The organism is Caballeronia sp. LZ043 (genome assembly GCF_031451075.1).
In the GTDB taxonomy this organism is placed as follows: domain Bacteria; phylum Pseudomonadota; class Gammaproteobacteria; order Burkholderiales; family Burkholderiaceae; genus Caballeronia.
Genome location: NZ_JARUXT010000004.1, coordinates 1,339,302 through 1,396,972 on the forward strand (window position 1 = coordinate 1,339,302; position 57,671 = coordinate 1,396,972).

General features: G+C 62.3%; 39 protein-coding genes (1 of these 39 only partly in view). 17 read left to right on the forward strand and 22 right to left on the reverse strand.

Annotated elements, in window-relative coordinates; genetic code table 11:
• Together QCE64_RS33675 and QCE64_RS33680 are read right to left on the reverse strand one after the other, a co-directional pair.
• Positions 1–1,028, reverse strand: partial view of a hypothetical protein gene (locus QCE64_RS33675; protein ID WP_309927204.1) — the 5' portion only. Its footprint begins 364 nt before the window's first position; the window shows 1,028 of its 1,392 coding nt (coding positions 1–1,028); its start codon is at positions 1,026–1,028; its stop codon lies beyond the left edge, outside the window.
• Positions 1,029–1,454: 426 nt separating this feature from the next.
• Positions 1,455–1,967 carry a hypothetical protein gene (locus QCE64_RS33680; protein ID WP_310008462.1) on the reverse strand — a complete coding sequence of 171 codons (513 nt, stop codon included), beginning with the start codon at positions 1,965–1,967 and terminating at the stop codon, positions 1,455–1,457.
• Positions 1,968–2,142: 175 nt separating this feature from the next.
• On the opposite strand from QCE64_RS33680, the gene glgX reads away from it, so the two are divergent.
• The 4 genes from glgX (at position 2,143) to treY (ending at position 11,495) form a co-directional block, all read left to right on the forward strand.
• On the forward strand, positions 2,143–4,368 hold the full coding sequence (gene glgX, locus QCE64_RS33685; RefSeq protein ID WP_309927207.1) for a glycogen debranching protein GlgX: 2,226 nt from the start codon (positions 2,143–2,145) through the stop codon (positions 4,366–4,368).
• 76 nt (positions 4,369–4,444) lie between these two features.
• Positions 4,445–6,364 carry a malto-oligosyltrehalose trehalohydrolase gene (gene treZ, locus QCE64_RS33690; RefSeq protein WP_310008464.1) on the forward strand — a complete coding sequence of 640 codons (1,920 nt, stop codon included), beginning with the start codon at positions 4,445–4,447 and terminating at the stop codon, positions 6,362–6,364.
• The gene (gene malQ / locus QCE64_RS33695; RefSeq protein WP_310008466.1) at positions 6,361–8,556 is read left to right on the forward strand and encodes a 4-alpha-glucanotransferase; all 2,196 of its coding nucleotides are present in this window, start codon (positions 6,361–6,363) and stop codon (positions 8,554–8,556) included. The genes treZ and malQ overlap by 4 nt, the downstream gene beginning before the upstream one ends.
• Positions 8,553–11,495 carry a malto-oligosyltrehalose synthase gene (gene treY / locus QCE64_RS33700; protein WP_310008469.1) on the forward strand — a complete coding sequence of 981 codons (2,943 nt, stop codon included), beginning with the start codon at positions 8,553–8,555 and terminating at the stop codon, positions 11,493–11,495. The genes malQ and treY overlap by 4 nt, the downstream gene beginning before the upstream one ends.
• Positions 11,496–11,531: 36 nt before the next feature.
• Here treY and QCE64_RS33705 read toward each other — a convergent pair whose 3' ends face one another.
• From QCE64_RS33705 to QCE64_RS33720, 4 genes are all read right to left on the reverse strand, one after another.
• The gene (locus QCE64_RS33705; protein ID WP_310008471.1) at positions 11,532–16,076 is read right to left on the reverse strand and encodes a hypothetical protein; all 4,545 of its coding nucleotides are present in this window, start codon (positions 16,074–16,076) and stop codon (positions 11,532–11,534) included.
• Positions 16,077–16,186: 110 nt separating this feature from the next.
• Positions 16,187–21,088 (reverse strand): hypothetical protein, encoded by a 4,902-nt coding sequence (locus QCE64_RS33710; protein WP_310008473.1) that lies wholly within the window; start codon positions 21,086–21,088, stop codon positions 16,187–16,189.
• A 264-nt stretch (positions 21,089–21,352) separates the two neighbouring features.
• Positions 21,353–22,714 carry a hemolysin family protein gene (locus QCE64_RS33715; RefSeq protein WP_309927219.1) on the reverse strand — a complete coding sequence of 454 codons (1,362 nt, stop codon included), beginning with the start codon at positions 22,712–22,714 and terminating at the stop codon, positions 21,353–21,355.
• A 61-nt stretch (positions 22,715–22,775) separates the two neighbouring features.
• Positions 22,776–23,894, reverse strand: coding sequence for a sensor histidine kinase (locus QCE64_RS33720; protein ID WP_309927221.1), 1,119 nt, complete (start codon positions 23,892–23,894; stop codon positions 22,776–22,778).
• Positions 23,895–24,602: 708 nt separating this feature from the next.
• Here QCE64_RS33720 and QCE64_RS33725 point away from each other — a divergent pair.
• From QCE64_RS33725 to QCE64_RS33785, 13 genes are all read left to right on the forward strand, one after another.
• A complete protein-coding gene (locus tag QCE64_RS33725) occupies positions 24,603–25,688 on the forward strand; it encodes a glycosyltransferase family 2 protein (RefSeq protein ID WP_309821116.1) in 1,086 nt (361 codons plus the stop codon).
• 26 nt (positions 25,689–25,714) lie between these two features.
• The gene (locus tag QCE64_RS33730; protein ID WP_310008475.1) at positions 25,715–27,217 is read left to right on the forward strand and encodes a N,N-dimethylformamidase beta subunit family domain-containing protein; all 1,503 of its coding nucleotides are present in this window, start codon (positions 25,715–25,717) and stop codon (positions 27,215–27,217) included.
• 423 nt (positions 27,218–27,640) lie between these two features.
• Positions 27,641–28,912 carry a flippase gene (locus tag QCE64_RS33735; RefSeq protein ID WP_309927565.1) on the forward strand — a complete coding sequence of 424 codons (1,272 nt, stop codon included), beginning with the start codon at positions 27,641–27,643 and terminating at the stop codon, positions 28,910–28,912.
• A 337-nt stretch (positions 28,913–29,249) separates the two neighbouring features.
• Positions 29,250–29,381, forward strand: coding sequence for a hypothetical protein (locus tag QCE64_RS33740; RefSeq protein ID WP_310008477.1), 132 nt, complete (start codon positions 29,250–29,252; stop codon positions 29,379–29,381).
• A 581-nt stretch (positions 29,382–29,962) separates the two neighbouring features.
• Entirely contained in the window at positions 29,963–31,117 is a 1,155-nt protein-coding gene (locus QCE64_RS33745; protein ID WP_310008478.1) for a glycosyltransferase, read from the forward strand.
• Between the two features lie 10 nt (positions 31,118–31,127).
• Positions 31,128–32,210, forward strand: a complete 1,083-nt coding sequence (locus QCE64_RS33750) for a glycosyltransferase family 1 protein (RefSeq protein WP_309935295.1) — start codon at positions 31,128–31,130, stop codon at positions 32,208–32,210.
• A gap of 32 nt (positions 32,211–32,242) precedes the next feature.
• The gene (locus tag QCE64_RS33755) at positions 32,243–33,436 is read left to right on the forward strand and encodes a glycosyltransferase (protein ID WP_310008480.1); all 1,194 of its coding nucleotides are present in this window, start codon (positions 32,243–32,245) and stop codon (positions 33,434–33,436) included.
• Positions 33,437–33,526: 90 nt separating this feature from the next.
• Positions 33,527–34,564: a glycosyl hydrolase gene (locus tag QCE64_RS33760; RefSeq protein ID WP_309927233.1), complete on the forward strand. Its 1,038-nt coding sequence runs from the start codon at positions 33,527–33,529 to the stop codon at positions 34,562–34,564.
• Positions 34,565–35,063: 499 nt separating this feature from the next.
• Positions 35,064–37,415: a polysaccharide biosynthesis tyrosine autokinase gene (locus QCE64_RS33765; protein ID WP_309927235.1), complete on the forward strand. Its 2,352-nt coding sequence runs from the start codon at positions 35,064–35,066 to the stop codon at positions 37,413–37,415.
• A gap of 103 nt (positions 37,416–37,518) precedes the next feature.
• On the forward strand, positions 37,519–37,992 hold the full coding sequence (locus tag QCE64_RS33770; protein ID WP_310008481.1) for a hypothetical protein: 474 nt from the start codon (positions 37,519–37,521) through the stop codon (positions 37,990–37,992).
• 10 nt (positions 37,993–38,002) lie between these two features.
• Positions 38,003–39,415 (forward strand): hypothetical protein, encoded by a 1,413-nt coding sequence (locus QCE64_RS33775; protein WP_309927239.1) that lies wholly within the window; start codon positions 38,003–38,005, stop codon positions 39,413–39,415.
• A 97-nt stretch (positions 39,416–39,512) separates the two neighbouring features.
• Complete coding sequence (locus QCE64_RS33780; protein ID WP_309821126.1) at positions 39,513–39,854, forward strand: FKBP-type peptidyl-prolyl cis-trans isomerase; 342 nt, start codon at positions 39,513–39,515, stop codon at positions 39,852–39,854.
• An 11-nt stretch (positions 39,855–39,865) separates the two neighbouring features.
• Positions 39,866–40,633: an AraC family transcriptional regulator gene (locus tag QCE64_RS33785; protein ID WP_309935301.1), complete on the forward strand. Its 768-nt coding sequence runs from the start codon at positions 39,866–39,868 to the stop codon at positions 40,631–40,633.
• Positions 40,634–40,699: 66 nt separating this feature from the next.
• Here the strand turns inward: QCE64_RS33785 and purF are convergent, their stop codons facing one another.
• The 16 genes from purF to leuC form a co-directional block, all read right to left on the reverse strand.
• On the reverse strand, positions 40,700–42,247 hold the full coding sequence (gene purF, locus QCE64_RS33790; protein WP_310008482.1) for an amidophosphoribosyltransferase: 1,548 nt from the start codon (positions 42,245–42,247) through the stop codon (positions 40,700–40,702).
• Between the two features lie 147 nt (positions 42,248–42,394).
• Positions 42,395–42,934, reverse strand: coding sequence for a CvpA family protein (locus QCE64_RS33795; RefSeq protein ID WP_309927244.1), 540 nt, complete (start codon positions 42,932–42,934; stop codon positions 42,395–42,397).
• A gap of 9 nt (positions 42,935–42,943) precedes the next feature.
• Positions 42,944–43,813, reverse strand: coding sequence for an SPOR domain-containing protein (locus QCE64_RS33800; protein ID WP_310008483.1), 870 nt, complete (start codon positions 43,811–43,813; stop codon positions 42,944–42,946).
• 90 nt (positions 43,814–43,903) lie between these two features.
• Entirely contained in the window at positions 43,904–45,214 is a 1,311-nt protein-coding gene (folC, locus tag QCE64_RS33805) for a bifunctional tetrahydrofolate synthase/dihydrofolate synthase (RefSeq protein WP_309821131.1), read from the reverse strand.
• Positions 45,215–45,291: 77 nt separating this feature from the next.
• Entirely contained in the window at positions 45,292–46,164 is an 873-nt protein-coding gene (gene accD, locus QCE64_RS33810) for an acetyl-CoA carboxylase, carboxyltransferase subunit beta (RefSeq protein ID WP_309821132.1), read from the reverse strand.
• Positions 46,165–46,237: 73 nt separating this feature from the next.
• Positions 46,238–47,035 carry a tryptophan synthase subunit alpha gene (trpA, locus tag QCE64_RS33815; RefSeq protein ID WP_309935309.1) on the reverse strand — a complete coding sequence of 266 codons (798 nt, stop codon included), beginning with the start codon at positions 47,033–47,035 and terminating at the stop codon, positions 46,238–46,240.
• 84 nt (positions 47,036–47,119) lie between these two features.
• A complete protein-coding gene (locus tag QCE64_RS33820) occupies positions 47,120–47,983 on the reverse strand; it encodes a site-specific DNA-methyltransferase (RefSeq protein WP_309935310.1) in 864 nt (287 codons plus the stop codon).
• Between the two features lie 11 nt (positions 47,984–47,994).
• Entirely contained in the window at positions 47,995–49,188 is a 1,194-nt protein-coding gene (gene trpB, locus QCE64_RS33825; protein ID WP_309927254.1) for a tryptophan synthase subunit beta, read from the reverse strand.
• Positions 49,189–49,236: 48 nt separating this feature from the next.
• Complete coding sequence (locus QCE64_RS33830; RefSeq protein ID WP_309927256.1) at positions 49,237–49,905, reverse strand: phosphoribosylanthranilate isomerase; 669 nt, start codon at positions 49,903–49,905, stop codon at positions 49,237–49,239.
• Complete coding sequence (gene truA, locus QCE64_RS33835) at positions 49,902–50,705, reverse strand: tRNA pseudouridine(38-40) synthase TruA (protein WP_310008484.1); 804 nt, start codon at positions 50,703–50,705, stop codon at positions 49,902–49,904. Before truA ends, QCE64_RS33830 begins: the two co-directional genes overlap by 4 nt.
• 1 nt (position 50,706) lies before the next feature.
• Positions 50,707–52,584 carry a FimV/HubP family polar landmark protein gene (locus tag QCE64_RS33840; protein WP_310008485.1) on the reverse strand — a complete coding sequence of 626 codons (1,878 nt, stop codon included), beginning with the start codon at positions 52,582–52,584 and terminating at the stop codon, positions 50,707–50,709.
• Between the two features lie 162 nt (positions 52,585–52,746).
• Entirely contained in the window at positions 52,747–53,868 is a 1,122-nt protein-coding gene (gene asd / locus QCE64_RS33845) for an aspartate-semialdehyde dehydrogenase (protein WP_309935312.1), read from the reverse strand.
• An 84-nt stretch (positions 53,869–53,952) separates the two neighbouring features.
• Positions 53,953–54,120, reverse strand: coding sequence for a hypothetical protein (locus tag QCE64_RS33850; RefSeq protein ID WP_309935313.1), 168 nt, complete (start codon positions 54,118–54,120; stop codon positions 53,953–53,955).
• Positions 54,121–54,263: 143 nt separating this feature from the next.
• Entirely contained in the window at positions 54,264–55,331 is a 1,068-nt protein-coding gene (leuB, locus tag QCE64_RS33855; protein ID WP_310008486.1) for a 3-isopropylmalate dehydrogenase, read from the reverse strand.
• 29 nt (positions 55,332–55,360) lie between these two features.
• Positions 55,361–56,011: a 3-isopropylmalate dehydratase small subunit gene (leuD, locus tag QCE64_RS33860; protein ID WP_310008487.1), complete on the reverse strand. Its 651-nt coding sequence runs from the start codon at positions 56,009–56,011 to the stop codon at positions 55,361–55,363.
• A gap of 24 nt (positions 56,012–56,035) precedes the next feature.
• A complete protein-coding gene (gene leuC, locus QCE64_RS33865) occupies positions 56,036–57,445 on the reverse strand; it encodes a 3-isopropylmalate dehydratase large subunit (RefSeq protein WP_309927267.1) in 1,410 nt (469 codons plus the stop codon).
• Positions 57,446–57,671: the final 226 nt, after the last annotated feature.

A 57,671-nucleotide genomic window follows, 5' to 3' on the forward strand; every position in this document is an offset into this window, starting at 1 on the left:
GCGGCGTGCGTGATCAGTGGCGCAACATCCGGCTTTCCATCGACCCTGTCTTCGTAAATATCGAACTCGATGGGATTGGTGACATGAAAGCTCTCGTGCAGCAGTGTCTCGCGCATCGCACCAGCATAGCGGGTCCCTTCCTGCTCTTGCATATCCCGCATGCCGGCGTCGTACGCATACATCAAATACGGCCCCCTCCCGGCGTCACCCTCGCTGCGATGCAAATGCAGGCTGCTTCCTGAGCCCGACGTGAAACGGGGAGGTCGGCCGCCATAGACCGTGGACATGAATGCCCTCCCTTCGGCGGCACGATAGCGGATCTCCAGCGACGGACGAATGCTCTCGAGGACGCGCCGCGATACACGTATTCGCCGTCCGAGTTCATGAACTAGCGCTTCAGAACTGCCACCGAAGAATATGTCCAGCAAGCGCTTGCTTGCCCCGCTCAGCGCCGGAGCGTCGAGCGCCTCCAGTGCCTGGCTTGTCGACCGCGCTGCGGCATCCCGCGCCTTGCGCAGATCCGAACGCATCTCGCGAGCGCGTGCTTCCGGAACATCCGGGTCCCGAAAGCCAAAAGGCTTCGAGTCGTATTGCCAACCCTTGATGCGCCATCGGGGACTCAACGCCCAGCCGGATCCCCGCCAGAACACAGTTGCGCGATGCCTCGCCTGAGCGTTGGAATCGGACAATCTGAACCATTCGGTTTCGCTCACATACTCCACCTCGTGGAGTTTGCCGCTCATCGTGATGAAATATCGCGTCTCGTCGTCCTCGATCAACTCCTGAACGCCAAAGAAGGTCGCGGAGGGTTTGAGTTCGAACGTTCCGGCAGCGGACGGCGGCAGCGACCCTTGTCCGTCGTCGCGCTGATATTCCGCCGGACGACGCCAGGACACGGCATCTTCATCCTCGTCGATCTCATGCAGCGCCTGTGCATGCTGCGACCATCGCTTGAGTTCACCGGAAGCTTTTTGCCGTGGCCTGGAAACGGTCTTTCGGGGCGCAAGCGCTTTCACATGATTGGGCATGGCTTGGAGCGGGCTATGTGGGTCAGTACGGCGCAGGGAACGAGTCGGCCCCTTTTCGGGACTGGTATCGGCGTCGACATTTCAACGTGTTCGGGATTGCCAATGTAGCCCTGTCGCATTCATTCGGCACGCGCTTCTCACGGAGGAGCGGTAATTTTTGTTTGCAGGCGGAGCGTCGTTTCTTCGATCGCGCTAGTTGCACCAGAGATTCTCCAGATGCGCGATGCAAATTCGGTCATCATGCACACGATCACGCTCGATCTCGTCAATGCACAACTCGATGCGATCATGCAGGCATGTCCTTAGCGTCTTCGTTCTGGAAATGCTGCCAGAACAAGTTTTCAGAGGGATCGGACAGATATCTGTTGTAGGCGGCTAAGAAGCGGTCGAGGGCTCCGGAATCGCGACTCAACATCGACAACCCCTCTACCACGCACATGAAAGATTCCGCGTCTGCCTGGGCAAATCCGCGCTGACTCTTCTGGAACCCTTGCTTCTTATCTCGTGCGCCGCTAACAGGACCCGTCCAAGTACCGTGCGTCCCTCACGATTCATTGCTTGATAGACCTCGAAACGGCACTTATCCGTTGCGTGTACGCTCTCATGAATCAAAGCGGCACTCAAGCTATGAGCGAAATGCGCTGCGGAATCAGCATTCACTTCTCCCATTCCGTGTTGACAGGCCTTCATCAAATAAGCAGCGTCGAAAAGCCCGACCGGATGACGATGAAGCGTCGGGTCATCGCCTGCGCCCGTCTTGAAACAAGATGGGCGGTCATCCAATGCGACCGTCGACATGATGGAGTCTCCAAACTGCTGTTCATAGCGAAGATCCTTCGACGGCCTGAGACTTTCCAGCACAAGCGGCGACGTACGGATCCGCGTTCTGAGTTTTAGCGTCGTTGCGCGCGCTGTTTCATGAAACGCACGACTCGGCATGAGCAGTTCCCGAAGGGTCCCGTTGACGTCGCGAGCCGGCACAGGAACGGCATGACTCAATGTGTCCCGTCCAACGGACAAATTCCTTCGGTCAGGCGAAAATCGCTGTGGCGCGTTTTTTGCCTCTCGTTACGCCACGTTGTAAAGCCGCACGACAACCAAAAGGACAGGCCCCATGGCAAATGCACTCCCCGACAAGTTGCTCCCCGGCGCGCCCTACCCGCTGGGAGCCAACTGGGACGGACTGGGCGTGAACTTCGCAGTGTTTTCCTCCAACGCACATCGCATCGAGCTGTGCCTCTTCGACAGCACGGGCCGCAAGGAACTCATGCGCTTCGACCTGCCCGAATGCACCGACGAGGTCTGGCACGGCTACCTTCCCGGCGCGCACCCGGGCACCGTCTACGGCTTCCGCGCCCACGGCCCGTATCAACCGCAGCAGGGCCATCGCTTCAATCCCCACAAGCTGTTGCTCGATCCCTACGCGAAGAAGCTCGTCGGCCCCTGGCGCTGGTCGGACGCGCTGTTCGGCTATCGCGTCCATTCGAACCGGCTCGACATGTCGATGGACCGCCGCGACTCCGCGCCCGCCATGCCCAAGTGCATCGTCACCGACGACGCTTTCGACTGGTCGCGCGACGTGCGCCCCGACACGCCCTGGGGCGAAACCATCGTCTATGAAACGCATGTGCGCGGCACCTCCATGCTCCGCGACGACATCCGCCAGCACGAACGCGGTTCGTTCGCGGCCCTCTCCTCGCCATGGTTCATCGAACATCTGCAGAAGCTCGGCATCACGGCCGTCGAATTCCTGCCCGTGCACGCGTTCCTCAACGACCGCTTCCTCGTCGAACGCGGTCTCAAGAATTACTGGGGCTACAACACCGCGGCGTTCTTCGCGCCGGAGCCGTCGTATCTGTCCACGCACCGGCTCAACGAAATGCGCATCGCCGTGCGCCAATTGCACGCGGCAGGCATCGAAGTGATCCTCGACGTGGTCTACAACCACACCTGCGAAGGCAATGAACTCGGCCCGACCGTGTCATGGCGCGGCCTCGACAACGCCAGCTATTACCGCCTGATTCCAGGCGATGAGCGCCATTACATCAACGAGACCGGCTGCGGCAACACCGTGAACCTGTCGCACCCGCGCGTGCTGCAAATGGTCATGGACTCGCTGCGCTATTGGAGCACGGCGTTCAACATCGACGGCTTTCGTTTCGATCTCGGCGTCACCCTCGGCCGCGAAGGTCATGGCTTCGATCCCGGTTCGGGTTTTTTCGACGCCATCCGCCAGGACCCGATCCTCTCCACCCGCAAGCTGATCTCGGAGCCGTGGGACATCGGACCGGACGGTTATCAGGTCGGCAATCATCCGCCCGGTTTCGCGGAGTGGAACGACAAGTATCGCGACGGCGTGCGGCGCTTCTGGCGCGGCGACGCCGGCATGCGCCCGGATCTCGCCGCGCGGCTCACGGGCTCGGCGGAACTGTTCAACCGGCGCTTCCGCAAGCCTTGGGCATCGGTCAATTTCGTGGCGTCGCACGACGGCTTTACGCTCGCCGATGTCACCGCCTACTCGCACAAGCACAACGAAGCCAACCAGGAAGGCAACAACGACGGCCATAACGAGAACTGCAGCGCGAACTGGGGCGTGGAAGGCGCCAGCGACGACCCCGCCCTGCTCGATGTCCGCGCCCGTCTCGCGCGCTCGATGATCGCGACGACCATGCTCTCGCTCGGCACGCCGATGATGCTCGGCGGCGACGAATTCGGCCGCACCCAGCGCGGCAACAACAACGCCTACTGCCAGGACAACGAGATCTCCTGGATCGACTGGGATGCGGCGGCTCGCCCGGAAGGCGTCGTGATGACGGAGTTCGTCGCGCGCGTTATTGCACTGCGAAAAAACTACCCGGTCCTGCGCGAAACGCGCTTTCTCTACGGCGATCGCGAGGTGCTCCCGGGTCTCTACGACGTCAGCTGGTTCGACGAACGCGGCAACGCGCTTGCCATCGAGGCGTGGCAGGATCCCGAAGGACGCGCCCTCACGCTGCGGCGCGCCGGGCCGGGCGTCGACGGCGAGATCGACGTGCTGCTGATCATGTTCAATGCATCGGCCCAAACGCTCACGTTCACCCCGCCCGCGCCGCACTTGGAATGGAATGTGCTCCTCGATAGCGCGGAACCTGACGCGATCACAAAACCGCTCGTCGGCAGTGAACTGGAGGTGGCCGCACACAGCATCGTCGTGCTGCTGGCCGAGCCTACCGGCGAGGCGGACTGGCAAGCGGTATGGATGGCAGGCGCCCATCAGGGGCCGCGTCTCCTGACCGCGCTGCCGCCCGATCCCGGCACGATGTCCCCGCAACGCGCGCCAGACTCCGATCCGTCCCAGTGACAAGCGGACCGTGCTGGAGCGCGGAACTTCGTCGAAACACAACTGCATTGCAGTCACGAGAACCAGGCAGGCCACCATGTCCGAACGTCCGATCGATCCGCACAAGCATCAACATGCGTATTGCCTTCCTTTCGGCGCTCATCTGACGGGCGCCGCGCGCGAACATCCGCGCACGCGCTTTCGTTTCTGGGCGCCGTCGCGCGAGTCCGTGCAAGTCGAAATCGAGCGCGCCGGCGGCGTGCCGGAGCAGATCGCCATGCAGCCCACCGGCGACGGCTGGTTCGAAGCGGAAGCCGATGGCGGCGCGGGCACGCTGTATCGCTACCGGCTCGACGAGAATCTGGCCGTCCCCGATCCCGCGTCGCGCTTTCAGCCTCAGGACGTACACGGGCCGAGCGAAGTGATCGACCCGCGCGCGTACCGCTGGACCCACACGAACTGGCATGGCCGGCCCTGGGAAGAGACGGTGCTGTATGAACTGCACGTCGGTGCGATGGGCGGCTATGCAGGCGTCACCGCGCGCCTTCCCGAACTCGCGCAACTGGGCGTGACGGCCATCGAACTGATGCCGCTCAACGACTTCTCCGGCAGCCGCAACTGGGGCTATGACGGCGTGCTGCCGTATGCGCCCGACTCGTCGTATGGCCGTCCGGACGAACTGAAGCAACTGGTCGATACCGCGCACGGACTGGGACTGATGGTGTTTCTCGACGTGGTCTACAACCACTTCGGCCCGGACGGCAATTATCTGGATGCCTACGCGAAGACCTTCTTCCGCGAGGGCGTGCATACGCCGTGGGGACCGGCCATCGACTTCGAACGGCCGCAGGTGCGCGACCTGTTCTTCGACAATGCCCTGTACTGGCTCAACGAATATCGCTTCGACGGCCTGCGCCTCGATGCGGTGCATGCGATCAACGACGACGAATGGCTGCGCGAGTTGTCGCAACGCATCCGCAGTTCGGTGGAGGCCGGCCGGCACGTGCATCTCGTGCTCGAAAACGAACACAACACCGCGAACCTGCTGGAAACGCACTTCGAAGCCCAATGGAACGATGACGCGCACAACACGCTGCACGTGCTGTTGACGGGCGAGAGCGAGAGCTATTACGGCGCCTATACCGACCATCCCATCGAGAAGCTAGCGCGGATTCTCACCGAAGGCTTCGCGTATCAGGGCGATCCCTCGCCGATCCACGACGGCAAGCCGCGCGGCGAGAAGAGCGCGCACCTGCCGCCGACCCGCTTCGTGATGTTCCTGCAGAACCACGATCAGGTGGGCAATCGTGCGATGGGCGACCGCCTGCGCGCGCTGACCGATGACGAAGCGCTCCATGCGGCAACGGGCCTGTTGCTGCTTTCGCCGCAGATTCCGCTGCTGTTCATGGAGGAGCAATACGGCTCGACGCAGCCGTTCCTGTTCTTCACCGACTATCACGACCAGCTCGCCGACGCGGTGCGCGAAGGGCGTCGGAAGGAGTTCGCGAAGTTCTCCGCGTTCACCGATGAAAAGCGCCGCGCGCAGATTCCCGATCCGAACGACGTCAAGACCTTCGAGATGTCGTCGCCTCATGCGGTCAGCAACATCGCCAGTTCGACCCACAAACAGGACGAGGAAGACCGGCTCGCCTGGCTGCACTTCTATCGGTCGGCACTGACGGTGCGCGCGAAGCTCATCACGCCACGCCTGAAGGGTGCCAAGGCGCTGGGCGCGACGGTGCTCGGCGAAAAGGCGCTGGTCGCGCGCTGGAAACTCGGCGACGGCGAAACGCTCACGGTCGCTTTGAACCTCGATGAAGCGCCCGTCGCGCTCGGCGAGACGCCGCAGGGAAAGGTGATCTTCGAGACGCCCGCGCGTGCGCAGGATCGCAGCCGCGACGGCGAACTCGGCGGCCGCACCTTCCTCGCGTGGCTGACCGGCGATGTGAACGAGTACGCGATCGCGCATGATGCGCGCCATTTCGAACCGGCGTCGGCCGAAGGAAAGAAACTGTGAGCGCCGCCGACAAAACCGCTGCCGGTGCGTCGAGCAGCATCGAAACCCTCGCGGCACGGGCCGGCTTCGAAGTCGAATGGCAGGACGCGCACAAGCAAATGCGGCGCGTTCCCGAAACCACGCTGCGCATCCTGCTGGAGAAGCTGGGCCTGCCCTGCGGGAATGCCGCGCAGATCAAGCAGAGCATGGCCGCCATCGACGCCGAAACCAGCGGCCGCAAGCTGCCGCCGCTCATCACGGCCGAAGTGGACCGCGCCATCGCGCTGCCGGTGTCGGCGGCGAAGTCGGGGGCACGTTATCGGATCGAGCTTGAAAGCGGCGAAGTGATCGACGGGCGCTTCACGTCGCCGAAGGGCGAGACCGCACTGCTCTCGCCCATCGCCGAGCCGGGATATCACACGCTCGTCATCAACGACCATCGCACGACACTGGCCGTCGCGCCCGCGCGCTGCTACACGATCGACGACGCCTGGCGCGCGCTCGACGATGACGCTGGAAGCGCGCCGCCGCTGTGGGGCGTCGCGGCCCAGGTCTACGGACTGCGCCGCAATGGCGACGGCGGCATCGGCGATTTCACCGCTCTCGCCTCGCTCGCCACGCAGACGGCGCGGCGCGGCGGCCATGCGGTCGCCATCAGCCCGATGCACGCGATGTTCAGCGCCGAGCCGAACAAGTTCAGCCCCTATTCGCCGTCGTCGCGGCTGTTCCTCAACGTCGCGCATGTCGATCCCGCCGCGGTGCTCGGCGCGCCCGCCGTGCGCGCAGTCGTCGAACGACTCGGTCTCGCCGACGAACTCCGCGCGCTGGAAGAACTGACGCTGATCGACTGGCCACGCGCCAGCCAGGCGCGCCTCGCGATTCTCCGCGCGTTGTTCGACACCTTCTCGCAGGACCACGATTCCGCCTTCGCGAAGGACTTTGCCGCATTCGTCGAGGATGGCGGACGCCCGCTCGAAGATCACGCGCGTTTCGAGGCCTTGCAGGCCGTGCAACTCGCCGAGAACGGCGAAGGCCACTGGCGCAACTGGTCCGAAGCGTTGCGCGATCCGCGCAGCGAGGCGGTCGCCGAATTCGCCAGCGCCAATCGCCGGGAAGTGGACTTTTATCTCTTCACCCAATGGCTCGCGGCGAAAGGACTGCTGCATGCCCAGCACGCCGCGCGCGATGCAGGCATGGCCGTGGGACTGGTCGCCGATCTCGCCGTGGGCTGCGACAGCGCCGGCAGTCATGCGTGGTCGTATCGCGATGAAATGCTGACCGGCGTCTCCGTGGGCGCGCCGCCCGACCTGTTCAACCAGGCAGGTCAGTCGTGGGGGCTGACCACCTTCTCGCCGCGCGCGATGCGCACGCAAGGCTTCTCCGCGTTCATTGACATGCTGCGCTGTGCGTTCAAATGCGCCGGCGGCATCCGTATCGATCACATTCTCGGCTTGCGCCGCCTGTGGCTCGTGCCGGAAGGCGAAAGCGCCAAGGACGGCGCGTATCTGCGCTATCCGCTGGAAGACCTGCTGCGTCTGATCGCGCTGGAATCCTGGCGGCATCGCGCGATCGTGGTCGGCGAAGATCTCGGCACGGTGCCGCCCGGTTTCACCGAGCGTCTCCAGGAACACGGCCTGCTGGGCATTCGCGTGCTGTGGTTCGAGCGCGAAGTGGACGGCCCCGGTTTCAAGCCGCCGCGCGAATGGGACAGCGGCGTCACGGCGACGACCACGACGCACGATCTGCCGACCGTCGCCGGATGGTGGCGCGGCGAGGACATCGTGTGGCGCTCGAAGATCGGCCAGACGATGGCGCGCGCCGACGGACGCGATGCGGTGGAAGTAGCGCTGGAAGAACGTGGCGATGATCGCGAACATCTGTGGCGCGCGTTTCAGGAGGCAGGTATCGCGCCCGCCGACGTCGAAGCGCCCGACGTGGACAACCCGCCCGTGGACGAGGCGCTGGCCTTCGTTGCCGCGACGCCCGCACCGCTCGTCACCTATCCGCTCGAAGACCTGCTGGCGCTGGTGGAACAGCCCAACCTGCCCGGCTCCATCGACGAGCATCCGAACTGGCGCCGGCGGCTGGCCCTGCCCGTGGATGAACTGTTTCTGGACGACACCTTCGCCGACCGGCTGCTTGCCGCCGACACCGCGCGCAAGCGTTCTGCCCAACCGAACGAACCCACTTCGAATCCGACCGACTCACCATGACCGTTCCGCGCTCCACGCTCAGGCTCCAGCTGCACAAGGACTTCACTCTCGACGACGCCGCCGCGCTCGTGGACTACTTCGCGTCGCTCGGCGTGAGCCATGCGTACGTCTCGCCGATAACGACCGCCACCGCCGGCTCCACGCATGGCTATGACGTCGTTGATTACACGCGGATCAATCCCGAACTCGGCGGCGAAGACGCGCTGCGCCGTTTTGTCGAGAAGCTCCGGGCGCATGACATGGGCCTCATCGTCGATATCGTGCCGAATCACATGGGCGTGGGCGGCTCGGAGAACGCGTGGTGGCAGGACATTCTCGAATGGGGCCGGCACGCGGCGCACGCGCGCTTCTTCGATGTGGACTGGCACTCGCCGGACCCGGCGCTGCGCGGCAAGGTGCTCGCGCCGTTCCTCGGCGCCTCCTATGGCGACGAGTTGCAGGGCGGCAAGATCAAGCTCGAATATCGCGCGGATGAAGGGCGCTTCGTGATCGCGTATTACTCGCACGCGTTTCCGGTGTGTCCCGTCGACTATCCTGCCGTGTTCCAGGAAGCGCCTGAACTGGCGCAGCGATTCGCCGGCCTCACGACGCAACCCGCCGACCAGCCGCGCGCCGCCGATGCGCGTACGGCGCTCATTACGATCGCGGGGACCGAAGGCGGTCAGGCCGCGATCGAGGCGATCCTCGCCGCGCATTCGTCCGATACACCGGCAGGCCGCGACCGTCTGCATCGCCTGCTGGAGCGCCAGCATTATCGGCTCGCGTGGTGGCGCACTGCCGCCGACGAAGTGAACTGGCGGCGCTTCTTCGATGTAAGCACGCTGGGCGGCGTGCGCGTCGAGCGTCCCGAAGTGTTCGAGGCTTCGCACGCGCTGATCTTCCGGCTCTTCACCGAAGGGCTGATCGACGGCGTTCGCGTCGATCACGTGGACGGGCTCGCCGAACCGCGTGAATACTGCCAACGTCTGCGCGCGCGGCTCGAAGAGTTGTCGGCGGCGCGGCCCGAAGCGTTGAGACACGGCAACGGCCATACGTACTTCGTGGTCGAGAAGATTCTCGGACGCGGCGAACCGTTGCGGCGTGACTGGCAGGTGGACGGCACAACCGGCTATGACTTCATGAACGACGTCGGCGCGCTGCTGCACGATCCGGCCGGCGCCGAACCGCTTGCCGCACTGTGGGCCGAGCTCACGGGCAAGAGCGCGAACTTCGCGGATGAAGCGCTCAGCGCGCGTCGCAAGATTCTCGCCGAGAACCTCGCAGCGGAACTGGATCGCGTGACGCGCGCGTTGCACCGTATTGCGCGCGATGCACAGAACACGCGCGATTTCACCTTTACGTCGATTCGCCGCGTGGTCGCGGAACTGGTCGTGCACTTCCCGGTGTATCGCATCTATCCGCTGGGCAGCGTGCGCAGCGCCGAGGACGAGCGCTTCTTTTCGCAAGCGCTGGACGCCGCGTGCGCGACGCTTCCGCGCGCGGATCATGTCGTGCTCGATCAGGTCGCGCAATGGCTCGGCGGCAAGCTGCCCGACGAAGCGCCGCAGGAGGCGCGCGTCGAACGGGGACGAGACCGCGCGGCGGAGCGCAGTCGTGATCGCGACCGGAATCATGCTCAAGCGCAAGGCCAGGCGCAGGCCGGACAGAATGCACAGCAGCCGTCGAGCGGCTCACAACGCCGCGCCGCCCAGACCTTGTTCTCGCAACTGACCTCGCCCGTGGCGGCGAAGGCGGTCGAGGATACGGCGTGCTATCGCTATGGCCGGCTCATCTCGCGCAACGAAGTCGGCGCGGACCCGGGCGAGTTCGCGTTGTCGGTCGCGGATTTTCATGCGGGCAACAAGGAACGATTCGCCGCGTTCCCCCACGCGATGCTGTGCACGGCCACGCACGATCACAAACGCGGTGAGGACGTGCGCGCCCGCATTGCGGCGCTGAGCGAGATTCCGGATGAATGGGCGGCGACGCTGCGGCAATGGTCCACGCTGAACACGCCGCTGCGGCGCGGCGCGAATGGAGGTTTGGCCGAAACCGGCGACATCAATGATTGGGCCCCCGGTCCCGCCGCGGAAGCGATGCTGTATCAGACGCTCGTCGGTTGCTGGCCGCTTACGCTTGCGCCGGACGATGAAGCAGGCGTTCACGAACTGGCCGAGCGCGTTGCACAGTGGCAATTGAAGGCATTGCGCGAAGCCAAGCTGCGCACCAGCTGGTTCGCGCCGGATGAAGCCTATGAACAGGCGTGCAAGGACTTCCTGTTCGATATCGTCTCGCCGCAAAGGCGCAATGGCTTCCTGCAGGAACTGTCGGCGTTCGTCGCACGGCTTGGGCCGCTGGGCGCGGTGAACAGCTTCCAGCAAACGCTCTTGCGGCTGACGGCGCCCGGCGTGCCGGATCTGTATCAGGGCACGGAGCTATGGGACTTCAGCCTCGTGGATCCCGACAATCGCCGGCCCGTCGATTTCGATCTGCGGCGCAAGTGGCTTGCGGAGATCGAGGAGAAAGGCGCGCCGTCCGAGCAGATCGGCAACTGGCGCGACGGGCGTGTGAAGCTGGCGGTCGTGCGACGCGCGCTGGCATTGCGCAAGCATTGCGAGTCGCTGTTTGCACAAGGCGAGTACATTCCGCTCGAAGTAACGGGTGAGCAAGCCGGACATGTGATTGCCTATGCGCGGCATGCGGGCAGTGCGTTTGCAGTTGTTGTCGCGACGCGGCTCGCAGCGCCTCTGCTCGACGCAGACGCGGACCTGCCGCTGGTTGCAGCGGAGCGCTGGGGCGATACGGCTATCGTGCTGCCGGAAGCGCTGCACTCGCGTGCGCTGTTCGACTGGCTGAGCCCGAATGCCCCGAAGGCCGAAGGCGCGCAACTCCTCGTACGCGATGCATTGGGCGCGATGCCGGTGGCATTGCTCGTGGAAGAAGGGGTGCCCCGGCCTTGAGCGTGCGGTTCGGCGGGCAATCCGGCTTGCGGTGTCTCATTGGAACCACTTCCATAGCAAGGGATCGTTGACCCCCGCCTGTGAGAACCGCGTGGTGAAATCGGCGAATCTCGCCGGATCCGCCTTGATGTCGCTCAGCACGATGACGAGGTAGCAAAACAGATCGGGGTCCGCCGCCCTTGCGGCCGTCGCGCTCTCTCCGGGAGACAGCGTGCGATCTGTTCTGAGCAGGCTGGAGATATCCACGCCCACCTCGTCGCCCGTCGCATTCCATCCCCGCGAACCCGCTTCGACGAACGCCGCTGAAGGTCTTGCGCTTCGCGGCTGTCCCTCGAACAAAAAGATTCCATATGTCTGCGACAGTTGATCGATGAACAACTGTCTGTCTGCATCCGAAAGCGTTGCCAGACGCAGCGGCTCCGACGCCAACAGTGCATCCCACTTTCGAAGGGATCTTCTGTTGCTCGTCGTCGCGACGAATCCTTCCCGGATCACGTTCCGACAGAGCTCGTTCGCTCGCACGAGATACGCTGTGACGTCGTATTGATAGGCCGATACATCAAAGTTATCGTCCCGTATTGCCATCGGTATGATCTCTGACCGCGCAATGAATCGAGTGGGCTCGGTAATCCTGTTTTCGCTGACGAATCCCGGACCTGTTATGGCACCAGCCTGTTGATTGTGATCAGCGTCCACGTCGTTCCCGTTGATCGAAGCGGCCACATCGCGCGTCTGCGCAAGATCGAAAGCCGAGCCCGGCATGGCGGACAGCCACGCTCCTTCCTGATTGTTCAAGTAGGCTACATCGTTTGAAACGCTGACCTGTGCCAGGTATCCGATGATATTCGCCACATTGCTCGCGAAGCTGTGAATGGCCGCCTCACCGGCGTCCTGCCAGAACATCTGAAAGACCTTTTGTACCTTCACTTGAATGTCCGACGCATCGCTCGTCGCGACATTCCGCGCCGAGCGCAGCAGCGTGAGTGCATCGCTCTTTGCACGGCGCAGTTCCTGCACCCTGCTTTTTGCCTGATCCGATGTCCGGTCGACGCCAGGGCCTGCCCACATCGGCGAAACCGAGCCCCCGCCGCCTCTGGGCGATGTGGTTTCGACCCAGTCGGCAAACCTTCGGCGAAGCCATGGTGCAAACGGCGCGGAGTGATTGGATAGGGAGGCCTGGAAGAAATTTGGGTCCCATTCGATTTCGTAATAGTCTTCCTTGACCTTGATGTAGTAGATCGCGTATGGATTCTCGTTGACCGTGACGGTGATCTCGCTTCGGTAGATGTCAGGCCCGACTCGCTGAACTCTTCCCTTTGGCTTCGCCGGCGCTTTCCCCAGCGCCGCAATCTTCGCGGGAAGAATGGCATTTTCCAGGAAGCCTTTGACGAGGTGTATATCCGAAAAAATCTCGAATGGAGACCGGGGCATGATAAGCAGTCGGTTCTTTGAAATCAGCCCCCTGAAATTGAGCGTCAGTGGATTGAACGGAACGCTGAAGGGGAAGAACAGCTCATAAAGCATGCTGACAACCTCTCGGCCAACTTTCAGCATCGCCTTTTTCGGTATCTGGGCGGCCACGTGATTGATCAACTGACGTCCGTGCAAGCCAGTGCGTATGCCAAGCGTCCACATCGACATTGGCCTGATTCCCTTGACGATCTTAGCCGTGGCCCGAGCGCTGGGAATAACGGTCAGAAGAAGGGAGGTGACGTCCACGAGAATCGCGAACGGATCGACCCTGTAGCTCTTGTCCAGACTGGCTTTGCGGACCTCGCTATAGAACAATACGAAGAAACCGATCCACTTGTCTGTCTGCGAGAGTTCAAGCATTGAGGTGTAGAGCAGGTCGGTCATGACGTCCAAGTCCCGCTCCGTTTCCCGAAGCAGATAAGGCACAAGTTCAGTGCCGAGGACAGTACCCTCCGGCACCCTGATCTTTTCTTGCGTGGTGGTGAACTGGTACTCAGGGCCGCCGGATTCCGCCTTGTCGTCTACCTTATACTTGACTTCACCAAAATATACGCTTTGCTCTTTTCCATAGGCCGTGAGATTGGAGAGTGCTTCACCAAGATAAGACTGCATGGCCTTGAGTGCCTCGCCATAGTCTCGTACATCGTTAGCCGACATCGGCATTGCCGGCAGCCATTCCATGCCGGTTTTCCACTCGGTGACACTCTTCTCAATCGTGGTGCTCCAACGCTCGGGCAATCCTTCTGTTGTCACGCTTTTTGAAATGAAATAGAACAGACATGAGTTGTCTCTCAGCTTGATGAAATGCGCCCGACTCTTCGCACCGACCCAATCGATGTCCAGATTCACAATGGTCTGGATGTCATACATGTTTTCGTAGCGAAGTTGTACGTTTTCCAACCCGCTTCTGACCAGCACGCCAGCATCGTACGAGAGCCCTGCTTCCCGGTAGCTATCAAACTGTTTCTTGTAATTTTCGTAACGCTCGTTACCTGAACCCATCAGCGATGACGGCTTGACTTCTGCAAGAGACACATAGGGTTGAGGTTTGCTGGGAAGCACCGCATAAGGGTGCAACATCTGACTTTGTTCCAGGAAGGCAGTGCGCAAGCCCTCGTGATCCTGCTCTCGAATATTGTCGAGACTCTTCGACGTTGTACTGATCGTGTAGATCAATACAGCCAAGAGCGCAAGATCCGTGTGGCAGAATTCAATTTCGTTCGAATCTTCTTCGTAGATGATGTCCGACGCGAACTGGACACAATCCGTTATATCCGTATAGCGGCCTTTTGGCCGGATCTTTTTGTCTTTTATCTTTTGGCCAACGGCACCAATCAGTTGCTGGAATCTTGATATCTCCGAGTATCGCTTCCACAAGAAATAGCTTGCCGAGTCCGCCTCGGCGTCAGCTGATTCATTGTTTTCGCCACGCGGTTTCCTTGATTGCGATCTGAGCGCGACTTCGGCCAGCGCGCCGGAATACTGAGCCCAGAGTGTGCGTTGATTGACGTCGTCACGTTGCGACTCCCAATCGATCGGGAACGAGTATTTCTTTTCGAGGGATTTTCCCCTCTCGAGACCCGCTCTGTATGCTTGCCATGTTCTCTTGTAATCGTCTTCCGACCCAAGTTGCTTGCGCCGATCCTCCAAGGCATTCTTCTTTGTTTCCAGCTCCTTGTGTGTCTTTGTCAGCCAGGAGAGATAATTTTTTGCCCAAATCAAGTTATGCGTCTGATCGTTCGACTTGAGCAAGTAGTCCCACAACACCTCGCTCGCCAGTATCAGCTTATCTCCAAAACTTACATCGCTGAAGATCTGGCTTGGCTTCCCCGTCAGAATATGAATCGCTTTCTTCAGGACATCTTTGGTCGTGGTAATCGACTTAGAGAGATTGCCCTGCTGAGCCTCGATATCGTTCAACTCTCCGTCGATTTCCTCAAGTGCGGTGACTGAATTTGTGGGATCCGCTGCGTCGTCCATCGCTGCGGTGTCGATACGTTCCGTGACGTCTTCCCCAGCGAGAATCCTGCTCAACTGAACAAGAACCTGCGGGGAGAATTCAAGATTCGTGAGTCCGGTTTTGACTTCGCGACCAAAAAATGCAAGCAGCTGCGTACTGAGTATCATGACGGATATCCAACTCTCGTCAGAACCGCCTGCTCTGTTTTCTTTTTCAAGGCGGCTCAGGCACACCGACACGATCCGGAGCACTTCCGGCGCATCCATCAATGGACGCCTCGCCCATTGCTTCTCTGCCTCTCCAACCAACCTGACTCCCATCCGTCCTTGAGACATCATGATTTTCAGGCACTCGGTGAGCCATGGCGGGGTGGGCCGCCCTCCCCACTCCGGCGTCCAGTTCCGGTCGTTCAGGCACAACCGCACGTCATACGGGCTCCCATCGCTGAAAGAAACATGAACGACGCCTTCAGATGCATTCTTCCATTCGAATGGCCAGTACTTTCCAGCCAGGAACATCTTGAGTTCCGAAGGCTCGCCAAGGAGATCGTGATACAGGCTTCCGTCCTTCCCAGGCAGCTGTCCCGCGTAGGTATAGGTTCCTTCGCTGCCAAATCTGCGAGCCAGTTCCAACAGCAACGGCGAGGCGCTCGTATTGCTTGCGCCTGCAACCGTGCGCATTCCGTCCAGCATTCCCTGGTCATTCATGATGGACGGCAGCAGTCCCTCCCTTTTACTGAACACCAGGTGCAGCAGGTATGGCTCGTGTTCGAATTCATATCCGATATGCCCGTATAACGCGAGATCGCTGCTTGCAATGGGACCATCTTCATGACTCGATTCCTTCAAGTCGAGTTTTCGATAGCAATCGTCCTTCCGATAGTAGTAGCTCTTGGTCACCACCGTATTCCAGGCACTGTCGACAACCGAAAAGACACCGTGCCCCAGATCTGTACCTCCCCGAAACACCATGCAATTAGGAATTGCGCCTGATACCGCCAATCTGCGATCGATAACCTGGTCGGCAAGTGGTTTCGTGGACGGCAACAACAGCGGTTTAACTGTCCTGCGATGACGTGCAGCGAACCTGTGAAAGGTTTCAAGCGTGTGAAAGACGTGCACTTCACCGTTCGCAAAGACTGCCGGCATCCAGCCTCGAGGTTCATCATAGACAAACAACGTCTTGTCACTATTGGCCTTTCCGTGAGTGACGTGTCCCGCCGCGGTGTACAACGCTTGCCGTCCCGATCCGGACGGCGTCAGCCTCCACCATGTAATCGGCCAATACGCCTTGTTTGCCTTGACCAGATTTCCAGACTGCGGTGTCCAGAACAGGCGTTTGGGGTCGGCAACATTTCTTCTTGCGGTTTTCCAGCTCCCGAATAAGCTGCAGATCCATCCGCCGCTTGCAGAAACGCGTTGAGCCAATAGCTCGGAGAGCTTTTCGGGTTCTGTGCCTCGGCATGTTCAAAGTAATTCAGGGGCGCTTCCGGCGTTATCTCGGGATAAGTTCCGCTGTTCCACTGTTGAGAGAAACGCCATCCCAATGACTCGCTATACACCACCGCTCTGGAGGTGCCTGCTCGCAGCAAGAGATTCGCCATATGGGTGATCGAAGGCTCGATCTGGAAAGGATCTTCTTCGAAGCTCACCCGCTGCGGCCTGGTGATCTTGTGGTTCTTGGCATTGACGACAATGTAGTACGTCCCCCCGGAACAGACGCAGAGCACGTGGTCAATGCTTCCTGGCATCGTGACGAAATCATCATCGAGATCCCATCCGGTTTCTTGATCCAGGAACAGTTCGAGTTCGGAACGATTGCCCTGCGTTTCCCAATCTTCCAATGCGCGCTTTTCCAGCGGATGCGGCGTTTCCGAACCAGTCGGAGCCGCGCTGTCGGACAGCGTGACAGAGGTCTGTGTGGGCGGAACTTCGACGTTGTCGTTCGAAGACCCGGGTTCACTCCGATACCATAAGCGTCCCCATCCCCAGCTTCCCAGGATCACGAGCCCGCCCGATACGAGAAGTGCGACGCCCGCATACTTCGCGACGCGATCACATGCTGCCGGAGTCGACGCGGATCCCGAAAGGACGAGAGGCATTTCAACAATCTGGGATGCGTCTGTTGCCAACGGTCTCAGCGAGACCGCATCGGCATGGTCTGTCTGAACTCGATCTTTTCTATTGCAGACTTGCGACACGACGTTCAGTGGCAGGTTGAACATCCGATTGAAACCCTGCCTCCGGTTCACGGATACGTCCTGTCGAGGCAGACCCGGCTCCTCGAACGGTGACCGGGACGTGTACCAGTAATAGGTAAGTGACAGCAGGCCAAGCACCGACAGTCCGACACCCATGCCGATTGCCGTCCAGGGTAATGTGGGCTGCGAAAGTGCCCGTACCGCCGCTTCGAGCTGCTCGCAAGTCAGCTGGAAGTCTGGGAGTGCATTCCTCAAAGCGTCGGCATCTTCGTATTCGCAGGTGCCTGACTCAATGACGTCCAACAGCGCTTGAACTTCTCGCAGGAGGGACTCGGCTTCGATGCGTGCCAGTTCCTCGGTTGCGTCATCGTCCGCACCCCCACGCATTTTGTGGATAGCTGTGATGAGCCAGTGCCCATCACGGAAAACAATGGCGGGGCCGGTAGAGTGTCCAGCTTCCATCGAGTCATCGGGCTTCACGAGACGGATGATCGAGAAGTGGTTATCGAATGCAATGCCGAACGTTTTGCCTTCTACCCGGATATAACGTCTGACCTCCTTGTAATAGAGGCCCCGAGGGTCCGGCTCGCCCTCCGCTGTGATTACCCTGTCCTCTTCCGACAACGCAACATCGCGATGCTCGTATTCAGTTGCCAAGCCCCATTCCGACAACCTGGTTTCATTCGGCTGCGCACCGTGTAGTCGCGCGATTGCGCTGCTGATCAAGGGTAACTGGAGCCTCTCTGCTGCCCGTTTGAGTAGAGGGCCAGCCACGCGCCCCAATTTTGGAGCCAGCGCGATCCACGCCGCGTACTGTGAATCCGCCCGGGGAAAAAGGAAATCAGCCTTGACGCCATGTCCTGTTTCTCCAATCAAGCGAGGTTCGACAAGACGGTTAAATCCGTTCCGAAGCGAAGTCGCCACCTGGTTTGCAAGCGCTTTTCTCAACCGAAAGACAGGCGGCGCATTGCTCTCCGCCAGCATCGAACTCAGCTTGGCGCTCCATTCGAACCACGTATCCGCCTCCGGCAGTTCACGCTTCACGAGCATTCTTGCTTCGTAGAGATCGGAGAGCAACGGAGCGAGCGTGGCAAGCGGTCCGGCCCATTCATGACCGTGTGCCCGCAGTGTCTCCAGCGTGGCGGCAAGCGTCCGCTGTCGCTCTACGCGCTCTGCTTCGCCGGCGAACAGCAGCAGATACACGTCCAGGGCGAGATGAATCTCCCAGATGCGTTGACCCATCCCCTCCAGGATGTTCATACCCGCGCGTATCGATCCCTCCAGCGCCGGAGACGTCAAGGCGAATCGCTTGAGACGCTCCTTGATTTCCATGGCGTTCGGGCGACCGTTGAGAAAATCTCGAGCAAGCGTCGTTGCGAGGTCTTTGTATGACTGTTGTTCCCGTCCCGACGGCGCATTCGCATGGTCAGTCAGAAGCGTCCGTAGCATTGGCCTGAAAATGATCGAATACAAGGCGTCTGCAAGTAGCGCCATGCCTGGATTCGCCGCGATGAGCGATCTCGCCATCGCGCTCCGGACCATGCCCTCGAGTGCCTGAAGGACCGCCTCCACGGTGCGTTGGCGAGTCGCCGCATCCGGGTCGCTCAATGCCATACCCAGGCCAATGCCCTGCTCCACCACGGTTCCGACACCGTAGAGCACCGTGTTGTCGACGTAGAACAAGCCAGCGGACAGCGCTTGCCGTGCAACGCCAACGGCTTCGCGAGAACACAATGCCGAATGGACACTGGACACCGTCAGGTTGTTGCTGTTGATCAACGGCAGGAGGCGCTTCAACAGCATGAGTGCAGCATCGTTCTGGATCAAAGCGCTTTGCCAGCGCTTCATTCTGTCTCCGTCGGCACCCATCAGCAGTTGCAGCGTATCCGCTTTGACGAGGTGTTCCCGCACCCATACACGCTGACTGTCCCAGGACCCCAAGGCCGGAAAGCGAACGATCTCGCGGTACAGCTTGATGGCGTTCTGCGCAGCCTCCTTATGTCGAGCAGGCACGCCTGACAGAACCAGTTTCCCGGCATCGGGATGACCGAGCCATCTCACCAGCGCGCCGAGCTTCCCGACCTTCGAGACCGCGTCCGCCGAATCGAGCCTGTGCGCGCTTCGGTCCGGCTCCAGCGATTGCAGGATCGAGTCGGCCAGGCCCGAAACCTCTTCAAGCGACTCGGAGAGCGCAGTCCCGGTGCCCCTCATGTTCATGAAGTCGCGCAAGAATGTTTCGAACGTGGCTTCGTGATGAAGCTGCTTCTCCAGCAGACCTGCAATGTCCAGCGCCTGTGAAATCGTTTCGATCACGCGTGCAATGTGCATGCTCGCTTCGACACCCATCGACTTCCGCACTAAGGGACGTTCCACAAGCTCCTTCAATGCGTCCAGCCCTTTCGCGATCTGCTCCATCATCTGCTGTTGCGTGTCCATGGAACCGAAAGACAGCGCGGTTGCAAGTGTGTCAAGCGTCTGGGGCACATCGACGAGATCCGGGCGGATATCCTCCGGGATCAGCGTGGACTGCGATATCAGGCGAGCAAGGCGCTTGAGCTTCTTCAGTAGCGGCACGTCGCGGTCGACCTCCGCGACCAGGCGCCCATGGATTCCCCGACGGTAGCCGAAGCTTTCGCCCAGCCCAGCAAGCACTTGTGTGGCCAGCCCAAGCGATCCGGCGAGCCGTTCGCCGAGCAACTGCCTCATGGTGGACAGGTCAAGCGCCGCACTGACCTGCGCCAGCGCATCCATCGCAGTTTCGGCTGTCAGCGTGCCGCTCAGAACGACACGAAGGTTGGTCAAGTCTTTGCACCATTGGCTGATCTGGATGGCGACATCAGGACCCGGACCGCATGAAGGGGAAGACCCTTGCATGTCGATCAAGCCCTCCGCAATCAGCGCTTTAATGCCCAGCAACGCCTCGGAAACGCTGCGTACCGTGCCCAATTTCTCGAAGTGCTCGCGTAGCCGACCCATCTTGTCGCGATAGGCCGGCCAAAACTTGCTCTCAACCGGCAAGTCGTGGAGAAAGTTCTGCAGCGGCCTGGGCAATCCGGATGCGCTCCTTGCAATCTCGGACCGGAGTGCGTCAATCGCGTCGGGACCGCCGCTTTCCGCCGCTTTGCACCGGCTTTCGAAACACTGGATAGCTTGCAAGGATGTCGTGAACTGTTTCTGAGCCTCGGCTGCATAAGCAATCCACCTGCTGGCAGCATCCGGTAGCGCAAAGGCCGTGTTCTCGTCTCGAGCGAGCGCGGACCAGAGCAGTCCAGCCTTGTCGTGCCACGCGAGATCGGGATTGTCGATCGTCTGCCGAAGCGACAGGCAAAGATGCCAGAGCCGATCCACCTGATCGAGCGCGTCGCATGTCGCGGCGACTTTCGAGCGCATTGCTTCAGGGAGCAATGGCGCGCACCTGCGCATGAAAGCACTCAGGTCTTCGAGAATCCGGGTCCAGTCTTCTTCTTCGGATGAGCGGAGCCGCGCGTACATGCGTTGCAGGTCGCCATAGGCACCTTCCATGTCGCGATAGCCTGCAAAGAGCGCCGTCACGATTTCGAACGCCATTTGCCCCGCCAACGGCATCAGAATTTCGATGAAGCCGCCCTGCGCGCCGACAGGTAGATCAGCACTGCCCTCGTCCGCGTCCTGATCCGATTCGTGGCTTTCAGTCGAGGCATGACCGAACACACCATGCGTTGCACTTTCGGGAACAGTTCGACGCCTGCTGCGCCGAGCTCCAAGCGATGCTGCATTTTTCGGGCGTGTCTCTTCATCGACTTTGGCTTGCGGCATGAATTGCGCTCCCACGCAGCTAACAGACGGCAGGTCCCGAGCGAGCATCACGTCAAGCGCGCCAAGGAGATTCCGGGGGCGCAAGGCAGCCATGGCCGACGTCAGATCGATGGCGCTCGCGTGCGGAAGCATCCTGAGTCGCGCATGCGAATCACGCTTGGACAAGAGATGAGAGACTCGTGCTGAGCCGCGAAGACTGAGCGATGCCGGTCAGGGTATTTCTCGTTCTTATCGTATCCGGACCCTGTCGCATGACTTAACCAGCGACACTATTCGACAATTCGCAGACAAGCACCTGACGGGAAGTACTCTGCGTGCGTGCAGGCGTCAACCGGTCGATGAATCCATCAACCGGCGTGACCGTCGAATGATGTTGAGACCGGATTCAACGGCAAGCTTGCCTATGCGCCATGTCAGAACCTTGCACGCTCACTCCGTTTCTTCGAGCGCTTCTTCTCGTGGATAGACCCGCACCAGCACGATGCGCGGCCCCTTCATCTTCTTCACCACGATATCGAACTGGTCGAACGCCACGCGTTGCCCTTCGCCAGGCAGATCGCCCAGCGCATTGATGACAAGACCCCCGACCGACTCCGCGCGCCCTTCATCGATATCGATACCCAGCGCCCGTTCCAGCGACACGACAGGCAAGCTGCCCTTGCCCATCAGCGTGCCGTCGTCCATGCGCGACCAGTCCGCATCGCCTTGACGGAACTCGTCGTGGATCTGACCGACGAGCGCGCCGAGCAGGTTGTCGAGCGTGATGAAGCCGATCGGCTTCGCGCCCTTGCGTCCCACGATGGCCAGATGCGGCGCGCCCTTGCGGAAGCGGCGGAACAGTTCGAGCGCCGAGAGGTTCGGCGCCACATACTGCACCGGCCGCACATGACGGGCGAGTTGATCGAGCTTATCGGCGTGCTTCGTGAGATGGAAGTTGAAGCCGCGCCCCTGGCCGTCGCCTGCGAGAAGCAAATCCTTCAAATGAATCATGCCGATCACGCGTTCACCCGACGCATCCGCGAACAGCGGATAGCGCGAGAAGCGATGCCGCGAAATCACGGCGAGGTTATCGCGCATCGGCAGGTCGTTGCGCAAGCCGACCAGTTCGTGCGCGGGGCGCATCAGGTCGGACACGGTCATGCGGCTGAAATCGAGCGAGTGCGCGATGGTATTCCACTCGTCCTCGTTATACGAGGAAGCGCCGCCGTGCCGCCGGCCGCGCAGGATCAGCTTGAGTTCATCCGTCGAGTAATGCGTGTCGTGACCGTGTTCCTCCGACATGCCGAAGAGACGCAAAACGAAGTTGGCACTCGAGTTCAGCACCCAGATGAACGGATACATCAGCCAGTAGAATCCGTACAGCGGCATGGCGAGCCACAGCCCCACCTGTTCCGAGCGGCGGATGGCCCACGACTTCGGCGCGAGTTCGCCCACGACGATGTGCAGGAATGAAATGACCGTGAAGGCGAAGAACAGCGAGATGGAATCGATGAGCTTTTCCGACTCCACGCCAATCAGCGCGAAGAGCGGATGCAGCAAGGTCGCGAAGGCCGGTTCGCCGATCCAGCCGAGACCGAGAGAAGCCAGCGTGATGCCGAGCTGGCAGGCGGACAGATAGGCGTCGAGCTGCCCGTGAACCTTCGCGAGCAGACGGCCCGGCAGGCCGTTGGTCCGCGCGATTGCCTTGACGCGCGTGGGCCGCAGTTTGACGAGCCCGAACTCCGCCGCGACGAAAAAACCATTCAACGCGACGAGCAACAATGCGCCGATCAGCGCAACGACCTGAGCCAAGGCAACTCTCTTCGAAAGTGGAAAGCGTCAGTATAGAGGCGACAGCAAATCGAAAGTAAATTCACATCCCTGCGACAGGAATGCGCACCGACAACGTAACCTCGGCGTTATCCGCGATGTCGCTCTGCTCGAAGCCGCCGCCATGCGCCTCGGACACGCGCTTGCACAAAGCGAGCCCCCACGCGATGCGCCCGCCTTCACGCGGTTCCAGCGCCTGGCGGCGCGCGAACGCTTCGAGCACATGAGGGGAAGCTGTATCGCTGAGCGCCTGCGCCGACGCGGTGAAGCGCACATCGGTCCGCCACATGCTGCCTTCGATGTTGCTGGCCGCCCGTACGGCCGCGCCGGCCGGGCTTGCCTCGGCGGCAAACGCCAGCATCAGCCAGAGCGTTTGCAGAAGGCGCTCTGCATCGCCTTCCACTTGTTCTTCGGCGAGCGGCGTATCCAGTTCGATGGTCACGCCGCGCGCGTTTGCCACACTCGCACGCGCCAACGCCGCGCTTTGCTCCAGCAACGGACGCAAGGCGACCGGCGCGAGCGCGACCTGCAGGGCCTTGGTTTCGGCGCGCGTCGTATCGACGGACCGCTCGATCAGCTTCACCTGCTGCTCGACGCCCGAGCGAATGCCGGCCAGCGCGCGTTGCGCGGCGGGATCGTTCGCGTCGACCTTGCGCTCGAGTACATAACCCCAGCTGTGGATGGCGTTCAGCGGACCACGCAGATCATGCGACACGATGGACAGCACATGATCGCGCATGAAGAGCGCGGCCTCGGCGCGCAGATGCGCCACACGGTCAACGTGTTCTTCACCCCGTTCCGACGCCGACGGCGACACGATCAGCGTGACGCAATCCTGACCCGGCAGCGCGATGATCGCGAAGGAACGCGTCCCGGCGTCCGCGCCGATGCTCACCTGCGCGCGACGCGTGCCGTTGCCGGCCAGCGCGGCGTCGGCGACTTCGCCGAGCACGGCGGCAAGCGGACCGGGCAACGGCGTTTCCGCCAACGTACGGCCGTTCAGTGAAGCGGAATCCAGATCGAAGAGATGAGCAAAGACGGCGTCGGCCGACAGGCACCGCTGAGCGGCGTCGAGCACCAGCACGCCGTCGTTACCTGCAACGGCCGCGTCGAAGGTCCGGGCGCCGCCCGGTTCGACCGTACTGGAAAAAGACGTTGTCACGGTTAGGGTCCTTGCTATTGGGCTGATGCGGTTGATGTCAAGGGAAGGCAACGCTTCGCAACCACGCTGAAGACATGCGGATCATGAAGGCAGGCGGCTTTCATGAATGGATTCTGCAAGTCATTATATGTGAGTGCCTCCTGTGCATGCTGCCGCCCTCCGTGCTCGTTTCCCGTCTGAAGCCAACGCGCAAACGTTACACGTCATCACGTTGTGCGCTGCACCGGTTTCAGCGGACAAGCTTCCAGTCCGTAAGAACCGGACGCTTCGGGCTCGCAGCATGTTTCGCTCCTGACATAAAGCGGCGTTACTCGTCTTGCAAATTTTTAAACACGCGTTACAAATTCGCGGGTTATCTGTTTTGATATAACCACAGCAGGCAATTAATCAATGCGCGTATGCGGATCTCGAGCGGCGCCCGCAAACGCAATGGCGACGGGGCATTGCGCGTATCGATGAGTGAATGGAACTGTTTTGAACGGGATAAGCGCTTGAACCGGCTTGGCGTCCGCTTTCAAATATGCGCCGTCGCGCAAATAAAAAAATAAATCGGCAGCCGCGAATTTCCATGCGTGCGTACGCGAACATTCCCGGCTTACAACTCCCTATAGCATTCCACCTGACCAATGACGCATTGGACAGCCGGCGCGCATGAACCGGCCTCTGCCACGGTGGCCTCAATACCAACACTAACCGGTGACACGAGCTATGACACGCGTCCACAACGGTACTCGCAAGACCCTGCTGTCGGTGATCATTCCCGCGTATAACGTGGAGCATTTCATCGCCGCCTCGCTGGCGTCCGCGCTCTCGCAACCGCGCTCGGAGGAGATCGAGCTCATCGTCATCGACGACGGTTCCACCGATCACACGCTCGAACGCATTCTCGACGTGCAGCGCACGGAGCTGGGCCGCAACATCCGCGTGATCCATCAGGAGAACCGCGGCGTGTCCGCCGCGCGCAATCGCGCGATCGCCGAAGCAACGTCGCCCTACATCGGCTTCCTCGATTCGGACGATGTCTGGTCCGAGGACTTCACGCAGAAGATCATGCCGCTGCTGGACCAGAACGTCGCCGACATCATCGAGTTCAATGTCGGGATCATCAATTCGGCAGGCAAGGTGATCGACAAGGTGCAGCTGATCGATCCCGCGACCGTCGGCACGCGTCCGTGCAATCTCGACGCGCTGCTCGACTTCGCCCGCGTGTATCAGGTCTTCCCGGCGGCACGCGTGTACCGGCGTGCGCTGTGGGACGGCATCGAGTTTCCCGCAGGCCGCGTGTATGAAGATGCCGCGGCCATCCCGCTCGTCTATGCGCGCGCCAGCACGCTGTTCCGTCTCGCGGACAATCTCTACTTCTATCGGCGCCGCGCCGGCAGCATCACGACGAGAGCGACGCCCTATACGGTCACGTCGCTCACGATCTGCGCGGAAGAGACCATGGAACGCTGCAATGGCGGCCCGCTCGATGCCTTCTGGCTCGCGATGTTCCACAAGGTCTTCTCGTACGCGTGCCATCAGGCGGCGCGTGTCGATGCAAGTGCGTTCGCCGAAGCCATCCGGACCGTCGAGGCCACCGCTGCGCACTATCGCGCGTTTGCGGCGAATCGGCGGGATACGCCCAGTGAGTTGTTGTTCCACAAGAAGATCGTTGCGGATCGCCGCTGGTTCCAGGCCAAGCGCGTGGTCAAGCGGGTACTCGGACTCGAACTGCGTCCGCCTGCCGCGCCGGCGCGCGCCGTGCCGTCCGCCAATCTGCGCGGGCGTCCGTCCGCGGGCAGCCAACAATGATAAAAATGTCGTAAGGGGCCTTCAGCATGCAGATCTACCCGAAGAGGCCCGGCTTCACCGCGGGCGAGTCGTTCGAACTCGCGGTGCAGCCGGGTTCGCGTTTTTCTGTCGCGATCTATCACCAGGGCAATGACGAAACGCTGACCAGCATGGGCGGCATCGTCGTGCAGCCGGGCGGCGCCGTGCAGGCGCAGTTGCAGAACGGCAGATACGTGTTCCAGTCGCCGGGCCGCACGGGACGGCCGCGTCACGATGAAGACTGGAACTGGCCGACCATCTCAATCAGGCCGAATGCCGACGACATCGAAAGCGGCGCGTACGTTGCGATCGCCTATGAAGTGGGCGCGAACGGCGAGCCGCGCGACGAACTCGGCCGGCGCGCGGCCGCGCACAAGCCGATCTTCGCGGGACCGCCCGCTTCGGACAGCATGGCGCTCGTCATCGCGCGGCCACGCAAGCCGTCGGCGGAGATTGCGTACATCGTGCCGATCAACACGTACCACGCCTATAACTCGATGGGCGGCGGCTGTTATTACGGCGACCCGATCCACCGCACGCATCCGCAGACCACCGTGAGCGTCCAGCGCCCCGGCGGCGGGTTTGGCGCGCAACTGGGCGAGCCGACCGATCCTTATGATCCGCGCTCGCCGCGCCAGCAGTTCAAACACTGGGATGCGAAGTTCATTCGCTGGCTGCGCGCGGAAGGCATCGCATGCGACTTCTATACCGATCACGATCTGCATCGCGGCACGGATCTGAAGCTCGAGAACTATCGCTGCATGTTGAGCGTCGGGCATCACGAATACTGGTCGACGCAGATGCGCGAGCGCGTGGCGCAGTTCATCGCGCAAGGCGGCAATCTCGCGATCTTCAGCGGCAATACCTGCTTCCGTCCCATCGACTTCGGCGACGCGCCGATCGACGGCGACTATACGGTGATGAACCGGCTCGGCGAGAAATGGCCGGGTCATGACGAGTCCAACCTGATCGGCCTGAGCTACGCCTATGGCGGCGGCAAGTATGGCGTGTGGAAGCGTTTGCGCGGCGGCTGGATCAAGCGCGAACGCGAGGCGATCGGATACACCGTGCGGCAGGCGGACCATTGGATCTTCGCGGGTACGGGCCTCGTCGATGGACAGACCTTCGGTGCGCAGGACCGTCTCGTAGGCTATGAAGTCGACGGCGTGCCGCCCGAGCCGAATGGCTTCGTGACGCTTGCGGACACGGTGCAGCTGACCGGATGGGACATGGGCGGCGTCGGCGCGATGGGCGTGTTCCAGCCGGATCGCAACGGAGGTCCGCAACAAGGCCTCGTCTTCAACGGCGGCACGACCGACTGGCCGCGCGTGCTGATGGACCCGGAAGCGGAGAGCCGTGTCATCGTCGATCAGATCACGCGCAACGTCGTGCGCCGCTTCATCGGTTTGCAGCCACGCGTGATTGCGCGCATGGACGTGGGAGCGGATGAGCCGTCGAAAGGGGTTGCAGCGTTGGCAAGAGACGGTGCCCTCAACGGCGCCCTCGCCTGAGCGGAAGCCCCCAGACTTCGCTGGTTTGCTGCCCGCACCCTGACAGTCCTAACAGGGTTGTGCCGGATTTTCAATCGCTCAAAATCGTTGCGACTCCGGCATTGCGTGGGCCAACCCACTGATGATTGCGGCCGCGGCCTGTCAAATGCATACGGTAGTACAAGTCGCGTCGTCACCGGGCAAGCGAGTGCTCGGAACCGGTGCGTTTCGTGCTGTATCCGTCCATTCGACCTGAACAGCGTGCGGGCATGCAGACATGCTTTCATTGCATGCTGCATTGACGGCGCGGCGTACAAGCGAAACTATTCGCCTGTGGCGCTGTCATGTTTAGGCCCACCGCTCAGGCGCAAACGCACGACGTTTGCAGCCTTTGCCCCTCAGTCATCAAGATCACGCACAGCTCCAAGCCGGGAAAACCGTTCAATGGCTTCATTCAAGAAGAACTTTACGATTTTGATGACGCTGCAGGTATCCACCTACCTTGCACCGCTCTTGACGTTGCCGTGGCTCGCACGCGTGCTGGGGCCAAGCGAATATGGACGCCTTTCGTTCGGCCTCGCATTTACCGCATATTTCATTTCACTCACGAATTACAGCTTCTCTCTTACCGCTACGCCGAAGGTCTCGATCAATCGTGGAGACCGCGCGTTGCGTTCGCAGGTCTTCTGGGAAACGATCCTCACGCAGGCTGCACTGGCCGTCGCCGGCCTGGTCGTCCTGATCGTGCTGACCTCCGTCATTCCTTATCTCGAAGAGAATCGCGAGCTACTGTTGCTCGGCTACGGCCAGGCCATCGGCGCCATGCTGATTCCGACTTGGTACTTCCAGGGCATCGAAGACCTGGGGATGCTGAGCGGCTTCGTCTTCGTAGGCCGCGCGCTCAGCATTCCGGCGATGTATCTGTTCGTGCGCCAGCACGACGATGTCTATATCGCGATGGCCGTGAATGCGCTTGTCCCACTTTTGTCGGGTGTCGCAATTTGCATTTATTTGTATTTTCGACACGAGCTCGATTTCGTCAGAGTGTCGTTCAAGACTATTGTCGAACGTCTGAAGGAAGGCTGGAGCGTGTTCATTGCGACGTCGCTGGTGGATATCTACGCCTCGAGCAACATCGTGCTGCTGACCTTCATCTCGGGTAACGTGGCGGCCGGCTACTTCGCTGCCGGCGACAAATTGATCCGCGCGGCATTGAATATGCTTCAGCCGCTCAAGACCGCTGCTTATCCCCGTGTCAGCTTCCTCATGCACCACGCAAAGGATGATGCGTTTGCGTTCTTGCGCAAGATGTTCGTGTTGCAAGGCTCGATCGTCTCGCTCATATCGGTCTGCATCTTCTTCGCGGCTCCGCTTGCAGTAAAGCTCTTGTATGGCCCGCAGTTCTTGCCTACGGTAGAAGTGCTGCGCTGGATGGCGTTCGTGCCGCTCATGGCCGGACTGTCGGATCTCTTCGGCGTTCAGACGATGCTTCCGCTCGGCATGAAGAGCCACTTCAGCCGTGTGCTGATCGGTTCGGCGGTGCTGAACTTCGCGTTGCTTGCCGTGCTGGCGAAGCTTTTCGGCGAGCAGGGCGCCGCAGCCACGGTGCTGATCGTGGAGACCTGCGTCGCAGGCGCGATGGCCCTTACGCTGCATCTGCAGAAGGTGCCGTTCCTGCGCCGGCCCATCACCGAAGGCGCGGGATCGGGCACGTGATCGCGTTATGTGACCTGCCTCTCCTAAGCCGCCGAGTTACACGGTCGAGCGCACGTAATGGCTAAAACAGTGCGTGCTATAAAAGCATCAAGTGTGTCGTGCAGGTTATGGAAGGCATTGGGCCAGCAGTGTGAATGACTGCCCCTCAATGAAGAATCCGTGCGCGGCGTTGGTGCGGCGCAGCGCTTTCGATAGCGACCTACTCCAAAAGTTGCATGCTTGTATGTGGAGCAGCGCACGGACCAGAGCGAGTCGAGTCGATATCGTATTGGTACGAACAGTTATTTAATCAAGTGAGCGGTCCGACATGGAATCAGAGGATACGTCGATCGAGCGTGTGCAGAAGCTGGTCGAACAGGCGCAGAGCCTGCGCATGCAATCGGTCGCGGTCCCGCTAAAGGATCTGCGCATGCTTCTGCAGGTCTGTGAAGCGGTGATCGCTCAGCAGAATTCTTCCACCGCCAAATAACGGCGATGAAGAAAGTAATGAAACAGCCATATCAGCAGAGTAAAGCTTTGTGTTGATGGGTCCTGAGCACGGGCTCAAGGAAAGTGCTCAGGCCGTTCCGAAAGGCACGGCTTCGAGAAGTCAAAAATATGATTGATCAATCGGGCTTTACGTCTCGCGGCAGGTGGTCGTAATCAGACGGCCGACCTGCGCCTTATCGGCGCGACGCGAAACAATTTTCGCAAAGACCGGTATCAAGGCGTCTTCCGGGCCTGCTCAGGCTGGCCCAGAGGCTCCTGGAATCCAGGCTTGGGGAGCAAGCTCGACGGGGTTTCTCGCGGAGGTCGTCGCGAGGAACGAGTAATGCTTGGGTCGGAGCGCGTGGCACGAATGGATCGGTTTGTTTTACGGTCCATTAGTACTCCAACGCGCACATTACCGGATTCTTTAATGTGCTCTTTGCAGGTGGGCTAGCGCCCGCCCACCTTGCATGCATTCGGCGTGCTTGAAAGTGTGATGTCCTTAACTGATAACGATTAGGCCGCTTCCTTCTCATGCGGTCGCCGCGGGCGCTCGGCGACACGCCAAACGATGAGTTCAATATGAAAGAGATCGTACATATAACCGAGGCTTTCGGAGGCGGAGTTCTGTCAATGCTGACGCAGCTTTCCAATCGCGCAGCGGCCGCTGGAGTCGGCGTAACGATCCTTCATTCGATCCGGCAGGAAACACCGATTAACTTTTCCAAGCTCTTTCATCCGGCCGTCAAGCTTACCTACGTCAGCATGTTCCGCGAAGTAAGCGTCAAGAACGACTGGACCAGCTTGTGGAACCTGGTGCGCAAGCTCAAGGAACTCGATCCTTCGGTCGTGCATCTGCATTCGTCGAAGGCCGGCGTGCTGGGCCGCGCCGCCGCACGCATTGCCGCGCCGCGTGCCCGCGTGTTCTATTCGCCGCATGGCCTGGCGTTCCTGCGGCGCGATGTCTCGCCCGTCAAGCAGTTTGCCTATCTGAGCTTCGAGCGCATCGCCGCTCGCATGGGCGGCACCATCGTCGCGTGTTCGAAGAGCGAGCTGAGCGAGATCGAAACTAGAATGGGTGCGCGCGAGGCGCGCATGATCGAGAACGGCGTGAACGTTCCTGAGATTCCGCCGCGCATCGAGCGCAATCCCGGCGATGTCGTCGTCGGCATGAGCGGTCGCGCTTCTTATCAAAAGAACCATCAGGCATTCGTGAAGCTCGCCACCGACCTGAGCGGTCCGTCGGTCAAGTTCCTGTGGATCGGCGGCAATCTCGAGGAGCTGCCGGGTCAGATGCCGAGCGGCGCCGTCACGTGCAGTGGCTGGGTCACGCGCGAACGCGCACTCGAACTGACCTCCGAACTCGACATCTACGTGCAGACCTCGCGCTGGGAAGGCATGCCGATCGCGCTGATCGAAGCACAGGTCGCGGGCATTCCCGCCGTCGTGACCGACGTGGTCGGCAACCGCGATGTCGTGCAACACGGCGTGACGGGCTTCGTTGCATCGAGCGTGGAGGACATGGCCAAGTACGTTGCCATGCTGCGCGACGACCCCGCATTGCGCGCCCGCATGGGCGCTGCATCGAGGGAATCCGCCAGCAAGCGCTTCTCGATGGACGCCATCTTCCGTCAGTGGCTCTCGGTCTACCAGCTCGGCTCCGACCGGCCCACGCGCGAGCCGCTCGCCTCCAAAGAGGCAGCCTCGTATGAAACCAGCTCCGACTCCCAGTTCTGACGCCTCTCCCATGGACACTTCCATCGCTACGAACAAGCTTGTCTATAACGGACGCTTCACGAGCCAGAAAACCACCGGCGTCCAGCGCGTCGCGCGCGAACTCGTCGCGGCGCTCGGACAACTGCCGCAGGGTTCGCATGTGACGCTCGCCGTGCCGCCGCAAACCGGTCTGGATCCCGTCGATGGCGTCGAGACCGTCAAGCTCGGCTTCGGCAAGGGCGTCTTCTGGGAGCAGCTCGTATTGCCGCTGTTTGCAGGACGTTCGCGCATCGTGAACCTGTCGAATTCCGGCTCGATCTTTCGAGCGAACCAGATCATCTACATGCACGATGCCGCGGTGTTCGACACCCCGTCGCATTTCTCGTGGAAGTTTCGCACCTGGTATCACGTGATGTTCTGGATCCTCGCGCGTACCTCGAGTTGCGTGCTGACCAATTCGAAGTTCTCGCGCGATCGCCTGGCGCATCATGTGGGCGTGCCCGCGGAGCGCATCGGCGTCGTGCCGCTCGCGGCGGATCATCTCGATCACATCACGCCGGATACGTCGGTGCTCGACGAACTCAAGCTCACGAAGAACCGCTATGTGCTAGCCGTGAGCAGCATGAATCCGACCAAGAATTTCAAGCGGCTGGTCGAGGCTTTCATGCGCCTGAACGATCCGTCGATCGATCTCGTGATCGTCGGCATGAAGAACGCCACGATCTTCGGCAAGGCCCAGGACCTGTCGAGCGCGCCCAATATCAAGCAGGCGGGCTATGTGAGCGACGAACGACTCCGGGCGCTTTATCAACATGCCGCATGCTTCCTCTATCCTTCCATCTATGAAGGCTTCGGCATTCCGCCGCTGGAAGCCATGCGCAACGGCTGTCCGACGCTCGTCGGCCGTGCCGCTGCCCTGCCGGAAACCTGCGGCGACGCCTCGGTGTACTGCGATCCCTATTCGGTCGATGACATCGCGGGCAAGCTGCGCGAACTGCTCGACTCACCCACGCTGAGCGAAGAGTTGCGCCGGCGCGGTCTCGCGCACGCCGAACGTTTCCGCTGGACGGAGAGCGCGCGTCTGCTCAAGCAGTTCATCGACAAGCCGCAATGACGGGCGCACGCGCGCTGCAAGGGAGAAAGCCGGTGAAGTTGGGAATCTATTGCGACTCGGGCGTCAACGGCGGCCATGAGGAAATGCTGAAGCGTTTCATGCTGGCGCTGGTCGCGAGCGCGCAGGTCGAGACCTTGCACGTCCTCGTGCCGGCTGCTAACGAAGCGTTGTCGCGTCATGTGCGCGAACTCGCGGCCCAGCATCCGAAGGTCAAGGTCATCGCGCTGACCTACACGGCCGAGTCCATCCGCGGCAACATCTTCGCGCTGCTGCGCATGATTCGCTCGACCGCGGCCACGCTGCGCACGCTGCATCTCGACAAGCTCATGATCGCGCAAGGCACGATCGCCTCGGGGCTCGCAGGACTGATCGCCGCGCGCCGCGCGCGCACGCTGGCGGTGAGCTATCTGCCGCTGGTGGATGACGCGCCCGTGAAGGCCGGCCGCGCGGAACAGGTCAAATGGCTCGTGAAGCGCGTGCTGTACCGCATGCCGGACGAGTACGTGACGCTCAACGATCATCTGCGCGACAAGCTGCGCAAGCTCGCGCCCAAGGCGCGCACGATGATCCTGGAGAACTACGTCGACGACCGCTTCAGCCGTTCGACGCTCTCGAAGGAAGCCGCGCGCGAGTCGCTCGGGCTGCCTGATGACGGCACGACCATCGTCGCGCAGATCGGCCGGCTGAATTTCCAGCAGAAGCGTCAGGACTTCTTCATGGAGGCCATCGAGCGCAATGCGAAGGCTTTCAGTCATACGCTCGTGCTGATCGTTGGAGAAGGTCCGGATGACCCGCGCCTGCGCGAGCGCATCGCGGCCAGTCCCGCGCTGTCCGCGTGCGTGCGCATGGTCGGACCGCAGAAGGACGTGCTGCCCTATATCGTCGCAAGCGATGCCCTCGTGCTGCCATCGGCCTATGAAGGCGTGCCGCTCGTGATGATCGAGGCCGTGCTCGCTGAGCGGCCGATTGTCGTATCGCGGGTCTCGGGACTCGATTCGTACTTGCCCGACGCACTGCTGTTCCCTGCCGATGACCGCGAAGCCTTCGTCGAGCGCATTTTCACCGCACGCGATTTCTCCATGGCCTCGCTGCGTGGCGAATTCAGGCGTCGCTTCTCGCGTGAAGCCTTCGACGCGCAAGCGCAACAGGTGCTGCTGCAACCCGGCGCCCCGCGCGATGCAGGCGCTCATTCCGCGCCCAACCATACCGACGTGCTGGCCAAGTAACCGCGCGCACCTTTTCAGAGGTCAACGCCGATGCGTACCTTCCTGGTCGCCGTATCCGTATTGGGCGCATTGTCTTGCGCGGCCCTTCTGATGTCCTCGCGCAGCGGCTCGCCTGATGCGCATCACAGCAACCGCTCGATCATCGCCGATGCCGAAGCCGCCGAGCCGCCCCCGCCGAAGCTCGCTTGCGGCAAGGGTACGACCGGCGTGTTCTATGGCATTGCGGGTCATCTCGAACATCGCGGCGCGTATCGCATGAGCGATTACGATCTGCAGATCTCGCAGTTGCGCGACCTGGGCATCACCATGTATGCGCAGGATGTCTCCAGCGAAGGCAGCGCGCACATGGTCGCGGATTTCGCGCGCGCGGCCGCGAAGCAATGCATCGGCGTACTCGCGCTCGTCACGCCCTTTGAACAGGAGAAGCGCGCGAACGAGCAGGAGACATACGAACGCGCCTATGCGCTCGGGAAGACCGCGGGCCGCGTGCTCAAGGGGCTGGTTACGTACTACCAGGTGGGCAACGAGTACGACAACTGGACCATCAAGGGCGCCGACCGCAGCGGCGAGCATCCGTCAGACTATGACAATGCGATGTTCATGAAGGCGCGCGGCTCAATTCTCGGGCTCATCAAGGGCATTCGTGAGAGCAATCCGGATGCGAAGATCCTGCTGACGTCGTTCAGCTGGCTTCACTACGGCTTCACAGACATGCTCTTTGCGGGCACGCAGCCGGACGGTTCGAGCGGTCACCCGATTCCTCAATGGGACATCACCGCGTGGCACTGGTATTCGAACATGGGTTCCATCACGGCGGCTGGCCAGAACAAGGTCAACGTGCTGGAACGTCTGCGCGACAGCTATGGCAAGCCCATCTGGATCACCGAGTATGGCGTGCGTCCGAATCATCAGGATCCGGGCGGCTATCTCGTGGGCAAGGATGCATTGAAGGGTTTCGTGTCGCTTGCGAAGACCTACAACGTTCAGAACGTGACGCTCTATGAGCTCTATGACGATCAGCGCTATGGCGGCGACGGCAACTACGGCGTGATCGGCGACGATGGAAAAACACGCAAGCCCCGCTTCAATACCGTGCGCGATTTCATCAAGGCTAATCCAATGCCTTAAATTTTTAACGCTTTGATGCTACCGATACGGTCGCAGCGGAACCGCCGATTATCGCGCGAAACAGGCCGTGCGCAAGTGCCGTTCCCGACCTTGCAAGGCATCGAACGTTCGCTACTTAACAGACGCGCCCACCTCGTGACCGGAAGATGGCCTTGATGCTAATTGCTTCAAGGCCTTTCGTGTCGTTGCGCAAGCGAATCGTCGCAATGAAGGTGCGGTGACGCGCACGAGGCGGCAGCCACGGTGTCGAGGCACGAAGTGTGCTTCCATTCACCAGCGATCGTACTCCGACGGGCCCACGTGTTCCGTCAATGCGAACCAGAAGCGCCACGTGCTTCGCTCGTTCTACCTGCCTCTCGCGTCTCTGGTCTTGAAGTTCCAACGGCCATGCGCCGGATCAACAACAACGTAAGTCGCAACGCGGACATGCCGCGCGGATCTTCGCTTTTTCAATGGTCCGGGAATAACTGCTCAACTTATCGAACTGAGGACGGCGCCTTTGAACACCCTCTATGTCAACTCAGCATCTTCGCGGCACGGCAAGGAAGACGGTGAATTTACCGCGGGCGACATGCTCCGGCTGCTGCGCGATCACCTCGGCATGCTGCTCCTGTTCGTCGGGGTCGCGGCTGCCCTCGCGTCCGCCTATGCATTTCTTGCCAAGCCCATCTATTCATCGGATGTAGTCGTGCGGGTCGATCCGCCGGATCCGAATGCGCTCGGCATCGCGCCGCAAAACCAGCAGCAGATGCAGCAGCAAGGGCAAACCGTCAACCAGATTGCGCCCGCCGAGATCTCGGTGATGCAGAGCCGCTCGGTGCTCGAGCCGGTCGTCAAGCAGTTCCACTTCGACATCCGGGTCAAGCCCAACACGTTCCCGATCCTCGGCCAGCTTGCGAACATGTTCGCCAAGAAGGGGCATCTTGCACCGGCGTGGTTCGGTCTCGACTCGTACGCTTGGGGCGGTGAAGACCTGCAGATCGGCCGCCTCGATGTTCCGCCCGCACTGGAAGACCAGAAGCTCGACTTCGTTCTCCTCGACAACAACCAGTACGAGCTGCGCGACCCGGACGGCGAAGTGATCCTGCACGGCACGGTGGGCCGCCCGGCGTCGGCGAACGGCGTATCGATGCTGGTCAATCATGTCGTGGGCCACCCTGGCGTGCATTTCGACGTGACCCGTCTCAACACGCTCGACGCCATCGCGCTGATGAAGAAGACGACGAAGGTCGCGGAATCGTCGAAGGATACGGGCGTCGTGCAGATCACCTTCAACGCCGACGATCCGCAACTCACCGCCGACGTCGCCAACGCGCTGGCTCAGGCGTATCTCGGCGCCGCCGTGCAGGCGCGCCAGGCCAACGATACGAAGACGCTCGAATTCATCCGCGGAGAACTGCCGCGTCTCGAATCCGATCTGAAGAAAGCCGAAGGCAACCTGAGCGCCTATCGCGCGAAGTCGCAATCGGTCCAGCCGATCAACGAAGCGCAAGCCTATTTGCAAGGCAGCATCGTGTCGATGCAGCAGCTCGCCACGCTCAAGCTGCAACGTACGCAGATGCTGCAACGCTTCCAGCCGAGCAGCCCGCAGGTGCAGAATCTCGATCAGCAGATCGCGCAGCTCGAGTCGTCGAACCAGCAGATCCAGTCGCGCTTCGACAGCATGCCGGCATCCGAGCGCCAGAACGCTGAACTGACGCGCGATGCGCGCGTGGCCGAGACCATCTATATGGGCATGGTCAACAAGGCCGAGGAGCTCTCGGTGCGCCGTGCGAGCACGAGCGGCGGCGCGCATATCGTCGATACCGCGCTGCGTCCGTATCGTCCGGTGAAGCCTAACAAGCCGCTCGTGATTCTCGCGGGCACGGGCCTGGGCTTTTTCGTCGGCACGTTCTTCATCTTCCTGCGCCGTCACGCAATGATCGGCGTCACGGATCCGATGTTCGTGGAGCGCCGCTTGTCCGTACCGGTGCTGGGCGAAGTGCTGTACAGCCGCCAGCAGGCAATGCTGGATCACGAGATCGCAGTGTCGCCGGTCGAGCATGCGCCGCTCACCTATGCGGGTGCGCAAGGGCATGCCGCGCCCAAGGCGCTGGCCTACACCGAGGCGCCGCGGCATGATGCCTTCGCGATGCCGCACGTGCCCGAGTCTCATCGCGACGCCCGCGTGCTTGCCTCGCGCTATCCGCACGATCCTGCCGTGGAAGCCCTGCGCGCAGTGCGAACCGAGCTGTATCGCGACCTGGCCAACGCGCCGAACAACATCGTGATGCTGACCGGCCCGATTCCTTCAGCGGGCAAGAGCTTCGTCGCGGCGAACCTGGCCGTGCTGCTCGCGGAAATCGGCCTGCGCGTGTTGCTGATCGACGCCGACATGCGTCGTGGTCATATCGCCTCGTTCTTCAAGCAGTCGAATCCGGGCGGTCTCTCCGAAGTGCTGAAGGGCGAGATGCCGCTCGGCGACGCGCTGCGCTATGTGGGCGTGCCGGGGCTGTCGTTCCTGTCGTGCGGCGGCTATCCGGAGAATCCGTCCGAGCTGCTGATGATGCCCGGCTTCCGCGATACGCTTGCGCGCATGAGCGACCAGTTCGATCTCGTGCTGGTGGATACGCCGCCGTTCCTCGTCGTCACCGACGCGGCGATCGTGGCAAGCGATGCCGGCTCCACGGTGCTCGTGCTGCGCTCCGGCATCCAGAGCGAGGAAGAGATCGAAGAGACGGTGAAGAAGGTGCAGCGTGCGGGCGGCAGGCTCGTGGGATCGGTATTCAACGCGATTCCGCGTCGTCCGAGCAATCGTCGCAGTTACGGTTATGCGGCGGCTTATACGAGCACCTTCAAGGCACAGAACTGACGTCTGCATTCCGATGTCGAACACAGCGCCGCGTGACATGTCACGCGGCGTTTCAAGTTGTAGGGCGACAAAAGGCTGAAGGGGTTGCGGCGCGGATGCCGACGTGTGGCGCGCAGCCGACCGGATCGGGGAAGAGTACGCACAAGGTGACCCAATGGGCGCGCGTTTTTCCTTCAGGCATCGGCTCAAGCAGTGTCCGCGTTGTCGCAGGCCGGTCGGGGCCGATGTTCCGGTCTGTCCGCATTGCGACTTCCATCGGCTGCCGGAGCGCGCCTTCGTACCGAGGCTGCCCGCGCCGGCGAATTCGACGCCGCAGCCACGCGTCGTGAAAGCCGCCCGCAGGCGACCGCCGTTGCGGGCACTACTGGTTCTCGTGATGGCGCTGCTGGCCATCAGCGGCTACATCTCGCTGCGCGAATCAGGCATCGAAACTCGCCTGAAGTCGCTCAGTTCGCATCACTGGCTCGGCTCCGTCGATGAACAGCCGAACCATGCACCCGAAAACGAAGCTGCAAGCAGTGCGCCGGTTCCGATCGGATCACTGAATTTTGAAGAAGCCCGTTCCACGCGGGTATAACCATTCGACGATGAAAGAAAAAGCGGCGCTGACCGACCTCTACTACAGGATCTGGGCCTTCGCGATGCCGGTGACGTCGTTTTTGCTCGTCCCGTCCATCCAGGGCACGACCATCGGCTACATGATGTGCTTCCTCTCGGTGCCGCTCGTGCTGCTGTTCGGCGGCCGGGCGCGCAAGAGCTGGATGCACTTCGTGGGCGCGGCGCTCGTGGTATGGCTGCTGATGCTCTGCACGACGCAGGTCGCGGACGTCATGGCCCCCTACGATCCCGACTTCTCCAGAATCGTGCTGGTCGAGGAAACCGATCCGTTCACGTTCATCCTGCGCAAGAGCATGTTCACGCAGTCGGTCTATGTGGCCGCCGTCGTACTCTACGCGGCCTACGTGTACCACTACTACAAGCCGACCTGGGACCAGTGGCTGCTCGCCGCCATCACGCTCTTCGCGCTCTACGGGATGTTCGAAGTCGCGTACTTCGTCATCACGGGCCAGCCGGGCGACTTCATCTCCAACCGTGCATTCGGCGACCAGTTCGGCAAGGGCATCGTGCGCTCGGACGGCACGGTGAACGGCAGTTCGTTCCAGCAGATGGACATCGGCGGCATGCGCTTCCAGCGCCTCAAGGCGCTGACCGGCGAACCCTCGATGTACGCCATGTCCATGTTCCCGTTCTGGGTGTATTTCAACGCCACCTCGCGGGTGCGCTGGCCGGTCTGGATCATCGGCATCTCGCTGCTGATGAGCACCTCGTCCACCGTGCTGATCGGTTATGCGGTGTTCGCGCTGATCCGCATGCGCAAGCTCGGCATCAACCCGGTCAAGGCGCTCATCGGGCTGTTCGTGCTGTGCGTGATCGCGTATATCGCGCAGGACTACATCGCCGATCTCTTCAAGCAGATGGTGACGAACAAGCTCGAACAGAAGGACGAGTCGGGCTCTGACCGTGCGCTGCTGTTCGTCGAGTCGATGCGCCTCTGGTTCCACGGGACGCCGATGAACCAGCTGTTCGGCATCGGTTTCGGCTACGTCCGCTCGACCGACCTGTTCTCCACGTTGATGGTCAACACCGGCATTATCGGCACGATCTTCATCAGCGGGCTGATGCTCTATCCGGCATTCAAGCTCGACTGGGATGCGCGCGGCATGGCGTTGCGCCAGTGCTGCGTGGCTACCTGGACGATGATGATGGTCTCGGTGCCGGAGTTCGCCTATCTCGCGCCGTGGACCCTGGTCGCGATGGCCTATGTCCGGGTGCGTGCGCTCAAGCTCGCGAGACAACAGCGCGGCGACGAAGCCGCTGCCTCGGCCATGGAAGACGCGCAACTGGGCGCGAGCATCGGCACGTCGATTGGCCGGCATGTCGCGCCGGAACTCGGGCCGCGCATCGGCTCGCGTTTCGGGCCGCGCGGCCGGCATCTCTGAGGACTTTCAACCCTTCCACGCATGAGGTTCGCGCGCCGCCTGCTTCCGGCGGCGTTCTACAATGGCGGTTTCGACCACCGACAACCTGGGAGCAACCATGTCGACTGTCACGACCGATTCCGGTCTCAAATACGAAGATCTCACTGTCGGCGAAGGCGCCGAAGCTGTCGCCGGCAAGACGGTCAGCGTGCATTACACGGGCTGGCTCACGGATGGCCAGAAGTTCGATTCGAGCAAGGACCGTAACGACCCGTTTGCCTTCGTGCTGGGCGGCGGCATGGTCATTCGCGGCTGGGACGAAGGCGTCCAGGGCATGAAGGTCGGCGGCGTGCGCCGTCTCACCATTCCGCCGCAACTCGGCTATGGTGCACGCGGCGCGGGCGGCGTGATTCCGCCGAACGCCACGCTGGTGTTCGAAGTCGAACTGCTCGACGTCTGAGCCAGGTTTGCGTGAACGCGCCGCGGCCCCGCCCCGCCGTTGCACTGCGCCGCTATGCCGCGACGCAGGCGTCCGAGGTCCACGACTTCCATCAGATCGTGCTGGGTGTAGAGGGATCGATGGAGATGGCCGTGGACGGACGCGGCGCGCGTATCGACCGAAGCGGCGCGTGGATCATTCCAGCGGGCGCGCGTCACGATTACTGGGCCGCCGGCGACAACCGCCAGCTCGTGCTCGATCTTCCGCTGGCGTCGCTCGCCGTGCCCGAGCGCTTCTTCGAGCAGGCGCGTTGCATCACGCTTCATCCTTCCATCACGCGGCTGGTCGCCGGGTTCGCACCTGGCGCGGGCGTCGGTCAATCGCATGAGTGTCATCGCTTTGCCTGGCAAGCGGCCGCGCATCTGTGCGGCGCGCTCATGCACGATGCCGGCAATGCCGCATTCCCTTCGAAAGGCCTCGATTTCGCCCGCATCGACGCGTGGCTGCGCCGGCATCTCGCCGAGCCGCTGCGCATCGCCGATCTCGCGGCGCATTGCGGCTTCGGCATGCGGCGGTTCCACCAGCTGTTCAACGATGCCTTCGGCGAGACGCCGCATCGCTATGTGCAACGTCTGCGGCTCGATACCGCGCTGACACGATTGGCCGATCCGCTCGCCGCGCTCACGGACATCGCGCTCGATTGCGGCTTCGCCGATCAGAGCACGTTCACGCATGCCTTCACGAAACGTTTCGGCATGGCGCCGGGACAATGGCGTGCGGGCAGCACGCGCACGCACTGATTCTGCAAAAAAGCCCGCTCGTCCTCACAGACGAAGCGGGCTCCCAAGATCACGCCGTAAAGCGCGTTACTCGACCGATAGTTGCAGATGCAACTGTGAGCGCGCCATGCCGCCATCCATCGCTTCGCTCGCAGCATCGCGATCCGATTGCGACTGCGGCGCCAGACGCGCCGACTCGATGCGATCCAGATAATCGGTCGTCACGTCGCCGGTGATGTAGTTGCCGTCGAAGCACGAGGCCTCGAAGTCCTTCAGTTCCGGATTGATGTCACGGATCGCGTTCTTCAGGTCTTCCACGTCCTGATACACGAGATAGTCCGCGCCGATCATGCGCGCCACTTCCTCATCCGTGCGGCCGTGCGCCACGAGTTCGCCGCGCGTCGGCATGTCGATGCCGTACACGTTCGGGTACTTAACCGGCGGCGCCGCCGAAGCGAAGATCACCTTGTTCGCGCCCGCGTCACGCGCCATCTGCACGATCTCGTGGGACGTCGTGCCGCGCACGATCGAATCATCGACGATCAGCACATTCTTGCCCTTGAACTCGATGCCCATCGCATTGAGCTTCTGGCGCACCGACTTCTTGCGCACCGCCTGGCCCGGCATGATGAAGGTGCGGCCCACGTAGCGGTTCTTGAAGAAGCCCTCGCGATACTCGACGCCCAGCTTCGCGGCGACCTGCATCGCGGCGGGACGCGAGGAATCGGGAATTGGCATGACAACGTCGATGGCCACGTCCGGCAGCACGCGCTTGATCTTCTCGGCGAGGTAATCGCCCATGCGCAGGCGCGCGTTGTAGACCGGCACGCCGTCGAGGCACGAGTCCGGACGCGCGAGATAGACGAGCTCGAAGATGCACGGATTCAGCGCGGGCTTCTCGGCGCACTGGTGGCTGTGCAGGTTGCCGTCGCTGTCGATGAAGATCGCTTCGCCCGGTTCCACGTCACGCACGAATTCGAAACCAATGCCTTCGATCGCCACCGATTCCGATGCCACCATCCACTCGACGCCCGTCGCCGTTTCCAGCTTGCCGAGCACCAGCGGACGAATGCCGAACGGATCGCGGAAGGCCACGAGGCCATAGCCCGCGATCAGCGACACGATCGCATACGAGCCCTTCACCCGGCGATGCACGCCGGCCACGGCCTTCCACAGCGCGGCGGCGTCGAGCTGCAGGCCGGAGCTGGCGAGCTGCAGTTCGTGGGCGAAGACGTTGAGCAGAACTTCGGTGTCGGATGCGGTGTTGATGTGCCGGCGGTCGATGCGGAACATCTCGTCCTTCAACTGCGGCCAGTTCGTCAGATTGCCGTTGTGCGCGAGGATGATCCCGAACGGCGCATTCACGTAGAACGGCTGCGCTTCTTCCTCGCTCGCGGCGGAACCGGCGGTCGGATAACGCACCTGGCCGATGCCGACGTTGCCCGGCAGGCTGCGCATGTTGCGCGTGCGGAACACGTCGCGCACCATGCCGTTGGCCTTGTGCATGTGGAAGTTGTTGCCGTTCGCCGTGGCAATGCCCGCTGCGTCCTGGCCGCGATGTTGCAGCAGGAGCAGGCTGTCATAGATCAGCTGGTTGACGGGGCTTTGGGAAACTACACCTACGATGCCGCACATGGCATGGTCCTTCAAAGAGTCGAAACGGGGTGAGAAGGCGTTGCTGGTCCAGCGGACGCATTCACGCGTCCGGCTGCACGAAGCTGCCCTTACCGGGTCGAAGTGGGTCTTCGAGCCGTCGCGCGCCCCATGTAGCCGGCCGTTCGTCTATTGTGCGGCGTTTGGCGCCATGCCGCTGGAGCCAACAGCGGGGGCGACGTGCACATACGCGGCGAGCGTATCGGGGAGCAGCAGTTTCAGTTCACGCACGCCCTGCTCGGCCGTCGGCCTCAGCAGCGCATTGCGCCAGAAATCTTTCTGAGGTAGTTCGGTCAAGCCCGCCAGGGCGACCAGAATGACTACCAATATAGCGCCTCTGACGAGGCCGAAAAGCAAGCCCAGCGAGCGGTCCACGCCGCGCAGGCCGGTCACTTCCGTGACGCGCGTCAGCAATGCGGACAGTACGCTTGACAGCAACAGCACCGCCGCCACGACCAGCAGGAACGCCACCAGCCATTGCGTGAGCGCGCCGCCCGGCCAGGTGTCCGGAATATACGGAACGACGAGCCCGACAAAACGCCCCGCGATCAGGATGGCGGCGATCCACCCGACCAACCCGAAGGCCTCGGCCAGCAGGCCGCGCCACATGCCGCGCAGGGCGGACAGGCCGATCACGGCCATCACGCCATAGTCGAAAGCGGTGAACATCGGATGCGCTTAGTTCGATGTCGACCGGGTGCCGCCGCCGAGACCGGCCTGGCGCACCTTGACCAGCGCCGCCTGCGCCGCCGCGCGATCCGCGAACGGCCCGGCGCGCAGCAGCGAACGGGTCGAGCCGTCCGATTGCTTGCGATGTTCGAGATATGCGGGCACACCTGCGGACTTCAACTTGCTGACCCAGTTCTGAGCGGCGGTTTCGTCGTCGAACTGGCCGATCTGCAGCACGAAGCGGCTGCCGGCCGGCGATGCCGGCGTGTTCGCGGCGCTCGCAGCGGCGTTGGCCGCGGTGGTCGCGTTGGCGTCTTCGGAAGGTGTCGTGGCCTGCGGCTTGGCTGCGGGGGGCTTGGCAGCCTGAGTAGCGGTGGCGGCAGGCTTCGATGCCTGCGGCTTCGCTTCGGGCTTGGGTGCTTCCTTGGCGTCCGGCTTGGTCTGCGCCACCGCCGCCGACGACGCGGCCTGCGGCGGCGTCATGCCGCCGGTGACACTACCCGACGCGTTCACCGGGCCATCGTGGGCCACGCCCGCTTGCGTGTCGGCGTCGTTCGCGTCGCGCGACGGCTTCATGGCCGGCGCGGGGCGATTCGGAATGTCGATGGAGATGTCGTCGGTGACGGGCTTCGGGCGGGAGTCGAGCACCATCGGCAGGATGATGACCGCCGCCAGCACCAGCGCAATGGCGCCCACCAGCCGGCGGCGCGCGCGCTGCTTTTCCGGCAGCGTGGGGTCGAGCATCATGGCGTCGGCGTCGGTGCGCTCGGATCTGCGCGTGCGGCGTTCCGTGCGGACGGTTTGACGCGAACCGCGTCCGGAGTCCGAATATGCGTCGCGACCGGAGTCGTCTTTCTTGCCGAACGAGAAGAGTCCCATGTATCGCTTGGTGCAGATGGGTGCCCGCGAGTGCTGATCCTGCGAATGCTGCCGATCAGCGCCGACGGCCGCCCGTCTCAGTGATGCCGCTCAATGATGTTGCGACTTGCGGAAGGCCATGACGCCGGCCACCGTGTAGAAACTGCCGAAAACCAAAATTCTATCATTTTCGGAGGCCCTGCTTAACGCGTCTTGAAAGGCGGCGGCAGGGTTTTCAAAACGGGAAACGCTGCTGTCGGGTCCGTCGTTGACCCCGGCATCGCGCAAAGCGCTCTCCAGCTGCTCCGCCGATGCACCCCGCGACGTTGGCAGCGCGGTCACGTTCCAGTGATCGATCTCGCCTTTCAGATGCGTCAGCACACCTTCGATGTCCTTGTCGCGCATGGCGCCGAACACCGCGTAAGTGTACGGAAAGTAGCCCATGTTGCCGAGATTTTGCGCCAGTACCGCGGCTGCATGCGGATTGTGCGCGACATCGAGAATGACTTGCGGCTTGCCGGGCAACACCTGGAAGCGTCCCGCCAGCTCCACGTTGGCAAGTCCGAGCCGGATGTCCTGCGCCGACACCGGCACGCGGTCGCGCAAGGATTCCAGCGCCGCCAGCGCCGCCGACGTGTTGATCAGCTGGTTCGCGCCGCGCAGCGCCGGATAGGCGAGCGCCGAACGACGCTGCTCACGGCCGAGATAGCTCCACTGCTGGCGCTCGTTGCCCGGCTGCGCTTCGTAACGGAAGTCGCGGCCGACCAGCCAGAGATCCGCACCGACTGCTTCGGCATGATCGATCAGGCTTTGCGGCGGCGACGGATCGCCGCAGATCGCGGGCTTGCCCGAGCGGAAGATGCCTGCCTTCTCGAAGCCGATCTTCTCGCGCGTGTCACCGAGAAAGTCCGTATGGTCGATGTCGATGCTCGTGATTACCGCGCAATCCGTATCGACGATATTCACCGCGTCCAGACGTCCGCCGAGCCCGACTTCGAGCACCACCGCGTCCAGCCCGCGCGACGCGAACAGATGCAGGATGGCCAGGGTCGTGAATTCGAAGTACGTCAGCGACACTGGCTCAGGCAGGCTCGCGCGCGCCTTTTCCACGGCCTCGAAGTGCTCGAGCAGGTCGGCATCGCTGGCCTCGGCGCCATCGATGCGCGCCCTTTCGTTGAAGGTCAGCAGATGCGGCGACGTGTGGCAGCCCACGCGATAACCCGCGCGCAGCAGGATGGTTTCGAGGATCGCGCAGGTCGAGCCCTTGCCGTTCGTGCCGCCGACCGTGATCACCGGGCAGTCGAAGTGCAGGCCGAGCGCGTCCTTGACCCGGCCGATGCGCGTCAGCCCCATGTCGATGCCGACCGGATGCGCGGCTTCCAGATGGGTGAGCCAGGCGTCGAGGGAGGGAAAAGTGTTCATATGCGGAATGATGAAAGCAAAAACGCCGCGCGGAACCTTGAGGGTTCACGCGCGGCGCGGCGCTGCGTGGGGCACGCTCAGGCGACGGCGTCGGCCGGCTGCCGGGTCATCAGCGCCATCAACTGGGCGATTTCCTCGCGCAGCTTGCGGCGGTCCACGATCATGTCGACCGCGCCCTTCGTCAGCAGGAATTCGGCACGCTGGAAGCCTTCCGGCAATTTCTCGCGCACGGTCTGCTCGATCACGCGCGGACCGGCGAAGCCGATCAGCGCCTTCGGCTCGGCGATGACCACGTCGCCCAGGAACGCAAAGCTCGCCGACACGCCGCCCATCGTCGGATCCGTCAGGACGGAGATGAAAGGCAGCTTGGCGTCAGCCAGCTTGGTCAGCAAGGCAGTGGTCTTGGCCATCTGCATCAGCGAAAGCAGGCTTTCCTGCATGCGGGCGCCGCCCGAAGCCGTGAAGCAGATGAACGGCACGTTTTGTTCGAGCGCATTGCGCGCGCCGCGGGCGAAGCGTTCGCCGACCACCGAACCCATCGAGCCGCCCATGAAGGAGAACTCGAAGCAGGCGACCACGCAGGGAATCGTATGGATGGCGCCGCCCATGACGACCATGGCGTCGGTTTCGCCGGTGTCGTCCATTGCTTCCTTGATGCGGTCCGGGTACTTGCGGCTGTCCTTGAACTTGAGCGCATCGACCGGCACGACTTCCTGGCCGATTTCATAACGGCCTTCCGGATCCAGCAGGCGGTCGAGCCGCTCGCGCGCGCCGATGCGCATGTGATGGCTGCACTTCGGGCAGACATGCAGGTTCGCCTCGACGTCGTTGCGATACAGCACGGCCTCGCACGACGGGCACTTCACCCACAGGCCTTCGGGAATGCCCTTGCGGCTTTTGGGATCGGTTTGCTTGATCTTGGGCGGCAGCAGTTTGTCGAGCCAGCTCATCGTTTTTCCTTGACTATTCAGTCGCCGCACGGCGCGCCCAGAATCGGGCGGGCCGCGGCGGCGCGTATTTTACTCAGGCATCGAGCGCCTGACGAATTTCCGCGATGAAACTCGTCAGCGACGCGGCAGCGGTGTCGGGCTTGGCTTCCTCGAGCAGTTGCACGAGGCGGCTGCCGATCACGACGGCATCCGCGACTTCGGCGACGGCGCGGGCGGTTTGCGCGTCGCGAATGCCGAAACCGACGCCGATCGGCAGGGGCACATGCGACTTGATGGCCGGGATTTTACTCGCGATGCTGGAAACGTCCAGATTTGCCGAGCCGGTCACGCCCTTGAGGGAGACGTAATAGACATAGCCGCTCGCAATTTTGCCGACCGCCGCCACCCGCGCGTCGGTGGACGTGGGCGCGAGCAGGAAGATCGGATCGATGCCGGCCGCGGTCATGGCCTGACCGAAGTCCGCAGCTTCCTCGGGCGGGTAGTCCACCACCAGCACGCCGTCCACGCCAGCTTCCTGGGCGGCTTTCGCGAAGTGCTGGGCGCCCATGCGTTCGATCGGATTGGCATAGCCCATCAGGACAACGGGCGTCGTGTCGTTGGTTTCGCGGAAGCGCGCCACGTCGGCGAGCACGCGCTTCAGCGTAACGCCGCGCGCCAGCGCCCGTTCCGAGGAACGCTGGATGACGGGACCGTCCGCCATCGGGTCGGAAAACGGCACGCCCAGTTCGATGACGTCCGCGCCGCCCTTGGCCAGCGCATGCATGAATTCGACCGTCTGTTCCGGGTTCGGGTCGCCGGCGGTAATGAACGGGATCAATCCCTTCCGGCCTTGCGTGGCCAGCGCCGCAAAAGTGTTCTTGATACGGGACATGAGAATTCTCGATTCGGATTCGTTGGCCTCTGAAGTCGTGCGAACATCGGAGGCGATCTGCGACGAAAATGCGTGCTACGGGCGTTATTCGGCCGTTTCAGTCGCGGCGTCGATCACGAGCGGCGGTCGGCGGCGGGTCTCCGGCAGTTTCGGCTTGCGATCCTCGGCCAGCCGGTTTTCCGCAATTGCACAGTAATCCGCGTTGATCTCGTAGCCGGTAAAAGCTCGGCCGTGACGGGCACAGGCCACTGCGGTCGTGCCGCTGCCCATGAACGGATCGAGCACGCGCCCGCCCGGCGGACAGCTCGCCAGCACCATGCGTTCGACGATCTCCAGAGGCTTTTGCGTCGGATGATCGACCCGCTCCGCGTGCTGCCGATGCAGCCGCGATACGGACCAGACATCCTTCGGGTTATAGCCGAGCTCCAGCCACTTGCTGCCTTCGAAGATCTTGCGCGAGCGCGCCTTTTTCGTCTCTGCGTCGTAGGGGATGCGCACCGGATCGAGATCGAAGTAATAATCCTTCGATACCGCGAAATAACCGATGTTGTCATGCACTGACGTGAATTTACGCGTCGTTCCCCCCATGCTCGGCACACGGCGGTCCCAGACGATCTCGTTGATCATCAGCAGGCGCCGCTTCAGGAACACGAAGAGTTCGGGCGAGTATTGCCACGTGCAGAAGATGTACAGCGAGCCGCTGGGCTTCAGCTTCGGTATCGCCAGGTCAAGCCATCGATACGTCCACTCCAGGAAAGCCTCGCCGGACAACATGTCCGAGTCGTTCCCGTAATCCTTGCCCAGACCATAAGGCGGATCGGCGACGACCAGATCAATCGACGCATTGGGGATGTTCTCGGCATCGGCCAGAAAGTCACGGTTGCGAATGTCGCTGCCGGCGCTGGTGAGAGCGCCGGCGGACAAGGGCTCGTCGATGACGGTGCGCATCTATCGGGGGCTCAGAACTGGATGCCCGATCGCTCGGCGACCGTATGCATGTCCTTGTCACCCCGGCCCGACAGATTGACGAGCAGCACCTTGTCGCGCGGCAGCGTCTGCGCGAGCTTCGCGCCGTAGGCGAGCGCGTGGCTCGATTCAAGCGCAGGGATGATGCCCTCGATGCGGCAGCAGTCGTGGAAGGCCTTGAGCGCTTCGTCGTCGGTGATGCCGACGTATTCGGCACGACCCTCGTCCTTCAGCCACGCGTGCTCGGGGCCCACGCCCGGGTAGTCCAGGCCCGCCGAGATCGAATGCGTCTCGATGATCTGCCCGTCCGCGTCCTGCAGCAGATAAGTACGATTGCCGTGCAACACGCCGGGGCTTCCGCCCATCAGTGAGGCAGCGTGACGGCCGGTGTCGATGCCGTCTCCCGCCGCTTCGACGCCGATCAGCCGCACGTCCTTGTCGTCGATGTAAGGATAAAAGATGCCCATCGCATTCGATCCGCCGCCAACGCACGCGATCACCGCGTCCGGCTGACGACCGGCCATCTCAGGCATCTGCACGCGGCATTCGTCGCCGATCACGCGCTGGAAGTCGCGCACCATCATCGGATAGGGATGCGGGCCCGCTACCGTGCCTATGATGTAGAACGTGTTCTCGACATTCGTGACCCAGTCGCGCATCGCTTCGTTGAGGGCGTCCTTCAACGTCTTCGAGCCGGATTCCACCGGCACGACCGTCGCACCGAGCAACTTCATTCGATAGACATTCGCGGCCTGCCGGCGCACGTCTTCCGCGCCCATGTAGACCACGCATTCCATGCCGAAACGCGCCGCGATGGTCGCCGTCGCCACGCCGTGCTGGCCCGCGCCGGTTTCCGCGATCACACGCGGCTTGCCCATCTTGCGAGCGAGCAGCGCCTGACCGATCACGTTGTTGACCTTGTGCGCGCCCGTGTGATTCAGGTCCTCGCGCTTCAGATAAAGCTGCGCGCCGCCCAGCATCTCGCTCCAGCGCCGCGCATGATAAATGGGCGACGGACGGCCCACGTAGTGCTTGAGCTCGTACTCGTACTCAGCGATGAATTCGGGATCTTTTTGAGCCGCTTCATACGCGACGCGCAATTCGTCGAGCGCGTGGATGAGCGTTTCGGAGACGAAAACGCCTCCAAACTGGCCGAAATGGCCTCTTTCGTCTGGCAAGTTGTACATTTGCGTCACTCTCGGTTACGCAGACCGGCTGTGCGTTCCGCGTTCGATTTACCCAGCATCCGCTGCGCGCACCGCGCGCACGAATGCCGCCATTCGGGCGGGATCTTTCACGCCCTTGGCGCCCGGTACTTCGATGCCGCTGGAGACATCGACCGCGTACGGGCGCACACGCCGAATGGCGTCATGGACGTTTTGCGCGTTCAAGCCACCACTCAAAACGGCCTGATGCCCGAGATCTGTTGGGATAAGTGACCAATCGAATACCTTTCCACCGCCGCCGAAGCCCTCGACGAGGGCGTCGAGCAGAAGGCCGCCTGCGGCTTTGAACTGATTTGACGATTCTATCAAATGGCCTGGGGACGCATCAGGCCCAATTCGCAGTGCGCGCCAATAGGACAAACCCGCAATGCGCGCCAGTTCCTCGCATTGTTCGGGGGTTTCATCGCCGTGGAATTGCAGCAGCGAGAGCGGCACATTCGACGTGACTTCGCGGATCCAGTCGGGCGTCGCATTCACGAACAGGCCGACGATCGAGACCAGCGGCGGCACATGCCGGGCCAGTTCGGCCGCCTGCGCGACGCTCACCGAGCGCGGGCTGGGCGGATAGAACACAAAGCCGACGGCGTCCGCGCCAAGCGCCACGGCATGCTGCACGTCCTCGACGCGCGACAGTCCGCACAGTTTGATGCGGGTTCGATGCAGATCGGTTTCGTTCATGTCGGCTCGGCCCAGACGGCGCTCCAGGGCATGGCAGCGAGGTGCGGCGGCGGCACCGCAAAGTGTTCAGGATAGCCGACCTCGGCGAGATACAGCCCGTCCGGCATGAAAGTGGGCGCGGCGATGCGCCGGTCGCGCGCGGCGAGCACGTCGGCCATCCAGGACGCCGGATGACGCCCCCGGCCGATCGCCACGAAACATCCCATCAGGTTGCGCACCATGTGATGCAGAAACGCATTGGCGCGCAAGCGGAAGTGGATGAAGTCGCCCCGTTCCCGCACATCGATCTGATGGAGATGCTTGACCGGCGTCTTCGACTGGCAATCGGCGGCGCGGAACGACGAAAAATCATGCTCGCCGATCAGGCAGGCAGCCGCGTCGCGCATCGCGGCGACATCGAGCGGCGTATGGACCCAACCCGCGCGCCTTGCCAGCATCGGCGAGCGCACCGGATTCACACACAGCACGTAATAGTAAGTGCGCTCGAACGCCGCGAAACGCGCGTGGAAATCGTCGGGCATCGTCCGGGCCCATTGCACGGCGACGGTCTCCGGCAGAAAGGCGTTGGTGCCGCGCACCCAGGAGAACTCGGCGCGGTCCAGGTCGGTGTCGAAGTGCACGACTTGTCCCAGACCGTGAACCCCGGTATCCGTGCGGCCGGCAACGATCGTCTGCAGCGGCGTCTGCGCAATCTCCGCGCGCGCGCGCGCCAGCGCGGTCTGCACGGTCTTGCCGTGCGGCTGGGACTGCCAGCCGCAAAACGCCGAGCCGTCGTACTGAATGCCTAAAGCAATGCGCATTTCAGGAGTGCGGCGCGAGCGTCGAGAGCAGCGTGGCGGCCTGCTGGCGCGTGGCGGAATCGTTCGATTCGATCACTTCCTGCAACAAGGTGCGCGCGCCCTGAAGATCGCCCAGTTCGATGTACTCGGCAGCCAGTTCGAGCTTGTTGCGGGCGATCGTCGCGAGTTGTGCGGGCGTCAGCGCGGGCAGCGGCTCGGTCGCGCTCGACGACGGCCCCAGATCGAAATCGAGACTCAGCGGCCCGAAGCGCGTTGCGCCGAGCCCCGCCACGGATGCCGCGCCTGCTGTGCCCGCTTCGACCTGCGACGCCACGGACGGTTGCTCCGAAGCCTGCGCCGGAGGATTCGCTACCGGCTGCGGCACGAAAGGCGCCTGCTCGATCGGCGTCTGGTCGATCTCGTGTGCACCGGCGGACCGCGCGCTGACCGGCGGCGTGTCCGGCAGTGCCTCGCGCGGAGGCGGTTCCAGCGCCGCTGTCGGCGCGGGTTCGACCGGCGCCGCGGGTGACGGCTCTGCCTTCAGTTCCATGCGTGGCGGCAACGCCATGTCGAGCGAATCGAGCGCCTGGATAGCCTCCTGCGGGAACTTCGGCATCGGGAAGCTGTGCCTGAGCACGGGTTCTTCATCAGGCGCGAGATCAGGCGAGTGCGCCGGCTCATCGGCCGTACGGGCCTGCAAGTCACGCAGTTCCGCTTCCCGCCCGACGATCTCCTTCTCCGCCGCTTCCCGTGCCTGTTCTTCGCGCTCCGTCATCTTGCGCAGTTCGGCTTCGCGGGACTCGGCTTCGCGAGCGACGGCTTCCCGCACGCTCCTCTCGTGCTCCAGCGCCTCTTGTGCTTGCTGCTCCGTGGCGTCGCCGCCTGCCAGCGTACCAGGCATCGGCGGAACGAAATCGGGGTGATGCGCGGCCGGCGCGACGGGCGTGAACGCTTCGGTAACGGGGACTTCGCGCGGCGCTTCCGGCGTCGCTCGGGCGGACGTCGAAGGGTGTGCCTCGGTCGTCGGGGGCAAGTCGGATTCGGAGCGTGCCGCCGGAATCTGCGGCGCCTCGGCACGTTCGAGACTCGCCGCGGCTGCGTCGATTTCAGGCTGGCTTTCCTCGACAGGATCATCAGCACGCGCAAGCGCCGCAGCAGCCGCGCCAGCTTCAGGTCCACGCTCTGAGCGAGCGTCGTCCGCGGCCTCGGTCGGACGCTGCCTGCCTCGCCGCATCCGCATCACCACCATCAGCACGACGATGACCGCGATCACGAGGCCGATCAGCACCGGCGACATGCCGCCGCTTTTGGCGGGCGCGGTGCTGGCGGAGGCGCTGGCGGTGACGGCAGGTGCGGGCGCCGGTTCGGTCGTCTGTGTGGGCGTCGATGCCGTGTCCGCCGGCGCGCTCGCGGCGGGTGCAACCGACGACGCAGGCGCCGCGCTCGCAGCCATGGCCGGCGCGCTTTCCGAAGCTGGCGCGACCGGCGCGGAAGCGGCAGTGGCCGCCTCCACCGGCGCTGAAGCTGAGGCAGAAGCCGAAGCCGCTGCCGGCGCCGACGCGCCGCTCAGATCGGCGGGCACGTTCAGCACGGCGCCGAGCTTCAGCTTGTTGATGTCGTGATTACCGAACGAGGTCGGATTCGCGTCGAACAGTGCGCGCGCCGCACGTGCCTTGACGTCACGATCCTTCGATCCCGTCAGCTCGCCGGCAATGTCATTGAGCGACTGCCCCGGCTTGACCGCATAGGTCTGACCCGGCGCGGCGGCAGAGGCCGCATCGCTGGCCTGGGCGAACGCGTCGCCGGGATGCGCCCAGAACATCGCGCATACGGTGAGGCTGACCGCGGCCAACGCTGCACGCGACGTCGAAACGAGAGACCGGCGAGGTCGTTGGATCATTGAGGCTCCGGAATACGGCGAGATTGACGCGACGCGGGCACGGCCCGCCCGCTCGAAAACGGTTGTGCCGCGATGCGGCACGCGATCGCCCAAAACAAAAGGCGCCGCGTGAAACGCGACGCCTTCCTGTTTCAGCTACACGCTTCAGGCGCGTAGTTTACTTTACTTGTCCAACAGAATGCGCAGCATCCGGCGCAGCGGTTCTGCGGCGCCCCACAGCAGCTGGTCGCCGACCGTGAACGCCGACAGATACTCGCCGCCCATGGCCAGCTTGCGCAGGCGGCCCACCGGCACCGTGAGCGTGCCCGTGACGACCGAAGGCGACAGATCGCGCATCGACGCTTCACGTTCGTTCGGCACCACGTTCACCCAGTCGTTGGCCGAAGCCAGGATGTCGTTCACTTCGTCGAGCGGCACATCCTGGTTGAGCTTGATGGTCAGCGCCTGCGAATGGCAGCGCATGGCGCCGATACGCACGCACAGGCCATCGACGGGAATCGAGCCCGGCTGGCCCATCGCCGGCTTGCCGAGAATCTTGTTGGTTTCCGCGCCGCCCTTCCATTCTTCCTTCGACATGCCGTTGCCGAGATCCTTGTCGATCCACGGAATCAGCGAGCCGGCGAGCGGCACGCCGAAGTTGTCGACCGGCATGCGTTCGCCGTTCATCGCGGCGAGCACGCGGCGGTCGATGTCGAGAATGGCCGAGGCTGGATCCGCCAGATCTTCCTTGGCCGCGCCGTAGAGCACGCCCATTTGCTGGAGCAGTTCGCGCATGTTCTGCGCGCCCGCGCCCGATGCGGCCTGGTACGTCATGGCCGTCATCCAGTCGACAAGGTTTTCGCGGAACAGGCCGCCCAGCGCCATCAGCATCAGGCTGACCGTGCAGTTGCCGCCGACGAAATCACGGCCGCCCTTGACCAGCGAATCCTTGATGACGTCGAGATTGACCGGATCGAGGATGATGACTGCGTCGTCCTTCATGCGCAGCGCCGACGCCGCGTCGATCCAGTAGCCCTTCCAGCCCGCCGCGCGCAGCTTCGGATACACCTCGTTGGTGTAGTCGCCGCCCTGGCACGTGATGATGGCGTCGCACTTCTTCAGGTCGTCGATGCTCGTTGCATCCTTGAGCTTCGTCTCGTTTTTGGCGAACGACGGCGCGTTGCCGCCCGCATTGCTGGTGCTGAAGAACACCGGTTCGATCAAGTCGAAATCGCCTTCCTGCTGCATGCGTTGCATCAGGACGCTGCCGACCATGCCGCGCCAACCAACGAGACCTACGTTCATGACTCACTACCCTTGAAGTGGACGCTTCCCCGCATCTTTACCCGGCGTGGCCGCGCGGGGAAGACGCTCGGACACGAGGGACGATCAGCGAATCGTGATCGCTTTGATGGAGATTTTCGTAATGCGCGTGGTTTTGGAGAACCCGGACGCAACTTGAATGGCGTCGATACGCGTGCCGATGGCGAGTTCCGTGGCGACGGCATGTGCGCCGCGTCCGATGGAAACCAGAGAGAATTGAGAGTTCTTCGCCATGACGAAAGAATATACACGATAAGCCGCTGTTTTCGTCGGTGCGATGCGTCTTCCGGGTGAAATTCGTATCGATCGTGCAGGAACAGCGGTAAAAAGAGACGATCGGCCGCTTTATCCGCGATGCGGCCAATCGCCTCCCGCGATTACAGCGCCTTCAGCACCGCATCGCCCATTTCCTTCGTGCCGACGATCTTGCCGTCCGGCGTGGCGATATCACCCGTCCGATAACCCTGCTCCAGCACCTTCTTCACCGCGCTTTCCACGCGCTCCGCCTGTTCGGTCTTGCCGAGCGAATAGCGCAGCATCATCGCGGCCGAGAGGATGGTGGCGAGCGGATTGGCGACGCCCTTGCCCGCGATATCCGGCGCGGAGCCATGCGACGGCTCGTACAGGCCCTTGTTGTCCTTGTCGAGCGAAGCCGACGGCAACATGCCGATGGAGCCCGTCAGCATGGCCGCTTCGTCGGACAGGATGTCGCCGAACATGTTGCCGGTCACGACCACGTCGAATGCCTTCGGCGCCTTGACCAGCTGCATCGCGGCGTTGTCGACGTACATGTGCGACAGCTCGACGTCCGCGTATTCCTTCGCCACGTCGATCATCGTGTCGCGCCACAGCTGCGAGGTTTCGAGCACGTTGGCCTTGTCGACGCTGGTCAGCTTCTTCTGGCGCTTCTGCGCTGCCTGGAAAGCGACGTGCGCGATGCGGCGCACTTCGGGCTCCGAATAGCGCATCGTGTCGAAGCCTTCCTGCGCGCCTTCGAACGGACCATCCGGCGCCTGACGCAGGCCGCGCGGCGCGCCGAAGTAGATGTCGCCGTTCAGTTCGCGCACGATCAGGATGTCCAGACCCGACACGATTTCCGGCTTCAGCGACGACGCGCCCGTCAGCTGCGCATAGCAGATCGCCGGACGGAAGTTCGCGAACAGCTGCAAGTGCTTGCGCAGGCCGAGGATGGCTTGCTCGGGACGCAGCGCGCGTTCGAGCCTGTCGTACTTCCAGTCGCCTACTGCGCCGAACAGGATGGCATCGGCTTCCTTCGCCAGCTTGAGCGTGGACTCGGGCAGCGGATGACCGTGCGCCTCGTAGCCCGCGCCGCCGACCGGCGCTTCTTCCAGCTCGAACTTCTCGCCGAGCGCGTTCAGCACCTTGACCGCTTCGGCCATGATTTCCGGACCGATCCCGTCGCCGGGCAGCACTGCAATCTTCATCGTGTGTTCCTTTCCTGATCGTGATGGATTTAGCCGGCGAGCCGGTGATTCAGCCACGGCTGCTTCGCAAGACGCTCGGCTTCGTACTGGCGGATCTTGTCGGCGTGGCGCAGCGTGAGGCCGATATCGTCGAAACCGTTCAGCAGACAGTACTTGCGGAAGCCCGGCACGTCGAAGGTGTACTCGGTGCCGTCGCCGGTGCGCACGACCTGCGCTTCGAGATCGATGGTCAGCCTGAAGCCGACGAACGCATTCGTCTCGTTGATGAGCTTGTCGACATCCTGTTCCGACAGCACCACCGGCAGCAAGCCGTTCTTGAAGCAGTTGTTATAGAAAATATCCGCGAAGCTCGGCGCGATGATCGCGCGGAAGCCGTACTGGTCCAGCGCCCACGGCGCGTGCTCGCGCGAACTGCCGCAGCCGAAGTTCTTGCGCGTCAGCAGGATGGACGCGCCCTGATAGCGCGGCTGGTTCAGCACGAAGTCCGGGTTCAGCGGACGCTTGCTGTTGTCCTGGCCGGGCTCGCCGACATCGAGATAACGCCATTCGTCGAACGCGTTCGGGCCAAAGCCGGTGCGCTTGATCGACTTCAGGAACTGCTTCGGGATGATCGCGTCGGTGTCCACGTTCTCGCGATCGAGCGGCACTACGAGGCCGCTATGCACATTGAATTTTTCCATGACGTTCGGACCTTTTCGAAATGTTTAAGCGAGCTTGCGGACGTCGACGAAGTGACCTTCGATCGCCGCGGCAGCAGCCATGGCCGGGCTTACGAGGTGCGTGCGCCCGCCCGCGCCCTGACGGCCTTCGAAGTTGCGGTTCGACGTCGACGCGCAGCGTTCGCCGGCATCGAGCCGGTCGGCGTTCATTGCGAGGCACATCGAGCAGCCCGGTTCGCGCCATTCGAAACCGGCGTTCGTGAAGATCTTGTCGAGGCCCTCGCGCTCGGCTTGTGCCTTCACGAGTCCGGAGCCCGGCACGACCATCGCCAGACGGATGTTCGACGCCACGCGCTTGCCCAGCGACTTCACGACGTAGGCGGCAGCGCGCAGATCCTCGATGCGCGCATTGGTGCACGAGCCGATGAAAATCTTGTCCGGCTTGATCGATTCGATCGGCGTATTCGGCTGGAGCGCCATGTAGGTCAGCGCGCGTTCCATTGCGTCGCGTTTGACCGGATCCTTTTCCTTGTCGGGATCGGGCACGCGGCCGTCGATGGACGTCACCATTTCCGGCGACGTGCCCCACGTCACCTGCGGCACGATCTCGGCGGCATTGAGTTCGACGACGCGGTCGAACTGCGCGTCCGGGTCCGACTTGAACTGGCGCCAGTACTCGACCGCATGGTTCCACTCGACACCCTGCGGCGAGTACGGACGGTCCTTCAGGTAACTGATGGTGGTGTCGTCCACGGCGACCATGCCGGCGCGCGCGCCCGCTTCGATGGCCATGTTGCAGACGGTCATGCGGCCTTCCATCGACAGCGCGCGGATAGTCGAGCCGCCGAATTCGATGGCGTAGCCCGTTCCGCCCGCCGTGCCGATCTTGCCGATGATGGCCAGTACGATGTCCTTCGCGGTGCAGCCGCGCGGCAACTGCCCTTCCACCTTGACGAGCATGTTCTTGCTCTTCTTCTGCAGCAGCGTTTGCGTGGCGAGCACGTGCTCGACTTCCGACGTGCCGATACCGTGCGCCAGCGCGCCGAATGCGCCGTGTGTGGACGTGTGCGAATCGCCGCAGACGATGGTCATGCCGGGCAGTGTCGCGCCCTGCTCAGGTCCGATGATGTGCACGATGCCCTGACGCAGGTCGTTCATCTTGAACTGCGTGATGCCGAAGCTATCGCAGTTCTGGTCGAGCGTGTCGACCTGCAATTTCGAGACGGGATCGGCGATGCCGTGCGTACGGTCCGTGGTCGGGACGTTGTGATCGGACACCGCCAGATTCGCGCTGATGCGCCATACCGGGCGCTGTTCGAGCTTGAGGCCTTCGAAGGCCTGCGGACTCGTCACTTCGTGCAGCAGATGACGGTCGATGTAGAGGATCGAGGTGCCGTCCTCTTCCGTGTGGATCACGTGTGTGTTCCACAGTTTGTCGTAGAGAGTCTGTGCCATGGTGAGCGCTTTCGTATGTGACTGCGGGGAATGTGCCGCCATGTAGCGACGGCTTGTTAACCGATTATGCCACCTCTGCACGCGTCCCGGGTACTAGGATGAGGGAAAAACCTATTAAAAACAATGCTTTATGCTAGTGGTGCCAGTACCCGGATCAGCACTACCAGCCTGCTTTGTTTCTCGCGGCGGATCGGCCATCTGGCTGAATGGCGGTGTGACCGCCGCG

Excerpts from the sequence above, each read along its gene's own strand:
- trpA (WP_309935309.1), bottom strand. The coding sequence starts at position 47,035 with ATGTCCCGTATCAAGAACACTTTTGCGGCGCTGGCCACGCAAGGCCGG.
- QCE64_RS33725 (WP_309821116.1), top strand. The coding sequence starts at position 24,603 with ATGACACGCGTCCACAACGGTACTCGCAAGACCCTGCTGTCGGTGATC.
- leuB (WP_310008486.1), bottom strand. The coding sequence starts at position 55,331 with ATGAAGATTGCAGTGCTGCCCGGCGACGGGATCGGTCCGGAAATCATG.
- QCE64_RS33680 (WP_310008462.1), bottom strand. The coding sequence starts at position 1,967 with ATGCCGAGTCGTGCGTTTCATGAAACAGCGCGCGCAACGACGCTAAAA.
- QCE64_RS33705 (WP_310008471.1), bottom strand. The coding sequence starts at position 16,076 with ATGCCGGCAGTCTTTGCGAACGGTGAAGTGCACGTCTTTCACACGCTT.
- truA (WP_310008484.1), bottom strand. The coding sequence starts at position 50,705 with ATGCGCATTGCTTTAGGCATTCAGTACGACGGCTCGGCGTTTTGCGGC.
- asd (WP_309935312.1), bottom strand. The coding sequence starts at position 53,868 with ATGAACGTAGGTCTCGTTGGTTGGCGCGGCATGGTCGGCAGCGTCCTG.
- accD (WP_309821132.1), bottom strand. The coding sequence starts at position 46,164 with ATGAGCTGGCTCGACAAACTGCTGCCGCCCAAGATCAAGCAAACCGAT.
- QCE64_RS33850 (WP_309935313.1), bottom strand. The coding sequence starts at position 54,120 with ATGGCGAAGAACTCTCAATTCTCTCTGGTTTCCATCGGACGCGGCGCA.
- QCE64_RS33795 (WP_309927244.1), bottom strand. The coding sequence starts at position 42,934 with ATGTTCACCGCTTTCGACTATGGCGTGATGGCCGTGATCGGCCTGTCC.
- treY (WP_310008469.1), top strand. The coding sequence starts at position 8,553 with ATGACCGTTCCGCGCTCCACGCTCAGGCTCCAGCTGCACAAGGACTTC.
- QCE64_RS33820 (WP_309935310.1), bottom strand. The coding sequence starts at position 47,983 with ATGCGCACCGTCATCGACGAGCCCTTGTCCGCCGGCGCTCTCACCAGC.
- QCE64_RS33775 (WP_309927239.1), top strand. The coding sequence starts at position 38,003 with ATGAAAGAAAAAGCGGCGCTGACCGACCTCTACTACAGGATCTGGGCC.
- QCE64_RS33745 (WP_310008478.1), top strand. The coding sequence starts at position 29,963 with ATGAAAGAGATCGTACATATAACCGAGGCTTTCGGAGGCGGAGTTCTG.
- QCE64_RS33760 (WP_309927233.1), top strand. The coding sequence starts at position 33,527 with ATGTCCTCGCGCAGCGGCTCGCCTGATGCGCATCACAGCAACCGCTCG.
- QCE64_RS33730 (WP_310008475.1), top strand. The coding sequence starts at position 25,715 with ATGCAGATCTACCCGAAGAGGCCCGGCTTCACCGCGGGCGAGTCGTTC.
- folC (WP_309821131.1), bottom strand. The coding sequence starts at position 45,214 with ATGAACACTTTTCCCTCCCTCGACGCCTGGCTCACCCATCTGGAAGCC.
- glgX (WP_309927207.1), top strand. The coding sequence starts at position 2,143 with ATGGCAAATGCACTCCCCGACAAGTTGCTCCCCGGCGCGCCCTACCCG.
- purF (WP_310008482.1), bottom strand. The coding sequence starts at position 42,247 with ATGTGCGGCATCGTAGGTGTAGTTTCCCAAAGCCCCGTCAACCAGCTG.
- leuD (WP_310008487.1), bottom strand. The coding sequence starts at position 56,011 with ATGGAAAAATTCAATGTGCATAGCGGCCTCGTAGTGCCGCTCGATCGC.
- QCE64_RS33735 (WP_309927565.1), top strand. The coding sequence starts at position 27,641 with ATGGCTTCATTCAAGAAGAACTTTACGATTTTGATGACGCTGCAGGTA.
- QCE64_RS33750 (WP_309935295.1), top strand. The coding sequence starts at position 31,128 with ATGGACACTTCCATCGCTACGAACAAGCTTGTCTATAACGGACGCTTC.
- QCE64_RS33780 (WP_309821126.1), top strand. The coding sequence starts at position 39,513 with ATGTCGACTGTCACGACCGATTCCGGTCTCAAATACGAAGATCTCACT.
- QCE64_RS33840 (WP_310008485.1), bottom strand. The coding sequence starts at position 52,584 with ATGATCCAACGACCTCGCCGGTCTCTCGTTTCGACGTCGCGTGCAGCG.
- leuC (WP_309927267.1), bottom strand. The coding sequence starts at position 57,445 with ATGGCACAGACTCTCTACGACAAACTGTGGAACACACACGTGATCCAC.
- treZ (WP_310008464.1), top strand. The coding sequence starts at position 4,445 with ATGTCCGAACGTCCGATCGATCCGCACAAGCATCAACATGCGTATTGC.
- QCE64_RS33800 (WP_310008483.1), bottom strand. The coding sequence starts at position 43,813 with ATGGGACTCTTCTCGTTCGGCAAGAAAGACGACTCCGGTCGCGACGCA.
- QCE64_RS33830 (WP_309927256.1), bottom strand. The coding sequence starts at position 49,905 with ATGAACGAAACCGATCTGCATCGAACCCGCATCAAACTGTGCGGACTG.
- trpB (WP_309927254.1), bottom strand. The coding sequence starts at position 49,188 with ATGTACAACTTGCCAGACGAAAGAGGCCATTTCGGCCAGTTTGGAGGC.